This is a genomic window from Rhizobacter sp. P5_A1, from assembly GCF_056400745.1.
This window is the reverse complement of record NZ_JBFUKR010000017.1, coordinates 1-56449: the sequence shown is the minus strand read 5'-3', so window position 1 is coordinate 56449 and position 56449 is coordinate 1. Positions and strand designations below refer to the sequence as shown.

General features: G+C 67.2%; 49 protein-coding genes, 1 tRNA gene and 3 pseudogenes (1 of these 53 cut by a window edge). 27 read left to right on the top strand and 26 right to left on the bottom strand.

Annotated features, from left to right (window positions below; translation table 11 throughout):
- Positions 1 to 33 carry the 5' portion of a cupin domain-containing protein gene (locus AC1DTW_RS18345; protein WP_477982753.1) on the bottom strand. It extends 408 nt beyond the left edge of the window, so only the first 33 of its 441 coding nucleotides appear in the window; the start codon lies at positions 31 to 33; the stop codon falls past the left edge of the window.
- Positions 34 to 791: 758 nt separating this feature from the next.
- Here AC1DTW_RS18345 and AC1DTW_RS18340 point away from each other — a divergent pair.
- A complete protein-coding gene (locus tag AC1DTW_RS18340; protein ID WP_477982752.1) occupies positions 792 to 1775 on the top strand; it encodes an ABC transporter substrate-binding protein in 984 nt (327 codons plus the stop codon).
- A gap of 581 nt (positions 1776 to 2356) precedes the next feature.
- Here AC1DTW_RS18340 and AC1DTW_RS18335 read toward each other — a convergent pair.
- Together AC1DTW_RS18335 and AC1DTW_RS18330 are read right to left on the bottom strand one after the other, a co-directional pair.
- On the bottom strand, positions 2357 to 2674 hold the full coding sequence (locus AC1DTW_RS18335) for an NIPSNAP family protein (protein ID WP_477982751.1): 318 nt from the start codon (positions 2672 to 2674) through the stop codon (positions 2357 to 2359).
- Between the two features lie 701 nt (positions 2675 to 3375).
- Positions 3376 to 3621: a LuxR C-terminal-related transcriptional regulator gene (locus AC1DTW_RS18330; protein ID WP_477982820.1), complete on the bottom strand. Its 246-nt coding sequence runs from the start codon at positions 3619 to 3621 to the stop codon at positions 3376 to 3378.
- Between the two features lie 104 nt (positions 3622 to 3725).
- Between AC1DTW_RS18330 and AC1DTW_RS18325 the strand changes: the two are divergent.
- Positions 3726 to 4055: pseudogene (locus tag AC1DTW_RS18325) on the top strand (MMPL family transporter); the annotation flags it as partial.
- A 3-nt stretch (positions 4056 to 4058) separates the two neighbouring features.
- The gene (locus AC1DTW_RS18320; RefSeq protein WP_477982750.1) at positions 4059 to 4469 is read left to right on the top strand and encodes a 3-keto-5-aminohexanoate cleavage protein; all 411 of its coding nucleotides are present in this window, start codon (positions 4059 to 4061) and stop codon (positions 4467 to 4469) included.
- A gap of 38 nt (positions 4470 to 4507) precedes the next feature.
- Here AC1DTW_RS18320 and AC1DTW_RS18315 read toward each other — a convergent pair.
- Positions 4508 to 4912, bottom strand: a pseudogene (locus tag AC1DTW_RS18315) (hypothetical protein); the annotation flags it as partial.
- Positions 4913 to 4959: 47 nt separating this feature from the next.
- On the opposite strand from AC1DTW_RS18315, the gene AC1DTW_RS18310 reads away from it, so the two are divergent.
- The gene (locus AC1DTW_RS18310; protein ID WP_477982749.1) at positions 4960 to 6741 is read left to right on the top strand and encodes an adenylate/guanylate cyclase domain-containing protein; all 1782 of its coding nucleotides are present in this window, start codon (positions 4960 to 4962) and stop codon (positions 6739 to 6741) included.
- A 356-nt stretch (positions 6742 to 7097) separates the two neighbouring features.
- Here AC1DTW_RS18310 and AC1DTW_RS18305 read toward each other — a convergent pair whose 3' ends face one another.
- The gene (locus AC1DTW_RS18305; protein ID WP_477982748.1) at positions 7098 to 8783 is read right to left on the bottom strand and encodes a GGDEF domain-containing protein; all 1686 of its coding nucleotides are present in this window, start codon (positions 8781 to 8783) and stop codon (positions 7098 to 7100) included.
- Positions 8784 to 8858: 75 nt separating this feature from the next.
- Between AC1DTW_RS18305 and AC1DTW_RS18300 the strand changes: the two are divergent.
- Positions 8859 to 9056, top strand: a pseudogene (locus AC1DTW_RS18300) (integrase); the annotation flags it as partial.
- A 296-nt stretch (positions 9057 to 9352) separates the two neighbouring features.
- Here AC1DTW_RS18300 and AC1DTW_RS18295 read toward each other — a convergent pair.
- Both AC1DTW_RS18295 and AC1DTW_RS18290 read right to left on the bottom strand, forming a co-directional pair.
- A complete protein-coding gene (locus tag AC1DTW_RS18295) occupies positions 9353 to 10261 on the bottom strand; it encodes an ABC transporter substrate-binding protein (protein WP_477982747.1) in 909 nt (302 codons plus the stop codon).
- A gap of 90 nt (positions 10262 to 10351) precedes the next feature.
- The gene (locus AC1DTW_RS18290; RefSeq protein ID WP_477982746.1) at positions 10352 to 10561 is read right to left on the bottom strand and encodes a hypothetical protein; all 210 of its coding nucleotides are present in this window, start codon (positions 10559 to 10561) and stop codon (positions 10352 to 10354) included.
- Positions 10562 to 11135: 574 nt separating this feature from the next.
- Here AC1DTW_RS18290 and AC1DTW_RS18285 point away from each other — a divergent pair.
- The 4 genes from AC1DTW_RS18285 to AC1DTW_RS18270 all read left to right on the top strand — a co-directional run bounded on the left by AC1DTW_RS18285 (position 11136) and on the right by AC1DTW_RS18270 (position 15581).
- Entirely contained in the window at positions 11136 to 12686 is a 1551-nt protein-coding gene (locus AC1DTW_RS18285) for a matrixin family metalloprotease (RefSeq protein WP_477982745.1), read from the top strand.
- A gap of 28 nt (positions 12687 to 12714) precedes the next feature.
- A complete protein-coding gene (locus tag AC1DTW_RS18280; RefSeq protein WP_477982744.1) occupies positions 12715 to 13371 on the top strand; it encodes a HEAT repeat domain-containing protein in 657 nt (218 codons plus the stop codon).
- 406 nt (positions 13372 to 13777) lie between these two features.
- A complete protein-coding gene (locus AC1DTW_RS18275; RefSeq protein WP_477982743.1) occupies positions 13778 to 14737 on the top strand; it encodes a c-type cytochrome in 960 nt (319 codons plus the stop codon).
- A 358-nt stretch (positions 14738 to 15095) separates the two neighbouring features.
- Positions 15096 to 15581 carry a lipocalin-like domain-containing protein gene (locus tag AC1DTW_RS18270; protein ID WP_477982742.1) on the top strand — a complete coding sequence of 162 codons (486 nt, stop codon included), beginning with the start codon at positions 15096 to 15098 and terminating at the stop codon, positions 15579 to 15581.
- A gap of 220 nt (positions 15582 to 15801) precedes the next feature.
- Here the strand turns inward: AC1DTW_RS18270 and AC1DTW_RS18265 are convergent, their stop codons facing one another.
- From AC1DTW_RS18265 to AC1DTW_RS18255, 3 genes are all read right to left on the bottom strand, one after another.
- Positions 15802 to 16791, bottom strand: a complete 990-nt coding sequence (locus AC1DTW_RS18265) for an ABC transporter substrate-binding protein (protein ID WP_477982741.1) — start codon at positions 16789 to 16791, stop codon at positions 15802 to 15804.
- 327 nt (positions 16792 to 17118) lie between these two features.
- Positions 17119 to 18141: a phenylacetaldoxime dehydratase family protein gene (locus tag AC1DTW_RS18260; RefSeq protein ID WP_477982740.1), complete on the bottom strand. Its 1023-nt coding sequence runs from the start codon at positions 18139 to 18141 to the stop codon at positions 17119 to 17121.
- A 21-nt stretch (positions 18142 to 18162) separates the two neighbouring features.
- A complete protein-coding gene (locus AC1DTW_RS18255) occupies positions 18163 to 19227 on the bottom strand; it encodes a carbon-nitrogen hydrolase family protein (RefSeq protein WP_477982739.1) in 1065 nt (354 codons plus the stop codon).
- Between the two features lie 132 nt (positions 19228 to 19359).
- On the opposite strand from AC1DTW_RS18255, the gene AC1DTW_RS18250 reads away from it, so the two are divergent.
- Complete coding sequence (locus AC1DTW_RS18250; RefSeq protein ID WP_477982738.1) at positions 19360 to 20307, top strand: AraC-like ligand-binding domain-containing protein; 948 nt, start codon at positions 19360 to 19362, stop codon at positions 20305 to 20307.
- Between the two features lie 340 nt (positions 20308 to 20647).
- Here AC1DTW_RS18250 and AC1DTW_RS18245 read toward each other — a convergent pair whose 3' ends face one another.
- The gene (locus tag AC1DTW_RS18245; RefSeq protein WP_477982737.1) at positions 20648 to 20986 is read right to left on the bottom strand and encodes a hypothetical protein; all 339 of its coding nucleotides are present in this window, start codon (positions 20984 to 20986) and stop codon (positions 20648 to 20650) included.
- A 176-nt stretch (positions 20987 to 21162) separates the two neighbouring features.
- Between AC1DTW_RS18245 and AC1DTW_RS18240 the strand changes: the two genes are divergently transcribed.
- Together AC1DTW_RS18240 and AC1DTW_RS18235 are read left to right on the top strand one after the other, a co-directional pair.
- A complete protein-coding gene (locus tag AC1DTW_RS18240) occupies positions 21163 to 21384 on the top strand; it encodes a hypothetical protein (RefSeq protein ID WP_477982736.1) in 222 nt (73 codons plus the stop codon).
- 285 nt (positions 21385 to 21669) lie between these two features.
- The gene (locus AC1DTW_RS18235) at positions 21670 to 22284 is read left to right on the top strand and encodes a dihydrofolate reductase family protein (RefSeq protein ID WP_477982735.1); all 615 of its coding nucleotides are present in this window, start codon (positions 21670 to 21672) and stop codon (positions 22282 to 22284) included.
- A 481-nt stretch (positions 22285 to 22765) separates the two neighbouring features.
- Here the strand turns inward: AC1DTW_RS18235 and AC1DTW_RS18230 are convergent, their stop codons facing one another.
- Positions 22766 to 26062, bottom strand: coding sequence for an ATP-binding protein (locus tag AC1DTW_RS18230; RefSeq protein ID WP_477982734.1), 3297 nt, complete (start codon positions 26060 to 26062; stop codon positions 22766 to 22768).
- A 97-nt stretch (positions 26063 to 26159) separates the two neighbouring features.
- Between AC1DTW_RS18230 and AC1DTW_RS18225 the strand changes: the two genes are divergently transcribed.
- A complete protein-coding gene (locus tag AC1DTW_RS18225; RefSeq protein ID WP_477982733.1) occupies positions 26160 to 26816 on the top strand; it encodes a peroxiredoxin in 657 nt (218 codons plus the stop codon).
- Positions 26817 to 27016: 200 nt separating this feature from the next.
- On the opposite strand, the gene AC1DTW_RS18220 is transcribed toward AC1DTW_RS18225, so the two are convergent.
- The 5 genes from AC1DTW_RS18220 to rsmB all read right to left on the bottom strand — a co-directional run bounded on the left by AC1DTW_RS18220 (position 27017) and on the right by rsmB (position 32253).
- Positions 27017 to 27092 (bottom strand) — tRNA-Phe (locus tag AC1DTW_RS18220).
- A 41-nt stretch (positions 27093 to 27133) separates the two neighbouring features.
- Entirely contained in the window at positions 27134 to 27832 is a 699-nt protein-coding gene (locus AC1DTW_RS18215; RefSeq protein ID WP_477982732.1) for a response regulator, read from the bottom strand.
- Positions 27833 to 27944: 112 nt separating this feature from the next.
- On the bottom strand, positions 27945 to 30269 hold the full coding sequence (locus AC1DTW_RS18210) for a sensor histidine kinase (protein ID WP_477982731.1): 2325 nt from the start codon (positions 30267 to 30269) through the stop codon (positions 27945 to 27947).
- Between the two features lie 27 nt (positions 30270 to 30296).
- Entirely contained in the window at positions 30297 to 30902 is a 606-nt protein-coding gene (locus tag AC1DTW_RS18205; RefSeq protein WP_477982730.1) for a DUF4390 domain-containing protein, read from the bottom strand.
- Positions 30903 to 30906: 4 nt separating this feature from the next.
- Complete coding sequence (rsmB, locus tag AC1DTW_RS18200) at positions 30907 to 32253, bottom strand: 16S rRNA (cytosine(967)-C(5))-methyltransferase RsmB (RefSeq protein ID WP_477982729.1); 1347 nt, start codon at positions 32251 to 32253, stop codon at positions 30907 to 30909.
- Between the two features lie 89 nt (positions 32254 to 32342).
- On the opposite strand from rsmB, the gene folE reads away from it, so the two are divergent.
- A complete protein-coding gene (gene folE, locus AC1DTW_RS18195) occupies positions 32343 to 33074 on the top strand; it encodes a GTP cyclohydrolase I (protein WP_477982728.1) in 732 nt (243 codons plus the stop codon).
- Positions 33075 to 33087: 13 nt separating this feature from the next.
- Positions 33088 to 33516 (top strand): BLUF domain-containing protein, encoded by a 429-nt coding sequence (locus tag AC1DTW_RS18190; protein WP_477982726.1) that lies wholly within the window; start codon positions 33088 to 33090, stop codon positions 33514 to 33516.
- A gap of 7 nt (positions 33517 to 33523) precedes the next feature.
- Here AC1DTW_RS18190 and AC1DTW_RS18185 read toward each other — a convergent pair whose 3' ends face one another.
- Genes AC1DTW_RS18185 through AC1DTW_RS18175 form a run of 3 tightly spaced genes read right to left on the bottom strand, consistent with a single transcriptional unit; the run spans position 33524 to position 37452 of the window.
- A complete protein-coding gene (locus AC1DTW_RS18185) occupies positions 33524 to 34540 on the bottom strand; it encodes a ribonuclease Z (RefSeq protein WP_477982725.1) in 1017 nt (338 codons plus the stop codon).
- Positions 34541 to 34556: 16 nt separating this feature from the next.
- Positions 34557 to 34865: a DUF167 domain-containing protein gene (locus AC1DTW_RS18180; protein ID WP_477982724.1), complete on the bottom strand. Its 309-nt coding sequence runs from the start codon at positions 34863 to 34865 to the stop codon at positions 34557 to 34559.
- Between the two features lie 7 nt (positions 34866 to 34872).
- Positions 34873 to 37452, bottom strand: coding sequence for a DNA topoisomerase III (locus AC1DTW_RS18175; protein WP_477982723.1), 2580 nt, complete (start codon positions 37450 to 37452; stop codon positions 34873 to 34875).
- Positions 37453 to 37564: 112 nt separating this feature from the next.
- Here AC1DTW_RS18175 and AC1DTW_RS18170 point away from each other — a divergent pair, with 112 nt between their 5' ends.
- Genes AC1DTW_RS18170 through AC1DTW_RS18160 form a run of 3 tightly spaced genes read left to right on the top strand, consistent with a single transcriptional unit; the run spans position 37565 to position 39693 of the window.
- A complete protein-coding gene (locus tag AC1DTW_RS18170; RefSeq protein ID WP_477982721.1) occupies positions 37565 to 38077 on the top strand; it encodes an SET domain-containing protein in 513 nt (170 codons plus the stop codon).
- A 16-nt stretch (positions 38078 to 38093) separates the two neighbouring features.
- Complete coding sequence (locus AC1DTW_RS18165; RefSeq protein WP_477982719.1) at positions 38094 to 39017, top strand: biotin--[acetyl-CoA-carboxylase] ligase; 924 nt, start codon at positions 38094 to 38096, stop codon at positions 39015 to 39017.
- 16 nt (positions 39018 to 39033) lie between these two features.
- Positions 39034 to 39693, top strand: a complete 660-nt coding sequence (locus AC1DTW_RS18160) for a hypothetical protein (protein WP_477982718.1) — start codon at positions 39034 to 39036, stop codon at positions 39691 to 39693.
- A gap of 12 nt (positions 39694 to 39705) precedes the next feature.
- Here the strand turns inward: AC1DTW_RS18160 and AC1DTW_RS18155 are convergent, their stop codons facing one another.
- Positions 39706 to 41784, bottom strand: a complete 2079-nt coding sequence (locus AC1DTW_RS18155) for a S8 family serine peptidase (protein ID WP_477982717.1) — start codon at positions 41782 to 41784, stop codon at positions 39706 to 39708.
- Positions 41785 to 41938: 154 nt separating this feature from the next.
- Positions 41939 to 43252 carry a DUF4397 domain-containing protein gene (locus AC1DTW_RS18150; RefSeq protein ID WP_477982716.1) on the bottom strand — a complete coding sequence of 438 codons (1314 nt, stop codon included), beginning with the start codon at positions 43250 to 43252 and terminating at the stop codon, positions 41939 to 41941.
- A gap of 266 nt (positions 43253 to 43518) precedes the next feature.
- Between AC1DTW_RS18150 and AC1DTW_RS18145 the strand changes: the two genes are divergently transcribed.
- A complete protein-coding gene (locus AC1DTW_RS18145) occupies positions 43519 to 44232 on the top strand; it encodes a glycine zipper 2TM domain-containing protein (protein ID WP_477982715.1) in 714 nt (237 codons plus the stop codon).
- A 97-nt stretch (positions 44233 to 44329) separates the two neighbouring features.
- Here AC1DTW_RS18145 and gap read toward each other — a convergent pair whose 3' ends face one another.
- From gap to tkt, 3 genes are all read right to left on the bottom strand, one after another.
- The gene (gap, locus tag AC1DTW_RS18140) at positions 44330 to 45328 is read right to left on the bottom strand and encodes a type I glyceraldehyde-3-phosphate dehydrogenase (protein WP_477982714.1); all 999 of its coding nucleotides are present in this window, start codon (positions 45326 to 45328) and stop codon (positions 44330 to 44332) included.
- 28 nt (positions 45329 to 45356) lie between these two features.
- Positions 45357 to 46265, bottom strand: a complete 909-nt coding sequence (locus AC1DTW_RS18135) for a hypothetical protein (RefSeq protein ID WP_477982713.1) — start codon at positions 46263 to 46265, stop codon at positions 45357 to 45359.
- Positions 46266 to 46373: 108 nt separating this feature from the next.
- Positions 46374 to 48425, bottom strand: a complete 2052-nt coding sequence (tkt, locus tag AC1DTW_RS18130) for a transketolase (protein ID WP_477982712.1) — start codon at positions 48423 to 48425, stop codon at positions 46374 to 46376.
- A gap of 82 nt (positions 48426 to 48507) precedes the next feature.
- On the opposite strand from tkt, the gene AC1DTW_RS18125 reads away from it, so the two are divergent.
- The 5 genes from AC1DTW_RS18125 to AC1DTW_RS18105 all read left to right on the top strand — a co-directional run bounded on the left by AC1DTW_RS18125 (position 48508) and on the right by AC1DTW_RS18105 (position 51106).
- On the top strand, positions 48508 to 48906 hold the full coding sequence (locus AC1DTW_RS18125) for an S-adenosylmethionine decarboxylase family protein (protein WP_477982711.1): 399 nt from the start codon (positions 48508 to 48510) through the stop codon (positions 48904 to 48906).
- Positions 48903 to 49604 carry an N-acetylmuramate alpha-1-phosphate uridylyltransferase MurU gene (gene murU, locus AC1DTW_RS18120; RefSeq protein ID WP_477982710.1) on the top strand — a complete coding sequence of 234 codons (702 nt, stop codon included), beginning with the start codon at positions 48903 to 48905 and terminating at the stop codon, positions 49602 to 49604. The genes AC1DTW_RS18125 and murU overlap by 4 nt, the downstream gene beginning before the upstream one ends.
- Before the next feature lie 413 nt (positions 49605 to 50017).
- Positions 50018 to 50335, top strand: a complete 318-nt coding sequence (locus AC1DTW_RS18115) for an ElaB/YgaM/YqjD family protein (protein ID WP_477982709.1) — start codon at positions 50018 to 50020, stop codon at positions 50333 to 50335.
- Between the two features lie 10 nt (positions 50336 to 50345).
- Positions 50346 to 50729, top strand: a complete 384-nt coding sequence (locus AC1DTW_RS18110) for a phage holin family protein (RefSeq protein ID WP_477982708.1) — start codon at positions 50346 to 50348, stop codon at positions 50727 to 50729.
- Entirely contained in the window at positions 50726 to 51106 is a 381-nt protein-coding gene (locus tag AC1DTW_RS18105) for a hypothetical protein (RefSeq protein WP_477982707.1), read from the top strand. The genes AC1DTW_RS18110 and AC1DTW_RS18105 overlap by 4 nt, the downstream gene beginning before the upstream one ends.
- Positions 51107 to 51127: 21 nt before the next feature.
- Here AC1DTW_RS18105 and AC1DTW_RS18100 read toward each other — a convergent pair whose 3' ends face one another.
- Positions 51128 to 52111: a potassium channel beta subunit family protein gene (locus tag AC1DTW_RS18100; protein ID WP_477982706.1), complete on the bottom strand. Its 984-nt coding sequence runs from the start codon at positions 52109 to 52111 to the stop codon at positions 51128 to 51130.
- A gap of 89 nt (positions 52112 to 52200) precedes the next feature.
- Here AC1DTW_RS18100 and AC1DTW_RS18095 point away from each other — a divergent pair, with 89 nt between their 5' ends.
- The 3 genes from AC1DTW_RS18095 to AC1DTW_RS18085 form a co-directional block, all read left to right on the top strand.
- Positions 52201 to 53607: an aminopeptidase P N-terminal domain-containing protein gene (locus tag AC1DTW_RS18095; protein ID WP_477982705.1), complete on the top strand. Its 1407-nt coding sequence runs from the start codon at positions 52201 to 52203 to the stop codon at positions 53605 to 53607.
- Positions 53604 to 55067, top strand: a complete 1464-nt coding sequence (locus AC1DTW_RS18090) for a sensor domain-containing diguanylate cyclase (protein WP_477982704.1) — start codon at positions 53604 to 53606, stop codon at positions 55065 to 55067. Before AC1DTW_RS18095 ends, AC1DTW_RS18090 begins: the two co-directional genes overlap by 4 nt.
- A 104-nt stretch (positions 55068 to 55171) precedes the next feature.
- Positions 55172 to 56449: methyl-accepting chemotaxis protein (locus tag AC1DTW_RS18085; RefSeq protein ID WP_477982703.1), on the top strand; the 1278-nt coding region annotated here is incomplete at its 3' end.

Sequence of the window (56449 nt, the reverse complement as noted above, 5' to 3'; positions counted from 1 at the left end):
GGGACGCCACCATTTCCAGCTCTCCAGGATCATCTTCGAGGCTCGCTCAACGTCAGGTTTGGGGCGCCAGACATGGGCGAGCGTATGTCTCCAGTGGGTCGAGACGAACCATTCACCTGCTCAGGTCGGGAGCCGGCAAGCTGCCATCAATTTTGAGGATGCAGTTTCCTGCCGTTCGTGGCGGGCAGGGCCCGGCCGTTCACGTCCGAGGAGCTGAGCTTCGGTCGCAAGACCTACGAAATCGGCGACATCACGGTGCTCGACGACAGCGTCAAGGTGCAGCTGAAGTAGCGGGCCGGGACTGATCCGCCGTTGTGAAGCGTCATGCAAGACCAGCAACGACGTCGGGATTGCAGCGGTTGCTGTCGGTGACGCGGCATCTTGAAGTCACGGTCTCGGCCACACCGCGGTCATCCAGATGCCGGCCACCTGTTGAGCCCGCTGGCTGGTTTGAAGGTGCAACGGTTGTGCGAGCGCCGGCAGTCACGATCGGCAAGCCAGTCAGTCGAACGACTGCTGGTCACGGCGACGAACTCACGGATCCGACCCAATGTCGTCCGACGCCGTCACGAAATCAGCGCCCGACAGCCGACGCTCGCAGGTCGGCTAAGTACCCGCAAAGTGCGCGCCGTTCCTAACATGCGCTTTACCAAAGGGTCGCGTGCCACGGCGATTTCGCAGAATTTCAAAAGCCAATCGAGATGCAGATCCGCACGCCCCCATCCGGTCAAGGATGGAAGCCGACCCGGGTGCACAATCGTCAGACAATAGATTGCCCACGAGGTGACCGGATGATTGCGCGACGAAGCGTTTCGCTGGCCGGGGGACTCGGTTTGATCCTGGCGGGCATGCGCGGTCGTGCCGAGGCAGAGAATGGTCTTCGTCGGGTCGGCGTGCAGGGTATAACGGAAGCGGCGGGGGTGCCATTCTTTGCTGCGCTGAAGCAGGGTATGGGTGAACTCGGCTGGCAAGAGGGAAGGGACATCGAGTATCGATTCGCCTATACCGACGGCGTTGCGGCCCGCAATGACGCTTTGATCGCCGAGTTGATCGCGCAGAGCGTCCATGTGCTCGTGGTCCTCGGCACGGACGGTACGCGCGCCGCGCAGCGAGCAACGAAGACGATACCAATCGTCATGTTGGAAGTCCCGAATCCTGTAAGCGGCGGCCTTGTCCAAAGCCTGGCCAGGCCTGGCGCGAACATCACCGGTCTTGCGAGCCAATACGATGATGTTTGGGTCAAACAAATCGAGATCCTGCATGGGATTGCTCCGGGCGCAAAGCGCATCGCGTTTCTTCTCAACGAAACGAATGCGGGAAGCTTTGCAAGATGGACCGAAGCGCAGCGGGCCTGCGCCGCGTTGAATCTGGTTCCTGTTCGCGTTGTCGCCAATGCGCCAGACCAATTTGCCGCGGCGGTCGAGCAAATTGTCCGGCAGCAATCGCAGGCAGTCGCAGTCCAGTCAGATGGAATGTTTACTTCCGAGGGCTCGCGGCTGCTGCAGTTCATGCAGACAATCGGCTTGCCTGTGGCGTACCCGTACCGCGGATTCGTCGATGCGGGCGGGTTGTTTAGCTTCGGTACCGATGTGGCTGCGGAGTACCGCTACGCAGCGAAATTCGTTGACAAAATCCTCAAAGGTGCAAAGCCCGCCGACCTTCCAGTCGAACGGCCGACGAAGTTCGAGCTGGTGATCAACCTCAAGACTGCCAAGGCACTAGGACTGACCATTCCTCAATCAATCCTGCTGCGGGCGGACGAGGTGATTCAATAGCGCACCAGTGCATTGATAAGTATTGCCAAATGCGCAACTCCGATAGCTGACCGTTTCGACCGACTCCTTGTGGCCGGGTGTGTGAGACCACGAACGGCCGCTTCGTAGAAGTAAAACAAGAGAAGCGATGGCTCGCCGTCTGGCTGCTTTGGAGCAACCCGGCTGGCAGGTTTGGGCACCGTGAGTTCGATGATCTGACAAGCGGTCATTCGATCGGCAGCCATCTGCAACGTCAAGTTCCGAGGGGGACCTGGCGTTGGCAGCGAACGAAGTCAACGTCACCCGCGAGGGCCTTGTGTCCGGGCGCTCCACAAGCGGCACCTCACTGCGGGACTCCCCTCCAGGGCTTGCAATGCGGCCCGGGCGTGCGAAGCGCTGACAGCCGGACCGGGACAAATTGCACTGGCGATAAGCGGCGGCTTAAGAGTCGGCCTCAGTCGCCGCGATCAACTTTCTGCACTATGAGCCATTGGATGGGACCGTGCTCGATGCGCATGGACCCGCTCGGCAAGGGCACGGCACGGCTGCTGCGCGACTTGGCGGCGGCGGGTGCCGAGGTCGGTCGCTGTGATGCTTTGACATCAGCCGGGCAGCGCCAGTTCGCGCGCCAGGTTGCTTCGCACCCAGGTGATCTGGCCCGCCGCGACGTTGCGAGCCTGCCAGCGGCGGAATTTCGGATCGGCGGACAATGGGTCGACTACTTTGGCGTATTCGACCGCGTTCTCGAACTGCACGACGAGCACGTAGTTACCGAGCTCTCCGGCGGTGACGGTCCACAGCCTCGGGCTCGGTGCACCATGCTTGCGCCAAAGCGCGGCCCCTTCCTCCATCGCCTTCATCACTGCAGCCATGTCGGCGCCGGGGTTGGGTCTGAAGACATAGCGGGCTTCGTATGCCATGTGCGCCTCCTGTGCGGTGGAACGACAAGTGGACCATTGAAGCACCGGTGTCCACCGAGTGCAATCGACTTCATCAGGGGTGCCGCGTGCGCCACGATGCGTTCGCTGTCGCCAAGAACGCTTCACTTCCGCGCGCCCAGCAACGAGAGCGGCGACCCGAAGCACGAGCCTCGTCGATACCACCCTACCCTCTCAGGCGATGATCCCAACTTGGTAAAGGCGCGCACTCAGTGCTGCCATGGGCAGTCAGCAGCATGGTCACGACCCGCCGTGTGCGCAGCATCTCAGCGCGCTTGAGTTCGTCCCTATGCGCCTGGTTCAAGCCGCATCGGCCGGTGAGCGTCAGATTCCAAGGTCAACCGGCCACCGCCGGCGAAATCCGCCATCAGCAGCTTTCGGCAGTAGCCGTCATTCGGCAGGCCAAAGTCGAACGGCTGCAGCCAGTCTAGAGCCGAAGTACAACTAGCTAGCGGTCATCGGCCGGCTGCTGTGCGGCCTACCGCGCCTTCAGAATTTGCTCCTTCCCGCCCGCAGCCACTGACCCCGCACGATGCTTCATGCACAGACGGCACGAAACACGGCAGGCGTCTTGATGTTGCCGACGAGGACCCGATGATCGCCGGCGGACGGGCCAGCGCAGAGCCGCTCGGAGTCGGTCGGCTCACGACTCGCCCACGCAGGATCTTGGCGTTCTTGCCGCGTCAAATCAGCCCATACTCGGTCGCCAAGTGCGCTGCTGCCTTGCGGTTCGCTACGCCGAGCTTGGTGTTCAGACGCTGGAACCTCGAGTCGACCGAACCGGTCGACAGTCCAAGAAGACGGGCTATCGTCTTGGTCGTGTTGCCGAGCGATTCATGGTTCAGCAGCACGAGGTCCATCGATGTGATGCCCGTGGCCGCGACCAGGTCGTCACGCAGGCGCTGAAGCCACCACTCATGCAATTCCATGGCCACGCCTCGGGCAACGACCTTGAGGTGACGTAGCCCTCATCGTCAAAATAGCCGGCCCTCGACGAACCCAGACACAGAACCCCTGTCCGCGACAGCCCCCCGTCGACTACGCGCTGTACATCCTGTCTGTCACGCTCGCGCAGCTACGGCTGGGCAAGTCGCTGTCGGAGGCCTACTTCCACGCCCTGAGCTTCACGGGCAAGGTGGTGATGTTGACCGACCTGACTCTGGCCATCGGAGTTGTCACGTGGGTCGCCAGCCCGATCAAGTTCCAGGCCGACATGGGCATCCTGCTCGCATTCATGTTCCTTTGAAACATGCTGGGCGCGCTGGTACTCCTGCCTGCACTGGCGTGCTTCCTCCTGCCCACCGGGGCGCCGGCTCGCGAACCCGGCGTACAAGGCGTGCCTCTTCCGGACGCATCCCGATGACTCGTGCAACCCGTCGCAAACCATAAGCCAGCACCCCATGAACAAGCGAACTCCCATCATCATTTCCTGCGCCCTTACTGGGGCGGGCGACACCCGGCCGAAGAACCCCGGGGGGGCCCCGTCACCCCGCGCGAGATCGCGGATCAGGCCATCGATGCCGCGCGCGTCGGGGCGTCCATCGTTCACATCCACGTGCGCGATCCGGAGTCCGGCAAGCCCTCGACCAAGTTCGCGTACTACGACGAAGTCGTGCAGCGGATCCGGGATTCGCGCTGCGACGTCCTGATCAATTTGACGACCGGACCGGGCACGATGCTGACGGTGCCCACGGATGCGCCATTCCGGGTTGCGCCGATCGCGAACGCCGAACTGATGACGCCGCAAGAGCGCGTGGCCACATCCAGGTCCTTCTGATCCGAGGAAGCATGCAGAACGAGGACTCCCTGGCCGGTGAACTCGCGCTCCTTCTCGAAAGGAGTACTCGTCCATGTTGTGATGCCAGCGGTGTGATCGGGAATGCCGTTCTTGAAGGTCGTCACGCCGGCCGTCCATGCCGGGTGCGGATAGGTCCACGAGGTGGCATCCCGGTCGACGCCAGGCGCGACCTCTGAGAGAGAGCCGTCGTTGATGGAGCTCGCTGTGCCGCTCTTCGTCGAGGCCAGGTAGAACGCTGCAGCCTGCGTCTTCGCCGGCGGCCATTGGTCGGCCTGGCCGTACGTTCCCCGACGGCGACCCAGAGCGGAACTGACCAGCGGCGGGTTGGCTGCCCGCAAGCAGACAGTTGGCCTGAAGGTCGTGCGTCCGGGCTTGCCGAAGCAGATATCCGCTCGCGCCGCCCCGGCCTTCCCGCGGCACATTGTTGCGCCAAGGGGCGCGCGTCGTCCGGCTATGCGCACAATAGGGCATGGAGCCCGGTGAACTCCTCCCCCGACTGGTGGCCATACTGGCGGCCGATGCGGTGAACTATTCGCGGTTGATGGCCGGCGACGATCAGGCCACGATCCGCGCTCTCGATACGGCCCGCGAGGTGTTTCGGCGTTGTACAGCCTTACACGGAGGGCGGGTGGTCGACACCGCGGGCGACTCCGTACTCGCGGTCTTCAACACAGCGATGGGCGCGACGTCCGCGGCTCTCGCCATCCAATCGGACCTGAATGCGAAAGCGGAGCAGGCAATCGCAGAGCGGCAGCTTTGGTTCCGGATCGGCCTACACCTGGGTGACGTGGTGGAAAAGCCGGACGGCTCGATCTACGGTGACGGAGTGAACATTGCTGCTCGCCTACAGACGATCGCAGCGCCCGGCGCTGTTGTCGCATCCGAATCCCTCCGCTTGGCGGTTCGGGGAACCCTGCGCGCGGCTTTCGAACCTTTGGGGGAGCAGCACCTCAAGAATGTGGAAGAGCCTGTCACAGCCCACCGCGTGGCGACTGGCAGTGCGTCGGAGCCTCGACGGGCCGCTGCCCCTTCTTCGCCGACTGCATCCCTCCTCTCGATCTTGGTGCTGCCGTTCGTCAACCACACTGGGCTCGAGTCGAAGCGCTATATCGCGGACGCCCTGACGACGAGCATCACCTCCGACCTCACGCGTCTAAGAGACGTGTTCGTGGTTCCGGCCGCGACGGCATTCACCTACAAGCACCGACCCTTGACGCTGCCTTCCGTAGGACGCGAGGCCGGCGTGCGCTTCGTTCTCCAAGGCAGTGTGATGTCGAGCGGACGGCGTTTGAGGGTCGCTGCCCAGTTGGCAGACACGAGAACGGATTCTCAGCTCTGGAACGAAACCTTCGAGGGCGATCTGAAGAACTTGTTCGCGCTTCTGGATCAGGTCACGGCCAGAGTCGGCAACAGCATCGCCCCACTGATGGTGATCGCCGCGGCTCCTGCAAGTGATTGTCAGGTCACCGATGCTGCGGTCGGGGACCTTCTTCTTCGAGCGCGCGCGTTGGGAATTCAGACTCAATCGCTCGAACGCTTTGCGGAAATCGAAGCGATCTACCGCCAGGTACTCCAGAGAGACAGCGCCAATCTGTCTGCCATGGCGGGCCTAGCAGCGGTCCTCGCCGTCCATGCAGATTGGTTGGAGTACACGGACCCGGCCCAGACTCAAAAGCTCACAGAAGCACGAGACTTTGCCCTCGCCGTCAAGGCCGTCGATCCTAGGAACGACCGCGTGCACGTCGCGATCGCTTTGTATGCCCAGCATGTCAACGACTTCGGAGCGGCCAGAAACGCTTGGGAGGCGCCGTTGCGTATGAACCCAAAGAGCCCGGGTGCTTACCTCAACCTTGCGGTGTTCCACTTGTACATGGGCGAGCCGGCTCGGGCAATTCCCCTGTTAGAGAGGTCATTGGACTTGGATCCGAAAGGGAGTGCCCATCTGTTTGCCGCGCTGGGTGCGGCAAACTTCGCCCTTGGCGAGAACGACGCTGCCATCGACTGGCTCCTGAAGGCTCTCGATTTGAACTTCGAGAACCTAGACATCTTCTCGAACCTGGCCATGGCGTACGCCAACACAGGCGATGTTGCGAAGTCAGGGACGTTTGCCGAACAGTATCGGAGGCGGGCCGAGGTCGCGGGGGTTGGGGGCCCACGGATCAACAAGCCGAGGCCGAACAGCCCTGCCGCCTACGTCTCGTTCTTCTACGACAAGCTATTGCCCGATTGGGAACGAGCGGGCTTGCCTTGAGCGCTCGGCGAAGTCGCAAGGCGAGACGCCCGGTAGCGGACGGTCGCGAACGCCGGCTCATAGCCGACCGCTGTCTTAGCCGGGTGCCTGCTTCAAGCCTTCGCCGATGTCGCTCGTCATCGTTCTGAAGCGCCACTACCTCCAGACACATCACGCCGGTCGCGAGTCGCACGCCATCCAGAACGCACTGGCACCGCCGCTACTTCGCTACTTCTGGCACCGCAGGAGACCACCATGCCCATCCGCGTAGCCTAGCAAAGGCAGTCTTCGCTGAACATTGCGATGGCAAACGCCACGGTGCTTGTGGACTGAGCGCTTGCGATCTATCGCGCTATCGCGTGCACTTTCCGAGTGAACTATCCAAGACCATGAGCAACCGGCCCGACCACTTGGTTTCGCCCACGCCTTTTGGCTTCATACAGGCGCTGGTCGACCATTGCCAGAATTCCCGAATCGCCGTCGCCCGCCTCGTCAAATTGCGCAATGCCGATACTCACGGTGACCCGAAGGTCGGGATGTATGGTCGACCAGTCCGCTGTCTCGACGGCCAGACGCATTCGCTCGCAGGCATCCACCGCTTGCTCGGCGTCAAGCCCATGCAGAATGACAGCAAACTCTTCGCCACCGTAGCGCGTGACGATGTCGCCCGCACGTGCGTTCTGCGTCAACAGACCGGCCAGTCGACGCAACACTTCATCGCCAACAAGGTGCGAGAAGTGGTCGTTGACCCGCTTGAAGTGATCCACGTCGAGCAATGCGATGCAGCAACGCTGTCGGTTTCGGCGGTCGGCCGTGACAGAGCGCAGTTCCTTGTCGAACCTCCGGCGGTTCCCGATACCGGTCAAGCCATCCTCGTAAGCGGTTCGCATCGACTGCTCAGCTTCGAGGGCCAAATCCTTGTTGTTGCTTTCGAGCCTATTCGCGCGAGCCTTCTCCGCCTCGGCAGACGCTCTGGCCTGGTCTACCTCCTCCCGGATGGACATCGCCGCGGCATGGACGCGGGAGGACTCGGCCGAGAAGCGCTCAAAGCTCCGAAAGTAGCGCCGATGCCAGGCGAGTGCGGGCTTGAAGTCACCCAGCGCTTCGAACAGTTCGCACAGGGCCAAGCAGCAGTCCGCAGCCTGTCGCTCGTCCCCCGTGGATTCGAAGACGACCAACGCCTCCTCAATGAGCGATTTCGATCGTTGATGTTTGCGCTCCAGCAACTCCAGGTCCCCGAGCTTCTTGAGGGCGAGTGCGCGATACAGCGACCGCTGTTCCCCCAAGGACAGGAGCATGTCTTCGAGTTTTCGGCGCGCCGCCGCGAGATCGCGGGACTCGATCAGCGCGCCGGCCTGAAGATATCGGCCGAGGTGCACTCCATGAATGCATCCGGCCGCTTGGGACTGTTCCTCTGAGTCCGCGGCGTGCAGCATTGCCCGGGGCAAGAGCGTTGCATCGACAACGCCGCCACTGGCGCATTCCTCTCGGGCAATTTGGTGTTGCATGAGGCAGAGGCAACAAAGCCCGCGGTTGGCCAACGCCAGCAACTCGGGGTCTCCAGCCTCTTGCGCCATGGCCAGCATCTTCTGGTAGGTCTGCGAGGCCGCTTCCAGGGTGCCGAGTGCTATCTGCGCCTCTCCCAGCGGAGACAGCGCTCGCGCCAACGTGTCTGGGTCAGTGCCCGCCAGGCGGACCGCTGCATAGCTTTCGGCCATCGCCTCGGCGGTGAGACCAAGGCGGCCGAGTATCTTGGCGTGTCCGGTGCGCGCCCTCGCCTGCCGACGGATGTCTCCGATGTCCTCGGCGCACTGAAGGGCGCAAAGGACGTAGCGAAGCGCTTCGTCGAACGAGGCCTGGTTTCGCTCAAGTTGCGCGAGCAGAAGAAATAGGTCGATCCGAGACGCGATCGGCAGCGCGTCGCTTCGCACCAGCAGTGCTGTGCCAGCATGCTTTGCTTCCGCCACCCGGTTGGCCAAGTAGAGTCGTCTGATCTCTTCCAGAGTCAGGGGCACCTGAGCCGGGTCTGCAAGCGCGCTAGAACTCTCTCGAAATTTCTGCATGGTGAAGTACCAGTCGGCAGGTCGCGCCCGACCTGAAGGTACTTTTTCACACGGCATTCGCACACGTGTTCGTTCGAGGAACTTGGTCTTGACCCGGCAGACTACGGGACACACTCGATGCGGCGGACCAAGGCGACGTTGATCTACCGGCGCACGAAGAACCTGCGTGCCGTCCAGTTGCTGCTTGGCCACTCCAAGTTGGAGTCGACCGTGCGCCACCTCGGCATCGAGGTAGACGACGCCCTGGAGATCTCGGAGCAAACTGAGATCTGATCGCCGGGGCGGGCCGTCCGGCCGTTGGGCAGAGGCGCCTCTCCGGACGGCCCGACCTTCTGGCGAAGGTACCGCGCCTGCATGTCCACGCGTCCGATCGGGTGGTCGGGCCACCATGTCGACGGGCGGCTTCCTGGTGCGGCCACGTATTCACAGTCCCGGCCATCTGCTGACATTGGAGCTCTGCGAACGTATGGCACTGATCCCGGACATTGGAGATCGATGCCAAAGTGGCAGCATGAAGCTGACGTCCGATCCAATAAGCATCTTCAGGTACTCCTGTAACCGTGCGCGAATCACTCGATCACCCTAGTCGCCTGCACCAGCAGCGAATTCGGGAGCGTCACGCCGATGGCACGAGCCGTGCGTTGGTTGAGCACCAACTCATAGACATTCGCCTGCTCGACGGGGATGTTGGCCGGATCTGCTCCCTTGAGGATGCGGTCGACTAGCCCAGCCGAGCGACGAAACAAGGCGAAGTAGTCCGTGCTATAGCTCATGAGCTGGCCGGCATCAGCGAAAAGAGTGGCGAAGGCGCAAGTCGCTGAGCGGTATTTCAACGCCAGAGATTCGAGTTGCTGCAGCCTTGGGCCCTGAATGAACCAGGCGTTCGCGACCATAAGAAACCAATGAACGCCTTGCTTGGCCATGTTCTCAAACGCCAATTCGAGTTCCTCGGGCGTATCGACCCTGAACTGAAGCAACCCGATCCCTAACGTCTCTGCGGCCGTGGAATATTGCGATAGCGCAATTTGCGTCCCGGGCTGACCTTCCTGATACACGAGCACGCCCACCTTCCTCAGACTCGGGATCGCCTCCTTGAGTAGTGCCAGGCGCTTTGACGAGAGTTCGTACGTTTGGATTGAAAATCCCGTGGCTCTGATGCCCGGGTGTGCGAGAGACCTCACCAAACCGCTGCCCACTGGATCGTTGCCAACTGCAAAGACGATCGGCGGTGGATCGGCAGATCGCGCTGCGGCCATCGATGCGACGTCGGTAGCAGAGAAGAAAACATCGGGCTTGAACACCAGCAGCTCGGTTGTGAGCGTCCGAATTCGAGCGGCCTCTCCATCGGAATAGCGGACATCGACGATCAGGTTTCGACCCTCAACCCAACCAAGTTCACTCAAACCCTCGTAGAGCGCGTCCAAGTACGGCTTTGACCCCGCCTGCGGAAGGATGGTCAGTACAGCAATGCGACGCATCGGGCCATCCGCCCGAACGTACGGCACTGCGCATGCACTCACACATGCGGCGAGCAATAGTCTTCGAGTTGGGCATGTCATTCGACCACCTCATTCGCAGGCAGCAGCAATGATTGTGGGATCGTCAGTGGATCGTTTGGCTGTCTGCACCAGGACGAAGTCTCGCACGAAGCCCACGTTGCGCGGTTGTTCTAACTGCCCAGTGGTGAGCACCTGGCTGCATTGGCGGCTTTGATCGCAGAGGCCCGAACGGCAGTTGAGGGTCGGCAGTGCCAGTTCGATGCCTTGACCAGCAGACATACAGTTGGCCCTTGATGCCGCCCGGCATCGCGGGGCAACGAACGACAGCTTTGGAGAAGTCGTCACCACGCTCAGTCAACGAGCTACGTCGGCCGTACTTTCGAACCGGTCGTTGGCGACGCGATTTTCTTGATGGGCGAGCGACCGCAAATGGCCGTCCGGAGCCGACCATCGGACAGCTCCAGTGGCACCTCACCGCCGTGTCGCCGACATTCGACGACCGATGACCGCTCTGGTATGAGCACCAGCCAGTGAGACCTGGCGGCCCGGCGCGAGTCGACCCACAGGCGACCGTCAGGCGGCCAGTTCCGTCGCCGCGAAGCAGACAATCCATCCAACTTGCTTCAGCATCGTGCGAGTGCGCACGCTGGCCCGCTGGAGCCAAGCCTCGTTGTCCACAACATTGCGGGTGAACTCGAAGGTGCTGGAGCCTGAGAATGATCTCAATCCCGCGTCGGCGAACTGGCTCCCGCAGTCTGTCCTGAAGTCAGTCCATCATGCGGGATGTTCTTCCCGAATGTGCCCACACTAGCGCTAAGCGGGGCACTCGACCTTTTTTGACAGGGGCGTACGAGTGGCAACAATCGCCGAGCTATCCCAACCGGTTCCGCAGCGACCGCTCAACCGCTACAGCCCACTCGACAACGAGCCTCAAGAGATTGTCAGATTGGCCACTGCGAACGCGAGGTTGATTGCCAAGACGTTGGGCATTTCGGCTCAGCTGGCGGAGAGGATCGTCACGGCCCGACAGACCCTTGCGCTGGACAAGTACACCGATCTGTTCGCGATAGAGGGCGCCGTGCGAGCCGATGTCGAACGCATTCGCCGCCGCAGCCTGCTCGAAGGAGACACCCTCGCCGTGATCACCGACGTTTCGCCAGCAGGCGGGAGGATCATGAGCCACCGGCCCTTCACGCTCCGGATGGATTTCGCTTCAGTCCCCGGCGCACCGCCGGTGCTCGCACGTGTGGCGGTCGAATGGGCCGGAAAGCCATTCGTGATCGAGCAAAAGATCACCCGTGCGAACCAGAATGCGGGATACGTTGACCTGCGGTTCGACCGGGCCCACACGCTTCCACCGGGCCCGGCCGTGTTCCGTGCGGCACTGTCGACGCGACATGGCGCGCAGGCGGAGTTCCGGGTTACCTGCGTTGTCTTGCCGTCAAATCCGTTCACTGTGTCCCTGTCGCCGGCCGGCAGTTTCGTGACGGGTTCCTTCAGCGCCCGGGGTGTTCGCAACGGCAACGCCTTTGATACCGGCATCGGCGTCACGTTGATCAACGGCGACGCCACCGCGGTCGGCGTGTCTTCCCAATTCACATGGAAGTTCTGGGACGGGGGAATCGGTGGCTCACTCGTCGAGCAGGGGACCGGGTCGTTCGGCGGATCCATTTCCGTTCCGGCGTTCGGTACTTGGGGAGGTTCAATCGGCTTTCACTCGCCTCAAGGCAGCGGCGTGTTCAGCAAGTTCGACGGACGCGAGGACATGACGATCGAGATCATCATGGTCAAGGCTCCGAATGTCCCCGTATCTGGATCGATCACGGCTCGGACGATGTTCCAGTTCGGCGTAAACGTGACTCAGGTCGCCTTTGAAGACTTCGTGGACCAGGAGAACGTCGATTTGAATGCCGCCGCAGCGGTCACACGCACGATCTACGAGCGCCGCGACCTGACGTTCAGCATTGACAACCGTGGCATCGAACAGGCGCGCGTCGGCGGCTTTGAGTCGATCACCTCGGAGGGCGAGGCGCGTGATCTTTGGGAGCAATGGTCTGGGCCGAACACCAACAACAACATCGATGCCTTCGTTGTGAACCAGCTCTTGCTGGATGGCCAATACGATGGACTGGATGGAGACATTCCTGGGCCGACTTCTCACGGTGGACGCAGCAGCGGCACGGTGCAAAACAAGTCCGGCTATGTCGACGCCGGCGGTGCGCGACGGCTGCACGTGGAGTATCTGGGCATGCTCATGGCACATGAGCTGGGCCACTATCTCGGCCTACAGCACACCAACGATGCAGGCAACCTGATGTTGCCCAGCAGCGGAACGACCGACACGGTCCTGTCGTACGACCAGTACCGAACGATGATCCGACACGGTTGGGTCTCGATCGGCTGACCCAATTCGCTCAAGAGGCACGACTGACATGGTTACCAAACGCAAGACTGTCCCGGGAGACCCGTTTCGGTTGAATGAGCCCGTCGCCAGCGTCGCGGGAGGGAACCGACGAACATCGGTCGCCCAGCGGGGTGATCTGTTCGCCAACATCCGTGCCCGCGAGCGTTTGCAGCGCGTGTTGTTGCGCCATGACCCCGACGGTGCAGCGCCGAAGTTGAGCGCGCGCGACATGGGCCTGTTGCGACAGATCGCCACGGAGGGCGCTCTAGCGAATCACGCGCCGATGATTCGAAGCAGCGCGATCGCGCTGTTGGGCACCGCACCGACGCCGGAGAACCTCGAGCTGCTGGCGGAGCTTGCACTCGCAGGCGAAGACTTCTATGCGCGAAGTCATGCACTCCTTGCGCTCGGCGCGACTGGCCTAAAGGTCGTGGCACCGCTGTTGCGAGACGCGTTGAGCGCGCAGGAGCCAACCGAGCGACAGGCGGCCGAAGCAGGCCTGAGGGTTCTGGCTCGCCGCGTCGGCGTGGCGACTCTTCGCGTATTGCGTGAGAACGAGAGTGATTCCCTGATGCAGAACAACCTCGACCGAGTCCTTCGGTCGCTCAGCGAGAAGCCCGCGAAAAAGGTGGCGAAGAGTCAGACCGCGCGCGCTGACAGGTTGGCCCCAACGGAAAAATCCTGATCCCTCAGACACTGGTCTCGTGCAGTGCCGGCAGGGCGACCTGCCAACTCGGGTGAGCTGCCGCGAAGCTGCCTGCCGCCAATGGCTGCAGTTGGCCGCGACTTGCCGGACATCGGTCTCCTCGGAGGGTCAGCTCACCGGCGCATCGCCGACGTTCGAACCTTAACGACGGCTGTGCGATGTGAAGCGTGCGCGCGCCGATGTGAGCGCCATACCCGGACGCGACCCACAGTTGACCTTCGACGGACCGAACAGGTTGCCGCAAAGCAGCCGGTTATTCACGCAGTCACAACATGCTGTCTGCTTGGCGCATCAGCCGCGCACGGCGCGAAATGCCTTGACGGCGACCGAATCGCCTGCCAACCTCCCTGCGCCGCTCGGCTATTGGGCGGCAAGGGGAACGGCGATGAATGCATTGTCTGCAGTACCCGCACCTGCGGTCGCCGACACCGGCGGGCGACACTCCCGATGGACGCTGGTGGCGGGCTGCCTGACCCTTCTGGTCAGCGGCTGCGGGCAGGCACCGCCAAAAACGGACGCGTCATCGCAACTGATCGCGCGCGGCTCGTACATCGTCAACGCCGTAGGGGCTTGCGGCAACTGCCACACGCCCAAGGACAGTTCCGGCAGTCCCGACTTAACGAGGCGACTTGCAGGCGGGGGCATATGGGTCACCATCCCTGCGTTCGACGTCTACGCGCCCAACATCACTCCCGATGTCGAGACCGGCATCGGCAGCTGGAGCGACGAGGACATCAAGCAGGCCATTCGCAAAGGCGTTCGACCCGCCCATGGCCAGCTTGCCAACGTGCCGCTCGCCCCCGTCATGTACTCGAGCTACTACAAGGTGCTGACGGACGGCGACATGGACGCCGTCGTCGCGTACTTGAAGTCGGTCCCGGCGGTGAAGAACAAGGTGCCGCTGCCCCTGTACAAGGCTGCTGCCCCGGCAGTGGCGCCGTATCCCGGCGCTGAGCGCAGCTATACGGCCGAGGAGATGCGCAGCCCCGTTACGAGAGGACTCTACCTCACGACCATTTCTCATTGCATGGAGTGCCACTCCGGCCGAAAGGGGCCGGTGTCGGACCACATCCAAGCGCTGGGCAAGGGCGGCAGGGCGTACACGTCTGACGCAGTCCATGGCTATCCGCCGGACCTGAAGGAATGGGTCGCGAGCAACATCACCTCCGACCCGGTGAAGGGCATCGGCGCCTGGTCGGACGCGGAAATCAAGACGGCGATTACGCGCGGCGTCTCTCGCGACGGGCATAAGCTCAAACCGGCGATGGCGTTCGGCTTCTACGCGGGGATGTCAAACGAGGACTTGGACGCCGTCGTCGCTTGGCTTCGGACCGTGCCACCTTAGGTGGACGCTTGCTGGCTTTGGAGGCTGGGTCGCCGAAGTCAAAGGTGAGAGGCGGTCAACGTTGCCTCGCCGGCCTCAGTCGACTGAGGCCGGGTGCGACGTTCGAATGACCGCTTCACTTCCCGTCGAATCGATGCTCACGACCCGAAGCGGCCCTCTGGCTTGGGCCCACAGCACGCACGCCATTGCCGAGCTTGGTCGGTTCCTTCATCATCACCTCCTCGCTCAGGCGCGGAGCCGTGAAGCAAGATGAAACCGAAGGTGCACCGTCGCACTGTCGATCTTCCTGGTTATCCAGGCTTGTCGTCATTTTGCTTAGGTGTGGGCGTAGCTTCGTTCAACCGTTAAGGAGAAGGAAATGAAACGCTTAATCACCACTTTGCTTATGCTGATCTCTGGTGTTGGCAATGCTCTTGCTCAGAATGCATCTCTAAAAGAGCAAGTCGTTGGGACTTGGATTCACGTTTCGACCACCGTTACCGCCTCTGATGGTAAGAAAAGTGACCGGCCAGGCCAAGGTGTCTTGATCTATGCCCCTGAAGGTCATTTCGCCTTCGTGAATGTGGCGAATAATCTTCCCCAGTTAGCAGCCAACAATCGGGATAAGGCGACGGCGGAAGAAGCTAGGGCTATCGTTGCTGGTTCGATAGCCTATTACGGCACGTACACCGTCGATGAAGCGACGAAGACTATTGTCCCGAAAGTTGAGGGATCGACATTTCCTAACATGGTTGGAACCGATCAAAGCCGGGTTGTTACGTCGATAACGGCAGACGAAATGCGATTCATAAATCCAAAGGCGCCGGCAGGTGTGCTGGAGATAGTTTGGAAGCGAGCCAAATGAGCGCAAAGATGAAGGGCCGCTCCTGGCCGACTGCAGGTCCACAGTCGACACGCGCCACCGACAGCTCACTGTTTCAGACGAGGTCGCCCCAAGCCGCAATGGCGGCCGTGGGCTGTTCAACAGTCGGCGCGCGTCGGTTGCCGTAGATCCGTAGACGACCCCTCGTTCGCACGCGCGCCATCTCTGAATCGATCTCAGCGCATGTCGCCAGTAACAGCCATCACTCGATGACCTCCGCGCTCAGCAACAGTGACTGCGGGATCGTCAGGCCGAGTGCCTTCGCCGTCTTGCGATTGATGACCACCTGGAACTTCATCGGCTGCTCAATCGCCAGATCGCCGGGGTTTGCGCCTTTCAGTATGCGGTCGACATAGCCGGCGACGCGACGCGACAGTTCGACGAAGTCCGGTCCGTTCGACATCAGCCCGCCGGCCTCCACTTGCGTGCGCAGCAAATAGATGGCAGGAAGGCTGACGCGCGCGACGAGTTGAGGCAGCCGCGCAGGTGGGTTGTTGAACACCGAATCCCCAATGACCATCAGCGCTTCGGCTCGATCGGTGACGGCAGCCTGGAGGGCCGGCTCGATCTCGTCTGTCGTCCGCGCCTGGAGGAGTTGCATCTGAACGCCCAGTTGCAGCGCCGCCTGCGAAGCCTCCTGCAGGACCATCCGATGCATCTCGTTGGTCGGATTGACCAGCACGGCAATGCGCTTGGCACTCGGGACCATCTCGTGCAGCAGTTGCATGCCTTTGGCGACGAGATTGCCTGGCACAAGGGCGGTCACGCCGGTCAGGTTGCCGCCGGGGTGGGCGAGACTCGCCGCGAGCCCCAAGCCCACCGGATCGGAGACGCCAATCATCACGATCGGGATCGTCGACGTGGCGTCCTTGGCGGCACGGGTGGGTGGCGGCGTCGCCGCGACGATCAAGTCAGGGCGAAGCGCGATCAACTCTCTGGCGAGGGCCGGCAATAGGTCCACCCGACCGGCTGGATTTCGGCGCTCGATGACGAGGTTCTGGCCCTCGACATAGCCGCGCAGGCGCAATTCCTCGTAGAAGGCCATCTGATTCGGCGAGCGAAGGTCTGGTGGCGTCATCTCAAGCACGCCGATCCGATACACCTTCGCACTCGTTTGAGCCGGTGCATCGAGCGGCAACAGCGCAACGCCGCCGGCAAGGGCGAACAGAAGTCCCCACAGGTAGCACTTCATCGTGCCGCGTCGCGTGACGCCCTCGATCGCGACATCATCAGATCACCTTCTGGTACTGGAAGCCGGATGCTATGCCACTTCAGCTTTGGACCTGCCGGAAGCAGACATCCGGTCACAGCTGCTTGTGGCCGACTGCCGGTACTTGCCGCGGGCGGCTTCGGAGCAGCCTGGAATCAACTCGCGGGGCGGAATCGCCCTGTCGCCGAGCTCGCCCCAGAAAGCGTCGGCGTTGAACTCAGGATTCCGGTTTGTGTGTGACCCCGTGGTGGATATCGGCAGTCGGCCAGAAGCGGGTGTACCCGAACGGCAGGATTCGTCTGAGGCCTCTTACGCCGCCCTCAACATTCCGCTGCGGTCGTGGCAGTTGAGGTACTCGAAGAACTGCTCATCCGCGCGAGCCACCGTGACCTCGTGGTAGAGCTTCAGCTTGGCCGCCGGGCCGAGAGTCGACAGGTACTTCATGGCGGCACCGAAGATCGCCACGTGAGTGGGGTGTGATTCGGCCCAACGTTCGAGCGCGGCCAGGCTTTTCCACCAGCTCATGCCGAAGCTCTTTTCGGTGCTGCGGCCGTCGGCTGTTTCCACGCTCAGGTAGCGATTGGCAAAGCAGCCGATCGAGAGGCCCTCGTCTCGCAGGAAGGCCATGCCTGCACGCAATACCGGCTCCACATCGCGCTGATACATTGCTCGCTCTTCGGCTTGCGTGTCGCCCCAGTCTTGGCCGGAGCGGATCAGGCACAGGTTGTCGTGCGGCAGCACCGTGACCCGCCCACCGTCGCGCACCAGGCGAGGCGCGCCGCTTGGCTCCATCGCGTCGTTCTGCGAGGCCGGGATACGGTCGCGCGCACCGCCCCAATAGGCATGCTCGGTGACCATGTCACTCATGCCCGCGGCGAGCGTCGCGATGCCCTCGCGGCGATCGGGTGCGGAGAACAGCGTCTCGTAGCGCCGCACCTCGGGGCGCACGCCTTCGATGAAAGTGCCCACGTCGGCGCGCGGCTCGTTGGTCCACTTCGCGCCGTGCACCGCAAACCATGCGTCGAAGCGCGCGGGATCGTCCCAATACGCCGCGCAGATCACGTTCGCGTAGCCGGCTTCGTCGGTGTAGCGCGATCGATCCCAGTGCGCCGGGCCGCCGTCAGATGCGAACGAAGCCGCCAGATCACTCAGCGCCACGTCGGCCGCAGCCGCATGGCCGAAGTGCTGCACGCCGAAATACGCCATCACGACGCGCACCACGCCCGGTGCGTGGCGCGCGACGAAAGACGGATACGGCGGCACATAGTCGTCTGGGACACGGCGGTGGCGCGTGCGCGGGCACTGCAGGTGTGCGGGAATGGCCGATTCCATGGTGTCGTCCTCCGCGGTTTGTCAGGCGGCGCGGCGCAGCGTGGGCGGCGCCTCGGCCAGGTCGTCGCGTTGCGGCACAGGCGCCGTCTCGTCGTCTGCGTCTGGGCCCAGTTCACCGGTCGCGCTGGTGCGCACCACCATGCGGTCGCGCGGCGTCTTGTCGAGCAGCAGCCGTGTCACGTCAGGGCGCGAGTAGTGGCCAGCCGGGTCGGCCGCCGCCTTGGCCAGCGAGATCATGCCGAGATCGAGATCGGCGTAGACGATGCCCTCCGCATCCTCGGGAAGCGGCTCGTGCATCAACTGTCCATCGGGCGCGTAAATGGCCGTGAAGCCACCGCCCGTCAACAGCAGCTGTTTCTTCATCGGATCGTCGCCGCAGAGCAGCTGCACCATCTTCTTCGAGACGGTGGCGCACGGCGCTAGCACGAAGCACTGGCCCTCAACCGCGTAGATGCGGCTGGCGGCGTTGTTCACTTCGGGTCCGAGCGCGTAAGCGCCGCCGCGGTACAGCGAAAAGCTGGGCCACGCTGCGATGTGAACCTGTTCGTTCTGCGCATACATCGCGTACTTCGACAGCGGTTGCAGGTGCTCCCAGCAGCACAGCGCGCCGATGCGGCCGAGCGCGGTGGGGTACACGCTCAGGTCGCTGCCGTCGCCTTCGCCAAACACGGTGCGCTCCACGTGCGTAGGCTTGAGCTTGCGACGCTGCGCCACCGTCCGGCCATCGGCATCGATGATCCACTGGCCCATGTAGAGGCTGCCACCCTGCTTCTCGCTCAAGCCCATGACGACCACGATGCTGTGCACCTTGGCCGCGTCGGCAATGCGCTGCGCTTCCGGCGTGCCGTAGACCAGCGAGTTGTCGTGGTAGCGCTGGATGAATTGCATGCCCCAGGCTGGAGAGTCGAGCCAGATGAACCAGGGATAGCCGGGCAACCAGGTTTCCGGGAACGCGATCAGTTTGGCGCCGTTGGCGGCGGCCTCGGCGATCAGGCCGATCGCCTTATCGATCGACGCATCGAGGTCGAGGAACACGGGGGCGGCCTGAATCGCGGCCGCACGGAACTTGGGGTGGCTTGCTGGCATGGTGGCCTCCAGTGGGGGGTGGTACAGATGGTAGGCAGGCGTCTCCGCGCTGGCTTGCCTGAGCGTGGCGCAGAGCTTGACTGCAACGCGCAGCGCCGTTGCGCCGCCCGGCGTGCCGACCTATGCTGGCGCATGTCCCGCACCCTCAGCACCCACGACGTCGCCGCACCGCGCCGGTTGGCGTTCTGGACCGACATGGTCTGTCACACCTACGTGCAGCTGGAGTGCGATGCGCCCGAAGGCAGCGCCGTCGTCGACGGCGAGATCGTTTCCGACGAACTGGCCACGCTGCAGCTATCGCGCGTCACCGCCACCGCGCAGTTCGTGCGGCGCACGCCGGCGCTCATCTCGCGTGCCAGCGAAGACCATTTTTTGGTCAGCATCCAAACCCAGGGCCGCGGCGTCGTTTCGCAAGATGGGCGCGACGCGGTGCTTGGCCCCGGAGACTTCGCGTTGTACGACAGCACGCGTCCCTACCAGCTAACCTTTGACAGCGCCTTCCAGCAGTTCGTGCTCAAGCTTCCCGGCCCGACGCTGCGCACGGCTCTGCGCGACACACAGCGGCTGACGGCCACGACGGTGTGTGGCGATCGCGGCGCTGGCCACTTGATGATTCAGATGATCCGCACGCTTGCCGCGGATATCGACTCGTTGGCACCGCAGTCTGCTGTCGCAGTGGCCGACAGCGTGTCGCAAATTCTCATTGCCGGCCTCGCTACCTTGCCCGCAGCCACGCAGGTTCCGGTGTCGCGGCTAACCGCCTATCATCGCGAGCAGATCAAGGCGCTGGTGCGATCGCGCCTGGCCGACCCCGATCTCGGTGTGACGCAGATTGCGCAAGCCCTGCGGCTCTCGCCGAGCACGTTGCACAGAGCCTGGGCCGGCGAACCGTGCTCGGTGAGCGATTGGATCTGGTCCCAGCGCCTGGACGCCGCCCGTCGCGACTTGTGCGACCCGGCGCGTGCCACGCGCAGCGTGAGCGAAATCGCATTCGCCTGGGGCTTCAGTGATGCGGCGCACTTCAGCAGAGCATTTCGCGCACGGTTTGGCTGCTCCCCGAGCGAGATGCGCAACGCATGATCGCGGCGGCCAGGGCGCCTTCAGCTTCGCAACGAGAACATTGCCGTCATCCCAGAAGGGCTCTTGCCGATGGCGGGTGTGCTTGAGCCGCAACCGTCGCAGAGTGAACGAGCCCGGAGATATCGCCGGCCTCGGCGAGGTCGGAATGCCGAGCGGCATCTCAAGCCACCAGTTGAGGACCGCTTCCTGCTTTGCCGCTTCGACGCGCGACCGCGCCGTCTCGACACTGAGCGGTTTAGTCCCCTGGCCGCAAGCGGCCGGGCCATCGTCGGCTTGTCAGATTGGCGACCCGAAGATCGCGTCTGACCTCGTCGGCACCGTCAGCGTCGCCTTTCCCGGATCACCCTTCGTCGGCCGTCTGCTCGGCTTCCTCATCTGCGACAGGCGCGGCCGCCTTCCTCGACTTCGACACGACGACCGGCGCCGCGGGAGGAAGTGCAATTGCATCGCGCGCTGCGGCGGCCTGCGCCTTGGTCAGCGCCTGCTCGGCATGGCGCGCTCCGAACTCGATGCGCGGTCGCCAGGTCGCCGCCAAGGCGTTGCTTCCCAGCGCGGCCCGAGCTGAAGCGATATAGCCCTCCAGCGACGCCACCGAGAGTGCATCGAGCTTGTCGACAAGCCCCCTCTCTTCCTCGAGAGTGAAGGGCTCCATGGGCTTCGGTCCGATGTCTTTTTGCATTCCCCGAGATTAGTCCGATTCGCAACGAGTTCCCGCGATCGAAGCGCACAACAAGAAAAGAATCCAGGTTGTCGCATGGAGCCCGACCACGTGCCGGCACGGGCGCCGGGAAGATGGGATTGGCATCGGAGTACGCTGTGGCTCGCGACCACGCCCTGAAGCGCTTGACCCGAACCATGAATGCGACCGAGATCGTCAGCTTCCGCGACTACGACTTGCTCTGCGGCGCCAAGGCTGCAGAGCCGGGCATGTTCTCATCGACCCTGGTGGTCTCTCGGCGCACGTGGCCAAGCAGACCTCGCGTCATCGCGATGTCCCGCGGCAGCTTTGCGACGGAGGCCGACGCGATCAACTCGGCCCGTGCGCAGGGCGTTCAATGGGTGACGGACTTCGGGTAACCGTGCCGAGGTCGCCCCGGGTGGGCCACGGTGAACTCCAAGGGTGGGTGCGGTATGACTTCTCGATCGGGCGTGGCCTCGGGTCACGCCTCGATCGGCAAGTTTCGCGAACAGGTAGTCCAGGTAGTCCCGGCCAGTTGCTGCTGGTCGCCAAGGGCCGCTTTTGGGCAGCTCCTCTGCCAGTAGCTGAGGGCCGATAAGCAACCTGCCAAGAATTTGCGCTTCGCCCCAGACGATTGTCGATTCGAGCGGTCTTGGTTCGTCGTTCAGGGAGGAGGTACAAATATGCCCAAGATCATCGTGAATGCATTTCTGACCCTGGACGGCGTCATGCAAGCGCCCGGCGGCCCGGACGAGGACCCCGAGGGTGGCTTCTCGCATGGAGGCTGGCAGGGCCCCTATTCGGACCCCGTCATGGGGCGGCTGGTGACAGAAGGACTAGCGGACGCGGACGGATTCCTGCTCGGGCGCAAGACTTACGACATCTTCTCCAACTACTGGCCGAAGGTTACGGACCCCGACAACCCGATAGCGACTGCGCTTAACTCGCGGCCGAAGTACGTGGTCTCGCGCACGCTTGAACAAGTTGCGTGGAATAACTCCCACCTGGTCAAGGGCGATGTGCTCAGCGAACTCCGGAGTCTGCGAGCGCACCCCGGGCAGACCCTGCAGACATGGGGCAGTACGGAACTTCTCCAGGCACTTCTCGAGAACGACCTGATCGACGAGTACCGGCTGTTCATCTTCCCGGTGATGCTCGGGTCCGGCAAGCGGCTGTTTGGCAGCGGCACGGCTCCGATGGCGCTCAAACCCATTGAGTCGGTCACGAGCGACAAGGGTGCGACCTACCTCCGACTCGCGCGCGGCGGGAAACCGGAGTACGGGCAGATCGATAGATAGGTCGCGGCGGAACAGACACCGACCACTCCTGGAGCATTCGCAATCACGCACTTCGGACCACCCGCAATCGGCCAGAAGTGACCGTCGCGACAAGTGCACGGATGCCCTCGCGTGAGGACGCGCTCCAATGGGCCGCGAAGATCGCGGTCGCCTGTCGGTGCGCTCAGGAAGTCCGAGAACTCATGGACGATCCGGAAGCCTGACTACCCCTGCACGCAGCGCCGAGCCTCGAGCACCTGGGACATGTCGCCTGTCGGCTTACTGGGGCGGCCGCGTAGGCGTGCTCGCGGCCAGGAAGAGACGTCCGGCTTTGCGCTTCAGAGCGGTCGCTCACCCCCTGACGAGCGTGAGCGGCAGGGTGCTTGGCTACGACACCGCTATCGGTCGCGGCCCTCCGAGCTGGAGCGGTGACACGAACTGGTGTTGCCGACCTTGCCGACGGGTTTACTTGGTTCCGCTGCGCGCCAACTAACTCATCGACTCAGGATCCCTGCTGCAGCTTCAATGCGGCCAGAATGGCGTCATCGCGCGTGAGGGCACGCCCGAGCTTGAATGCACGATCAAACGCTGCCTCGGGATGCCTCGCCCGTACGTCGGCGTGCCGGCATTCGACCTGCGTGCGGTCGGATGGCAGCAGCGGGATGTTCGATCGCTCGCGCAATGCCGCCGCGGCGCCCAGCAACTGCGGCGCGACGGATTCGACCGCATGCGTCGCGGCGATCATCTCGAGCAGGTCCGGCAGCCCGGCGTCACGCGTGGCCCGTTGTTGTTCGCCGAGCCCGTCGAACAAGGCCCGCCGCGCGGCGTCGCTGTCGCCCAGCGTGGCGTGGATGCACCCCACCGTGCACAGCGCGCGCGCCCGGTACAGAGGGAAGCCGAGCTCGCGATAGGTCTCGGCAGCGGACTCCGCGTGCGGCAGCGCTACCGCCCCTTCGCCCATGGCATTGAGCACGGTGGCATGGAGGACGGCTTCCCTTGCGCCGCACTTCGGATCGTGCAGCGAGCGAAAGGTGCGCAGGCTCTCGTAGGACAGCGCGCGCGCCTCGTCCAGCCGTTGCTCGTTCAGTGCCAGTTGTGCCAGCAGCCCCAGCGTCACCGCCGCGTCGTGGTGATTGCCGATGCGGCGATGCTGGACAAGGGCGTCGTCGAGCAGGCGTCGAGCGGACGCGAAATCGAGCTGTTCCAGGGCACATTGGCCGGCATGGTGAATGGCCGACGGGGTGTCGATCACGCACCCCGAATCGACCCCCAGCTTCGCGCTCTGCAGGAACAGGCTTTGCGCCTCGGCATGTTGACCCCGATCCAGCGCGGCTCGCCCCAGCTCCATCAGCGTGAGCGCTTCGAACCGGCGGTCACCGGCGGTTCGTGCGAGCGGCAGGGCGCGCAGCAGCAGCGGCTCGAAGCCATCGGGACCCTGCGAATGCATTCGGTCGCAGGCCAGCCACAGCAGTGCTTCCGCTTCGCTGCCGGCGCTGCCGAGTTCCGCTGCCAGCGTGACGGCCTCGCTGAGGAGGTCGTCGCTGCGCTGCGTATGCGCCAGCTTGTAGGCGCAAAGACCTGCCCCGATCAGCGCATCGAGGCGCACTTGGTCGCGCTTCGTGTGCAGGGTGAGTGCGCGCCCGAGCCGGCTCCAGGCTTCGGTGTAGTGGCCGCGGGTGTCCCAGAAATAGCTCAACGCGGCGGAAAGTCGCGCGCAGTTCGCGGGATCGGCGTTGCCGGACCAGTCGAGCGCGGCGCGCAGGTTGTCGTATTCCGCTTCGAGGCGGTCAAGCCATTCGAGGGCTGTCGGCCCGGCCAGCGCCTTCGCGCCGGTCTCGGCAAGGCGGGCGAAGTAGGCGAAATGACGCGTCCACACCGCGGCCGCCAATCCGGATTCGATGAGCTTCTCGCGCGCGTACTGCTTGATCGTTTCGAGCAGCCGGTAGCGGGTCTCGGCGCCGTCCTGCGCCTCCGCGATCAGCAGGGATTTCGCCACCAGGTGGTCGATGGCATCGAGCACGCCACTGGCCTTTTCGGGTCCGTCAGCGGCGACCCGTTCCGCGCCCTCGAGCGAGAAGCTGCCAGCGAAGACCGCCAGCGCGTCGAGCACGCCGCGTTCGTCCGCGGTCAGCAGTTCGTAGCTCCAGTCCACCAGCGCGCGCAGCGTGCGCTGCCGCGGCAGTGCCGTGCGCAGGCCGCCGGTGAGCAGGTGGAACCGGTCGTCGATGCGGTGCGCGATCTCCTGCACTGACAGCGCCATCAGCCGCGCCGCGGCGAGCTCCAGCGCCAGCGGAATACCATCGAGCTGCCGGCACACCTGCGCGATGGCGGCGGCGTTGCGATCGGTCAGCGCAAAGCCGGGCTGGACCGCGAGCGCCCGGTCGATGAAGAGCTGCGCGGCCTCGCTGGCGACGACGTCGGCCGGCGTCGCCGACTCGGCAGGCCCGGGCAGCGTCAGCGAGGGCACGCGATAGAGGGTCTCGCCCTCGACGCCGAGCGCCTGACGGCTGGTGGCCAGCAACTGCAGCCGAGGCAGTGCACGCAGCAGCGTGCTGGCGACCTCCGCGGCTTCGTCGATCACGTGTTCGCAGTTGTCGAGCAACAGCAGCACGCGCTGGCCTTGCAGCGTACTCTGGATCAGCGTCATCGGCGGCGTGTCACCCTCGGCGCGCGCGCCCAGCGCCGCCGCGATGGCGCCGGGCACAAGCGTTGCATCGGTCAGCGCTGCGAGCTCGACCAGCCAGACGCCATCCGGAAAATCGCCAACGTGCTGGCTGGCAACTTCGAGCGACAGCCGGGTCTTCCCGGTCCCGCCCGCACCGACCAGCGTCATCATGCGCGATCGGTGCAGTTGCTCACGAATCTGCGCCAGGGCCTGCTGGCGCCCGATGAACTGCGTCAGCGACGGCGGCAGGTTGGTGCGCAGCGCCTCCTGCGTGCGGATGGGCAGGAACTCGGATCGCAGATCAACCGCGCCGAGCTGGTAGAGGCGCTCGGGCCGGGTGAAGCCGCGCAGCGTGTGGTCCCCCAGGTCGCGCCATTCGGTGCCAGGGAGCGTGCTCCGGTCGAGCAGCGCGACGGTCGCTGCGGTGACGAGGATCTGGCCGCCTTGCGCCGCCGCCGCCACACGCGCCGCGCGCGCCAGCGTCGGCCCGCCGAGGTCTTGATCCTCGCCCTCCTCGACGGTCCCGGAGTGCAGGCCCATGCGCACGGCGATGCCGGCATGCTCCGCAGCGCACAGCGTGCGCTGTGCCTCGACGGCGGCACGGACGGCCGCGCTCGCGTCCGCGAAGGCGATGCAGAACGCGCCCTCGTCGATGCGCAAGATGTTGCCGCCATGCCGGGTGATCGCATCGCGAAGCAGGGCATCGTGGCGCGCCGCCGCCGCGCTGCGCGCATCGGCGCGGGCCGCGCCGTCCTCGATGGCGGTCAGGAGGAAGGTCATCGACCGCGTGGGCGGCGCGATCGCCGGGGTGATTCGCGAGTCTTCAGCGACCTGGCCGACGAAGCGGTAGCCCCGCTTGGGCAGCGTCTCGATGAGTCCACTGCCCAGGGCCTTGCGCAGCATGGAAACGTGCGAGGCGAGGGTGCCCTCCTCGACGACCGTGCCCGCCCACACCCTCTGCAGCAACTCGTCCTTGGTGACCAGCCGGTCGTGCGCCACCACCAGGGCGATCAGCAGGTCGACCGCCTTGGGTGTCAGCGCGACGCGCTCGCCGTCGCGATACAGCACCCGACCGCGTGCATCGAGGCGAAAGGGACCGAACTGGTGGCTGTCGCTGGCCGGCATGGGCTGCATGAGGAATCCACAAGAAAACCACCAGATCTTATGCAGGACTTTCGCCGGCCCGGTTCCTACGATGACTTCCACACCAACCCAACCCCTGGAGAGCACCATGTCACTGCGCATCAACGATACCGCCCCCGACTTCGAGGCCATGACCACGATGGGCCCGGTCCGCTTCCACGACTGGATCGGCGCCGGCTGGGCCTGCCTGTTCTCGCACCCGAAGGATTTCACCCCAGTGTGCACCACCGAGCTGGGCTACATGGCGCGCATCGAGCCGGAGTTCACCCAGCGCAACTGCAAGCTCATGGGCCTGTCGATCGACCCGGTGGACACGCATGCCAAGTGGGCCGCGGACATCGAGGAGACCCAGGGCTACCTGCCGAAGTACCCGATGATCGGCGACACCGACCTGGCCGTGGCCAAGCTCTACAACATGCTGCCGGCGGACGAGGCCGGCACATCCGACGGCCGTACCGCGGCCACCAACGCCACCGTGCGCTCGGTCTTCATCATCGGTCCGGACAAGAAGATCAAGCTGATGCTGACCTACCCGATGACCACTGGCCGCAACTTCGACGAGATCCTGCGGGTACTCGATTCGATGCAGCTCACGGCCAAGTACAAGGTAGCGACGCCGGTGAACTGGAAGCAGGGCCAGGACGTGATCATCACGGCCGCGGTGTCCAACGAGGAGGCGGACAGGCTGTTCCCCGGCTACAAGACCATCAAGCCCTACCTGCGCACGACGCAGCAGCCGGGCTGAGCGACACCAAGACCAGCCCCCGCATCACCATCCTGGGGGCCGGCTTTGCCGGCCTGGAGCTGAGCACGTGTCGGCGGCCGCGCAAGTGAATCCGGTCGCCACTGCCAGAACACCGCCAGAAACCCGCGTATAAAACGTAAAACGGCGACCACCTTCGTAGCCGCCGTGTTCTAAGTGCCTGTCAGCACTGGAGAATTCACTGGTGGCCTGGGGCGGAATCGAACCACCGACACGCGGATTTTCAATCCGCTGCTCTACCAACTGAGCTACCAGGCCGTGAGCCGACGATTATAGCCGACGCGGTTCGGCGGCCTGCCTCAGATGCTGCCGCCGCGCTTGTTGCGCGAGAGGTCGACGCCGAGTTGCTTGAGCTTGCGGTACAGGTGCGTGCGCTCGAGGCCGGTCTTCTCGGCGACGCGCGTCATGCTGCCGTTCTCCTGCGCGAGGTGGAACTCGAAGTAGCTCTTCTCGAACGCATCGCGCGCCTCGCGCAGCGGGCGGTCGAGGTCGAAGCTCTGCTCGGACTGCGGCCCGAGCATCATCGGCATGGTCGGCAGCATCGCGCCGCCGGTCATCGCGGCTTCGACGGTCAGGCCGTTCTCGCCCGAGTTGCTATGGTGCTGCGAGTTCGGCTGCGTCACGTTGCGCGAGGCCGGCTTCGCAAGGCCCTGCTCGACCGCGCGCAGCAGCTTCTGCAGCGTGATCGGTTTTTCGAGAAAGGCCATCGCGCCGAACTTGGTCGCCTCGACCGCGGTGTCGATCGTGCCGTGGCCGCTCATCATGATGACCGGCATCGTCAGCAGCGAGGTCGCGCCCCATTCCTTCAGCAGCGTGATGCCGTCGACGTCGGGCATCCAGATGTCGAGCAGCACGAGGTCGGGGCGCAGGCGCTCGCGGCAGGCGCGGGCCTGCGCAGCGTTTTCGGCCAGCTCGATCGTGTGGCCCTCGTCGGCCAGGATTTCGGACAGCAGGGCACGGATGCCCAGTTCGTCGTCGACAACAAGAATGGTGGCCATCTCAGACGCCGTCGGGCCGCCAAGGGCTACGAAGGGGCCCCTTCGTGGTCCTTGCGGCTGAGCGCCCCCATGGGGGGCAGGAACGTAGTGACGTGGGGGTTGTCATGAATGCTCAGTGCGCGCCGGAAGCGGCCGGGGTACCGGGTAAATCGGGGGATGCGGCAGAAGACAGGGAGGCGCCGGCTCCGGGTGCGAATTTCGCGAATGATAGCGAGACTTGTGCCCCGCGCGGCAAACCGCCGGCCGCGTCGCCCTCGACGCCGGTGCCGAGGTTGACGATCCGCACCCGCGCGCCGTGCTCATCGGCGATCTTCTTGACGACCGCCAGGCCGAGGCCGGTGCCCTTGCTCTTGGTCGTCACGTAGGGCTCGAAGGCGCGCTTGAGCACCTTGTCGGAGAAGCCCGGCCCGTTGTCGATCACCTGCAGCCGCACCGCGCGCGGCTCGCCCTGCTCGGTGCGCGCGACCTCGGTGCTGACGCGCACCCGGCCGTCGGGCTGGTCGACGACCGCGTCGAGCGCGTTCTGGACCAGGTTGTGGATCACCTGGCGCAGCTGCGTGCTGTCGCCGACGATCGCCGGCAGCGCCGACCCCAGGTCGGCGTGCAGGTGGCCGGTCTCCTGCGCCGCGCCGTACAGGCCGAGCACCTCGGCGACAAGCGCGTTCAGGTCGATCGGGATCAGGTGCGCGGCCGGCAGCCGCGCGTAATCGCGGAACTCGTTGACCAGCGTCTTCATTGCCTGGACCTGGTTCACGATCGTGTCGACCGAGCGCGCCAGCATGGCCTGGTCGGGGCCTTCGAGCTTCGCGCCGAGCTTGTGCTGCAGCCGTTCGGCGGAGAGCTGGATCGGCGTCAGCGGGTTCTTGATCTCGTGCGCGAGGCGCCGCGCGACCTCGCTCCAGGCCTCGCTGCGCTGGGCCGAGACGAGCTCGGTGATGTCGTCGAAGACCATCAGCGTCGCGCCCTGCGGCATCGAGGCGCCGCGCACGAGCAGCGTGATGGAGTCGCGTTCGCGCGCTGGCTGCGCCGGCGTCTGCAGCTCGAACGAATCCTGCCAGTGGTCGCGCTCGCCGGCCTCGGGGCTGGTGCTGTGCAGCTCGAAGCGCTGGCCGACGGCCTGCGCGAACTCGGCGAGGCCCGGCACGTCGGCCAGGCGCTGGCCGCGGTAGGCCGACAGCGGCAGCCGCATGATGCGGGTCGCGCCGGGGTTCACGGTGTCGATGTTGCCGCGGCGGTCGAACACGATCACGCCGGCGGTCAGGTTGTCGAGGATCGTCTGCAGGTTCGCGCGCGCGCCCTCGACCTGCACGACGCTGCGCTGCACCAGCTCGCGGGCCTCGGAGAGCTGGGTCGTCATGTCGGCGAACGAGCGCGTCAGGCCGCCGAGCTCGTCGCGCGAGGCGAACACCGGCTTGGCCGAGAGGTCGCCGCCGGCCACCTGGCGCATGCCTTCGGCGAGCAGCAGCAGCGGCCGCGCGAGCTGGTTCGAGAGCGTCACCGCGAGCAGCAGCGCGCCGAACACCGCGAGCACCAGCGCCAGCGTCAGCGTGCCGATGTACATCTTGCGCAGGCCGCCGCGGGCGAGCGCGCGCTGCTGGTACTCGCGGTAGGCGCTCTGCACCGCGAGCGCGTTCGCGGCCAGCGTGCGCGGCAGCAGCTGGTTGACGAGCAGGTAGCGGTCGCCGTCGCCGAGCGAGAAGGTCGTCGTCGGGATGAACGCGACCGCGCGCACGCGCGCGCTGTTGGCGCCGGTGTTGGCCGCGGCGTCCTCGTCGAGCCCGACGAGCTCGCTGACGACGCGCTGGTTGCGGGCCTGGCGCAGCAGCGTCAGCGACGGCCGCTCCGGCATCAGCCGCGCCGCGGTGCCGATGCTGGTGCTCAGCAGGGTCTGGCCGGTCGCGTTGATGATCGCGATGTCCTGCGCCGAGAGCTGCTCGCGCAGCCGCTCGAGCGCGAGCGATTGCGCCGAGCCGGGGGTCTCGCCGAGGCGCTCGGCGGCCAGGCGAGTCTTGGTCGCGACATCGCTGACGATCGCGTCGAGGGTGCCCTTGCCGAGGTTCAGGCCGGCGTCGAGCGCGCTTTCGACCTTGACGTCGAACCAGCTCTCAATGCTGCGCGAAACGAACTGGTAGCTCACGGTGTAGATCAGCACGCCGGGCACGACGCCGACGAGCGCGAAGATCGCCGCGAGCTTGAGCAGCAGCCGGCTGCCGAACTTGCCGCGCTTGACGCGCACCAGCAGGCGCACGCCGGCGATGCCGATCACCAGCACCAGCAAGGTCGCGACCGTGACGTTGACCCAGAACAGCCAGACGTAGTGGCGCTCGTACAGCGCCGGGTTGTTGGTCGCGATCGACAGCAGGAACGCGAGCACGAGCCCGGCGCCGGTGGCGGCGACCGTCGAGATGAGCCACGCCCAGCGCTGTGCTTTGGTCATGAGACGAACAACGTGCGGATCGTCGCCTTAATTGATCTTCTGCGTTCGCTGCACGGACATCGCCCAGTCGGCCTGCCCGCCGATGCCGATCTGCATCGGGCGCGGCAGCTGCGAGGTGTCGAGCCGGAAGCTGAACTCGACGTAGTGGCGGCTGCCCTCCTCGATCTGCGGGCTTTCCGCGATCTTCCAGCGCGCGCTGCGGCTGATCGCGGTGAAGGCCTCGGCGCGGGTCGGATAGTTCTGGCTCAGCCCGCCGTCGAAGGTGACGCGGTAGGTCGAGGTGAGCGGCTGGAACACGATGCGCCAGCGCCGCACCGCGTAGCCGACGCGCTGGTCGCGCCAGTAGAAGCGGTTGCGGAACACCTCGGCCTCGGCGACGAAGAACAGCGGCACCGCCTTGCTCAGCGCGTCGTCGACGCTGCGCGAGAGCTCCAGATTGACCGCGTAGCTGAGGAACAGGCCGTCGTCGGTGTGGCTCAGCTCGAACGTGGTCAGCTCGGGTTCGGCGGCGGTGGCGGCCGGCGCCGAGCCGACGAGCCAGATGGCCAGCGCGATCCAGACGGCCGCCAGCCAGCCGATGCCGCGCGGGGCGCCGGGCCGGGGTTCGCCGTCGTGGGGTGCCGCGCAGTGCATGGGCTCAGGTCGTCTTCTCGGTCTTCTCGATCAGGGCGTAGAAAAATCCGTCCGCGGCCGCACCGATGTCGTGCCCAGGGCGCTCGGTTGCATTGTCGGGCAGCGGCAGCAGGTGACCGGGCGATGCCGGGCTCGCGGCCAGCGCGGCGCCGGGTTGGCGTTGCAAAAAAGCGTCGATCTGATCCTGGCCCTCGGCCTTGAAGACCGAGCAGGTGCAGTACAGCAGCCGGCCGGCGGGCGCGAGCAGCGGCCACAACGCGTCGAGCAGGCGGGCCTGGGTCGCGGCCAGCGCCGGGATGTCGCTGCCGCGGCGCAGCCAGCGCACATCGGGGTGGCGGCGCACGATGCCGGCGGCGCTGCACGGGGCGTCGAGCAGGATCGCATCGAACGGTTGGCCGTCCCACCAGGCGTCCGGCGCGCCGGCGTCGGCCGCGACGCGGCGCGCGCTCAGGCCGAGGCGCGCCAGCGTCTCGTCGACGCGGGCCAGGCGCGCCGGATCGGCATCGAGCGCGAGCACGTCGAGATCGGCGAGTTCGAGCAGGTGCGCGGTCTTGCCGCCGGGGGCCGCGCAGGCGTCGAGCACGCGGGCGCCGGGCTGCAGGCGGGCCGGGCCGGCGCCGATCAGCAGCGGCGCGGCGCGCTGGGCCGCGGCGTCCTGCACCGAGACATCGCCCTGCGCGAAGCCGGGCAGCCGCGTCACCGGGCAGGGTTGCACCAGCCGCACGGCCTGCGCGCCGATCGCCTCGGCCGCGAGGCCGTGCTCGGCGAGCCGCGCGACGTAGCCGGCGGCATCGCCGCGGCGCGCGTTGACGCGCAGCGTCATCGGCGGATGCTGGTTGTCGGCGGCGAGGATGGCCTGCCAGTCGCCGGGCCAGTCGGCCTTCAGGCGGTCGATCCACCAGCCCGGGTGGTTGAAGCGTGCGAGCGGATCGCGCAGCGCCGCGGCGACGAGCGCATCGCGCTCGCGCAGAAAGCGCCGCAGCACCGCGTTGACGAAGGCCGCGCTCGGCTTGGCGCGGCGCCGCGCCGCGTCGACCGCCTGGTCGACCAGCGTGTGCTCGGCATACGGCGCCTCGGCCTGCGGCCAGAGCAGCGCGAGCGCGGTCAGCAGCAGCGCGTCGACCTTCGGCGGCGGCGGCTTCGGCGCGAGCAGCGCGCGCAGCGCCTGCGCCGCGCCGAGCCAGCGCAGCGCATGGAAGCTCAGCGCCTGCGCGCCGGGCCGGGCCGCGGCCGGGCAGCGCGCCAGCGCCGCGTTCAGCGACTGCCCGGCGCGCACCGCCTGCACCGCGTCGGCGCTGTGATTCAGGAGTTCGGCCAGGGGCAGCGATGCGGGGGGAGCAGGCGGGTTCACCGCGCGCAGTCTACGGTCTGCCCTCGCGCGGTTCGGCGCCAGGCCCCCACTGCGGTACGCTTGTTGCATGTAAAGCCCGGAAGGCAGCCATGCGCGGTGAAAAACAACCCACTCCGATATTTCGCACCGAGGAAGACCTCGCCCGGCTCGCCGCGTCCGAGCGCATCCGCTATCGGCTGATCGAAGCGCAGTGCCGCTACCACGCGAACGACAACATCTCGGCGTTCATCGAGGAGGGCGAGATCGACGAGCTGCGCGGCGAGGTCGAGGCGAAGATGCAGGAGGTGCTGCGTGCGCTCGTCATCGACACCGACAGCGACCACAACACCAACGACACCGCGAAGCGCGTCGCGAAGATGTTCCTGACCGAGGTGTTCAAGGGCCGCTACATCGCGGCGCCGAGGCTGACCGAGTTCCCGAACGCCGAGCGGCTGAACGAGCTGATGATCGTCGGCCCGGTCAAGGTGCGCAGCGCCTGCTCGCACCACCTGTGCCCGATCATGGGCCGGGTCTGGATCGGCATCATGCCGAACGAGCACTCGAACCTGATCGGCCTGAGCAAGTACGCGCGCATCTGCGAGTGGATCATGAGCCGCCCGCAGATCCAGGAGGAGGCCGTGACGATGCTGGCCAACGAACTGCAGGACCGCGTCAAGCCCGACGGCCTGGCGATCGTGATGGAGGCCGACCACTTCTGCATGCACTGGCGCGGCGTCAAGGACGACGAATCGATGATGACGAACAGCGTGATGCGCGGCGCGTTCCTGAAGGACGCGAGCCTGCGGCGCGAGTTCCTGTCGCTGTTGAGCAAGAAGTTCTAGTAGGAGAACCGCGATGCTGGTCCGACTGATGTATGCGAGCCGCGCCGCCGACGCACGGCGCCCCGAGGTGCTGAACGCGATCCTGAAGCACTCGACGAGCCACAACCCGAGCGTCGGCGTGACCGGCGTGCTGTGCTTCTCGGGCGAGATCTTCCTGCAGGTGCTCGAAGGTGGCCGCGCGCAGGTCAGCAAGCTCTACAACCGCATCGCCGCCGACCCGCGCCACACCGATGTCGAGCTGATCGCATTCGACGAGATCGGCGAGCGCAGCTTCGCCGGCTGGGCGATGGGCCAGGTCAATGTCGGTCGGCTGAACGCCGCGCTGCTGCTGAAGTACTCCGAGACCGCGGTACTCGACCCCTACGCGGTGCCGGCGAACGCCTCGCGGGCGCTGTTCGACGAACTGGTCGCGACCGCGTCGGTGACCTGCCCGGGCAGCTGAGGCCGGGTCACGCCGGCGGCGCCCACGCCGCCATCACCTCGGCGCGCAGCGTCGCCTCGGCGCCGCGATAGCGCGGCGAGAAGTGGAACGGCACCACCTTGCGCGCGCGCAGCCGGTGCGCGATCTGGCCGGCCTGGCGGGCCGTCAGGTGGTTCTTGCGCAGCGCGTGGTCGCGGTCGGCATCGAGAAACACCGACTCGATGTAGAGCAGGTCGACGTCGCCGAGCAGGCGCGCGAGCTGCTCGATGTTGGCCTCGGTGAAGCGCAGGTCGGTGACATAGCCGATGCGCCGCCCGGCGACGCGGTCGAGCACCAGCGGCCGCAGCTCGCCGACGCTGAAGCGCCGCGTGTGCGCGCCATCGCGGTCGCGCCAGGCGACGTCGAGCGGCGTCGCATCCGGCGCGCCGGCGAGCACCGCCTGCTTCAGCGTGCGCAGCCAGGCGCCGGTGGTCAGGCCGAGCGCCTTGACGCGGTCGGCGGCGACGCGCAGCTGCGCCTTCTCTTCGATCGCGAAGGCCAGCACCGGCATTTCGTGGTCGACGATGCAGGCACGCACGCTGAACAGCGGGTCGTCGTGCAGCAGGTCGTCGGCGCGGGCCGCGTCGGGCGGCGCGTCGCTGCGCTCGAAGCGCTGGCGGCTGTCGAAGTGCGCATGGACGCGCGCGCCGTCGGCACCGAGCGCATGCGCCGCGATCGTCATCGGCACCGCGTAGCGATGCACGACGTTCCAGGTGTAGGCGCGCAGCTTGTGCTCGAGCTGGTCGACGAAGCCCGGCCCGCCCCACAGCACGAGGCGGCGCACCCGGCCGAGGCCGAGCGCGAGCAGGTGGTCGAAGCCGGAGAAGTGGTCCATGTGCGTGTGCGTGACGAACGCGTGCGTGACGCGCAGCAGCAGCCGCGGCGCGAGCAGGCCGAGCTCGCCGAGGTCGAACAGCAGCGCGCGCCGCTCGTCGCGCACGTCGACGATCAGGCCCGGCTCGTTGGCCGAGAGATCGATCAGGCGCGGCTCCAGCGTGGTCCGCATCGCGAGGACTCCCCGGCTACACGGCAACCCGCGTCGCGAGCCAGGCCGCGACGCGCTCGGCCGGGGTGTCGATCGCGAGCCACTTGCGCCGCGAGGTGTCGCCGCGCACCAGCTGCACCGCGCGCCTGGGCACGCCGAGCTCGTCGGCGAGCCAGTCGATCAGCAGCTGGTTCGCCTTGCCGTCGACCGGCGGCGCACCCAGGCGCACGCGCAGTGCGCCGTCGTGCAGCCCGTCGGCGGCGGTGCGCTTCGCGTTCGGCTGCACGCTGACCGCGAGCCACGGCACCGCGCCGTGCAGCGTCAGGCAGGGCCAGGTCGTCGCCATCGCCGCATCAGGCGGCCTTCTTCGCCGCCGCCTTCTTCGCCGCTGCCGGCACGCGCGGTGCGCGCGGCTCGAACTCGAACGTGACCTTGCCTTCCTTCTTGTCGAAGGCCAGGCGCGCCTTGAACTTGCGGCGCGTCTTGTTCGAGACGAAGCCCTCGAGCAGGTCGGTCTTGCCGGTCGCGAGCAGCTTGCCCATCTGCTCGCGCGCGACCGGTTGCTGCAGGATGATCTTGCCGCTCTTGAAGTCGCAGGTCACGTTCGCGCCGACCGCGTGCTCGCAGACGTAGCTCGTGCCGTGCTCGTAGACGCGGCCCTGGTCCTTCGGGCAGAGCCCCAGCGACTCCTGGCCCGAGAAGTCGATCGGCTCGCCGGATTCGCCGTCCTTCTTGGCGTCTTCGCCGAAGTCGAACTCGAGCTTCCAGTTCTTGATCTCGTCGTCGTAGGCGAGCCGCAGCTCGGCCGTGAACGGCCAGCCGGCCTTCGAGCGGAAGCCTTCGAGCGGGCCGATCTTCTTGTCGGCGAGGAATCGCTCGACCTCGTCGAGCTCGAACGCGCGGCTGCCCGGGATCTTGCTGATCGAGAAACCGCAGCCCTCGGTCTTCGTCGGCACGCCGGTGCAGGCGAAGCGGCGGTAGTTCTCCTTCACGACACCGCCGCAGTTCGGGCAATTCGTGGCGAGCACCGCGTAGTCGCCGGGAATCGTGTCGCGGTCGTACTCCTTGGCCTTCTTGACGATGCGCTCGGCCATGCGCGCGATCTCGGCCATGAAGGTCTCGCGCTCGAGCTTGCCCTTCTCCATCTCGGAGAGCTGGAACTCCCAGTTGCCGGTCAGCTCGGGCTTGGTCAGGTCCTCGACACCCAGGCCGCGCAGCAAGGTCATCAGCTGGAACGCCTTCGCGCCGGGCACGAGGTCGCGGCCGTCGCGATGGATGTACTTCTCGTAGATCAGGCCTTCGATGATCGCGGCGCGGGTCGCCGGCGTGCCCAGGCCTTTTTCCTGCATCGCCTCGCGCAGCTCGTCGTCGTCGATCAGCTTGCCGGCGCCCTCCATCGCCGAGAGCAGCGTCGCCTCGGTGTAGCGCGCCGGCGGCTTGGTGCGCAGCGCGTTGACGGCCACGTCTTCGGTGCGCACGATCTCGCCGGGCGCGACCGCGACCAGGTTCGCATCGTCTTCCTGGATCTCGCGGCCGTAGACCGCGAGCCAGCCGGGCTTGACCATCACCTTGCCGTTGGTCTGGAACTTGTGTTCTGCATCGGCCGTCTTCACGGTCGAGATCCGCGTCGTGACCATGAACTCGGCGGCCGGGAAGAACACCGCGAGAAAGCGCTTGACGACCATGTCGTACAGCTTCGCCTCGATCTCGGACAGGCTCTTCGGCGCCTGCAGCGTCGGGATGATCGCGAAGTGATCCGAGACCTTCGCGTTGTCGAAGATCTTCTTGTTCGGCTTGACGTAGCCTTCCTTGAGCGCGGTCTTCGCATGCGCGGCGAGTGCGCGCAACGGGCCCGGCATGTCCTCGGTCGAGATCATCTTCATCGTCTGCTGGACGACGGCGACATAGTCCTCGGGCAGGTGCTTGCTGTCGGTCCGCGGATAGGTCAGCACCTTGTGCTTCTCGTACAGCGCCTGCGCGATGCTCAGCGTCGTCTTGGCCGAGAAGCCGAGGCGCGAGTTCGCCTCGCGCTGCAAGGTAGTCAGGTCGTACAGCCCCGGCGAGCTCTGCGTGCTGGGCTTGGCCTCTTCGGTCACGCTGGCCGGCTGGCCGAGCGTGGCCGCGCGGATCGCCTGCGCGTCGCGCTCGTTCCAGACGCGATCGGCGCGCTGCTCGGGATCGTCGGCGTTCTTCTTCCACTTCGGATCGAACCACTTGCCGTCGTACTCGCCGGCCTGCGCGGCGAACGTGGCCTTGATCTCCCAGTAGTCGCGCGCGACGTGCTTGCGGATCTTCTCCTCGCGCTCGACCATGATCGACAGCGTGGGCGTCTGCACGCGGCCGACGGTCGTCAGGAAGAAGCCGCCATCGCGCGAGTTGAACGCGGTCATCGCACGCGTGCCGTTGATGCCGACGAGCCAGTCGGCCTCGCTGCGGCAGCGCGCGGCGTCGGCCAGCGGCAACATCTGCTTGTCGCTGCGCAGGTGCTCGAAGCCGTCGCGGATCGCCGCCGGCGTCATGCTCTGCAGCCACAGGCGCCGCACCGGGTGCTTGCTCTTGCTGTGCTGCTGGATCAGCCGGAAGATCAGCTCGCCCTCGCGGCCCGCGTCGCAGGCGTTGATCAGTTCGCCGACATCCTTGCGCTTGACGAGCTTGACGATCGCGTTCAGCCGGCTCTTGCTCTTGTCGATCGGGTTCAGGTCGAAGTGCGGCGGGATCACCGGCAGGTGCGCGAAGCTCCACTTGCCGCGCTTCACGTCGAACTCCTCCGGCGCCTTGATCTCGAGCAGGTGGCCGACCGCCGAGGTCACGAGGTAGCTGTCGCTCTCGAAGTATTCGTCGTGCTTGTCGAACTTGCCGGCCTGCGGCGTCAGCGCGCGCACGATGTCCTGCGCCACGGAGGGCTTCTCGGCAATGATCAGTGACTTGGTCATGTTTCTTTCGGTGTTCACGCGGCGTCTCGCCACGCATCAATACAATCCGGGCTTCTCGCGCGCACGCCTACACGCGCGCGCACCCATGATTTCAATGTACATAAAGAATCCGATGACGCAAGCCGGTGCCGCGCTCCACGCCGAAACCCACTCCGCCGCCGAGGCGCCGAAGTCCGGCGGGCGGCGCATCCAGGTCCGCAAGTCGGGCGTGCACGGCAAGGGCGTGTTCAGCGTGGCCGCACTCAAGAAGGGCGAGGTGCTGATCGAATACAAGGGCGAGGTCATCAGCTGGAAGGAAGCGCTGCGCCGCCACCCGCACGACCCGAAGGATCCCGACCACACCTTCTACTTCCACATCGACGACAAGAACGTGATCGATGCGAAGTTCGGCGGCAATGCGGCGCGCTGGATCAACCACGCCTGCACGCCGAACTGCGAGGCCGACGAAATCGACGGCCGCATCTTCATCAAGGCACTGCGCGCGATCAAGCCAGGCACCGAGCTGTTCTACGACTACGGCCTGATCATCGACGAGCCCTACACCGCGAAGCTGAAGAAGCAGTTCGAATGCCGCTGCGGCACCAAGGGTTGCCGCGGCACGATGCTCGCGCCGAAGACGCGCTGAGAAGTATCCTCGAGGGATGGCCGACGAGCACGCGATCCATTGGGGCGCCGAGGCGCTGTGGGAGCAGCTCGTGCCGCTGCTGCCGGGGCTCAGCGTCGAGGTCGTGCACCGCACTTCGTCGACCAACACCGCGCTGCTCGAGCGCGCCCGCGCCACGCCCGACACGCGCGCGGACAGTGCCGACGTGCTGGTGCGGCGCAGCGTCGAGAGCGGTGCGTTCGGCCGCCGCGCCGTCGACCTGCAGCCTTGCCTGCTGGTCGCCGAGCACCAGAGCGCTGGGCGCGGCCGGCAGGGGCGGCCGTGGCAGTCGGCGCCCGGCGCATCGCTGACCTTCTCGCTCGCGTTGCCGCTCGCCGCCGCCGACTGGTCCGGTCTCTCGCTTGCGGTTGGCGTGGCCTTGTGCGAGGCGCTCGCGCCGCTCGAGGCGCACGGCAGCGCGCAGATCGGCCTGAAGTGGCCGAACGACCTGTGGCTGATGGACGGCCCGCTGCAGACCGCCGAGCACGGGCGCAAGCTCGGCGGCATCCTGATCGAGACCGTGGCCGCCGGCGCCGGCACTGGCACGGGTGCGAACCGGCTCGTGATCGTCGGCATCGGGCTGAATGTGCGGCCGTTCGAGACGACCGACCTGCGCACCGGCTTCGCGTCGCTGCACGAGCTCGACCCGGGCGCGAGCGCGCCGGCGGTGCTGGCGCGGATCGCGCTGCCGCTGGTTCAGGCGCTGCAGCGCTTCGAGCACGACGGCTTCGCGGCCTTCGCCGAGCGCTTCGCGGCGCGCGACCTGCTGTACGGCCGCACGGTGCGCACGACGCTGCCCGAAGCACCCGAGGGCATCGCGCGCGGCGTCTCGCCGCAGGGTGCGCTGCAGGTGCAGTCGGCCACCGGCATCGCGAGCGTGGCGAGCGGCGAGGTCAGCGTGCGGCTCGCGCCCGACGCATGAAGCAGGGCGTGCCGCCGTGTTCCGGGCGCTGATCGCGCTGCTGCTGCTCGCGAACCTCGTGTTCTTCGCGTGGACGCAGGGCTGGCTCGATGCGGTCGTCGGCGTGCGTTCGATCGGCGACCGCGAACCCGAGCGCCTGCAGCGCCAGGTGCGGCCCGAGCTGATCCGCATCCTGCCGGCCAGCGCCGCGAGCGCACTGACGCCGGTCGCGCTGGCCTGCCTCGAGGCCGGCCCGTTCACCGACGCCGAGCTCGCTGCGGCCCAGGCCGCCGCGCAGGCGGCGCTGCCGGTCGGCAGCTGGGTCACGGTCAAGTCCGAACAGGCGGGCAGCTGGATGGTCTACATGGGCCGTTACGCGAACCGCGAGGCGCTGACGAAGAAGGAAGACGAGCTGAAGCGGCGCAAGGCACCGTACGAAGAAGTGCGCGAGCCGCCGGCGTTGGCGCCGGGGCTGTCGCTCGGGCGCTTCGAGCAGCGCGCCGCCGCGACCACCGCGCTCGAGCAGTTCGCGCAGCAGGGCATCCACAGCGCGCGCGTCGTCGAGCTGGCGCCGGCGTCGACACGGAGTGTGCTGCGCGTCGAGCGCGCCGATGCGGCCTTGTCGACGCGCCTCGCAGCGCTGAAGGCCGACGCGCTCGGCCGCGGCTTCAGCGCCTGCGCGAAACCCGCCGGCTGAGCGCCGGCCCCGTCAGCCGCGCACGCGGCCGCGCCGCGGCGTGACGGCGCGGACGCCGATCACGGCGGCCAGCCAGCCGAGCAGCCAGCCCCAGGCCAGCGCGCCACCGCCGCCCGAGCTCGACGGCGTCGGCGTGACCGACGGCGCCGCTGCGACGGTCAACGTGACGCTGCTGCTCGCGCTGTGGCCGGCACTGTCGGTGATGGTCAGCTTGACAATGACCGTGCCGGCAGCGCTCGGCAGCAGCGTCGCGGTCGCCGCGTTCGTCGCGGTCGTGAACGTGGCCGCGCCGGAACTGATCTCCCACAGATAACTGCTGATCGACTCGCCGTACGCCGCACGCGAGGCGGAGCCGTCGAGCGCGACGGCGGTGCCGGTGGTCGCTGCGGTCGACGCGACGCCGATGTTCGCGCTCGCGACCGCGACCGCCGCGACCGCCTTGCCGGCATCGAGCATGCCGGCCCCGCAGGTGCTGGTCGTGCAGTAGCACTCGGTGTCCTGCGCGGTCGCGCTCGGCGCGGTGCAGGCCGAGATGCCGGCGCCCGCGCCGGTCGTCGGGAACGCACGCGCGCTCGACTTGAGGTACGAAAGCACCTGCGCCGGCGTCAGCGACGGGTTCGCCGACAGCATCAGTCCGACCGTGCCTGAGACAAGAGGTGCCGAGAAGCTGGTGCCGAGAGATGGGTTGACGCCGTCGCTGCCATCGCCGGTGTAAATTGATCCGCCAGAGGAATTCGATACAGGCGTCGTCGTGCCCTTGTTGGTCGTCGCCAGCAGCGGAAACAGGCAGGGCCCTGTCCCGTTGACGCAGTTGCCGGCCGGCGCGGCGATCGCGACCTCGGGACCGAGGTCGGAATAGCCGACCTTGGTGCCGGCATGGCGCAGCCCGGCCACCGCGATCACGCCGGTGCAGCTTGCCGGGCTGCCAACCTTGAGCCCATCGTTGCCGGCGGCGGCGACGACGACGACGCCCTTCGCGGTCAGCTGCGCGACCACGTCCTTGTACGACTGGGTGCAGGCCGCCGTCGAACCCAGGCTCATGTTCACGACCTTGGCGGGGTTCGGGTTCGCCGTCGGCACCGTGCTGATGCCGGCGGCCCAGAGCATCGCGGCCTGGATGTCGGAGTCGTAGCCGCCGCACTTGCCGAGCACGCGCAGCGGCAGCAGCATCACGTCGCGGCCGGCGCTGGCCATGCCGATGCCGTTGTTCGTCGCGGCACCGATCAACCCGGCCGTCTGCGTGCCGTGCCAGCTGCTGTCGGCCTTCAACGTGGGCTTCTTGTTCGAGTCGAGATCTCCGCAGCCGTAGAACTGCCCGCCCACGGTGTTCGTCTCGGTCGCGGTGATCCAGTCCCCCGGATCGGAAGCGTCGGCATCGCGTCCATCGCCGTCGTTGGCTGTCGCAATGCTGGTGGTGGTTCCGCTGCCGCCGACGAAGTCGTACCCGGGCAGCAGCTTCGACGCCAGATCGGGATGATCGAAGCGCACGCCGGTGTCGAGCACGGCGACGACGATGGCGCTGCTGCCGGTCGTGATGGCCCACGCGGCTTCGGCATCGATCGCCGAGACGACGCTGGTCGCGTTGACGATCGTCTCGCTGGTCGGCGCGCGCAGGTACCACTGGCCGGTGGCGGGCGTCACGCTGGTCTGGTTGTTCGCGTAGCGCGGGTCGTTCGGCGCCGCGAGCGCGTACTTGCGCTCGTCGACCTCCGCATAGTCGACATCGGCCTGCGCCGCGAGCCGATCGGCCAGCTCGCGCGAGCTCAACCCCTGGCCCTTCACGACCTGCGCGTGCGCGCCGATCGGTCGGCCGTCGCGCAAGGCCAGGCCGAGCCGCGCCGACAGCGCCTGCGCATGCTGCGGCGCGGCGGCGGCGCCGCTGCTGGCAGCGAGCGCGCGCATCAGCGTCGACTCGGCCTTGTACTTGACGATGACCCGCGCCTCGGTCTCGGCGCGCGCCACCGGCAACGCACGCCGCGCCGGCTCGCGCTCGGCGACCGCGCCCGGCAGCGCGGCCGTGGCACCCACACACACCAGCGCCAGCAGACAGACAGCCCAGGCAGGACGGCGGCGGTGGGACAAGGGCTTCATGCGCGACTCACATTGAAAAACAGGCGCCGGATGGGCGCCTGTCGGTTGCCCCGCGCCGATGCGCGGGAGAGCGGGACCACGCGCTCAGTGTAGAGGCCCACGAGGGCGATGCAGCCGTGCGAGAACGCACGGAAACACAGCCCTTATCGAACGCTTACCGGATCAACAACTGCAGCGGCTGCGCCGCGACATCGCCGACGGCCAGGATGCTGTAGGTCGCGTTCGAGTTGACGGTGCCAGTCATGCTGGCCGGCGTCAGGGTCAACGGACCGGCCAGCGAAGACGTCAGCCCGAAGCTGAATGTGTTGGCGGTTCCGGCGTTGTTGGTGGTGCCGATCAGCGACTGGTAGCTGGAGGCCGCGCCTGCCGCGATGTCGATGCCGACCGGCGACGAGTTGGCTGTCAAGGTCAGCGTGCCGACGGCGCCGGTGACACCGTTGATCAGCCGCAGCTTGGTCGCGGTCGTACTGGCCGGCGGACGGTTGTCGTCGGCGATCAGCGTGGCCGTGGCCGGGCTGCCGGAGACCAGCAACGTCGCGTCGCCGCCCGCGACCAGCGCGCCGCTGGCCAGCTGAACCGAGCTGCCGGCGACCGTGACATTCACCGAGCCGGTCGCCGGCACCAGCGCGTAGAAGCCGAACGCCGGCGCGACGCCGCTGCCAACTTGAACGGTTCCGGCCGTGTTGACCACCGAAGCCGCCACGGCCGTGCCGGCGGAGACCGCGGCGGCCAGGCGCACGCGCGCGTTGGTGTTGCGCACCGCAGCGTAGGCACCCTGCTGGGTCAGCAGCGCGCCATTGAGCAGCGCGCCGCCCGAGGCAGGGGTCATCAGCACGGTAGCGACGGTCTGGCCAGCGATCGTGATCGGCAGGCTCATGCGAATGTCGGTCTTGCTGCCGGAGGCAGCGGCGCACACGTTGTAGGTGCCGGCGCCCTGCGTCAACGAGACCGCGGACGCTGCAGTGAGAACGCCGAAGCTCGTGGTCGGCGAGAGGGCCGTGAGGTTGGCTGTCGTGCAGGCGCCGGTCGTGACGTACACGTCGAGCGCGCCGGCCTCGATGGCCGCGTCGTAGATGCGCAAGGTGGTCACGCCCGCCGCTGGCAGGGTGATGTCCTCGCTGATCACCGCGGTCTTCACCGCACCGCCGGATTCGTAGGCGACCACGGTGTAGTGGTTGCCCCCGGTCAGCGTGGGCGCGATCGTGACGAGCGCGGTGGACCCGCCGGCATCGTTGACCTGCAGCGTGACGCTGCCGCTGGCCGGCGCGACGTAGGCGCTGACGGTATCGGCGGCGACCGCCGGGGCCGCGACCGTGGCATTCGTCAGCAGGTCGATCGAAGCATGGGTGAGCGTCGCGTTCGCGATGCGCACATTCGCGCTCGACGACGAATCGCCGCCACTGCCGCAAGCCGACAAGACCGCCGCTGCCGCCATGCCGATCACCGGCCACCACCTGAAGTTCTTCACGTCTCGAATCCTTGCCTTTGAATGATGTCCGAATGCCCGGCTCGCGGCGCGGGCAGCCGATTGGGCCCGCGGGGTGAAGCAAGACGATTGCTGTGGCGCGTCCGATCGAAAAGAAATGTCAAGCCAGTCCGTCGGGGCGTTCGCCGCAGGCGCGATCATAGGCGGAGCACGGCGCCATGCTTCTTTACGCCACGACCCTGCACGGGAAATCGGTGCCGGCGTATCCTCTCGCCGCAGGTGGATCGCCGATCCGCCGGGAGCAAGAAATGCGTGCAGCGTTACCTCCGTTTCATCCGTCTCGTCCGTTCCGGCCGGCGCTGGCGCTCGTCGTGGTGCTGGGCGCCGCGGCCGGACCATCGGCCTTCGCGGCCGACTATGCGAGCGTCATCTCGTCGACCCCGATCACCGTGCCGGTCGCGGTGCCGCGCCAGGTCTGCAGCCAGGAGCGCCAGTACGTGCAGCAGGCGCCGAGCGGTGCCGGCGCGCTGATCGGCGCGATCGCCGGCGGCGTGATCGGCAACAGCATCGGCAGCGGCTTCGGGCGCGCGGCCGCGACCGGCATCGGCGCGGTCGCCGGCTCGACGATCGGCAACCAGGTCGAGGCCAACTCGAACCCGGTCAGCGAGGTGCCGGTGCAACGCTGCCAGCTGGTCAGCCGCTACGAGAACCGCACGGTCGGCTACGACGTGATGTACGAGTACGCCGGCCAGCGTTACAGCACGCGCATGGCGCGCGATCCGGGCCAGCGTTTCGCGGTCAGCGTGCAGCCGGCGGATGGCGCGTCGAACGCGCTGCCGGTCCCGGCCTACGACAGCGCCGCGGTGCCGGCTTCGCCACCGGCCTATTACGACGCGCAGCCCGCGTACTACGAGCCGCTGCCGCGGCCGGTGTACTACGCGCCGTCGCCGATCTACTACCCGGCACCGGTGATCGGCATCGGCTTCGGCTACTACGGCGGCTACCACCGCCACTGGCGCTGAGCTGATGTCTGCCCCTCGCCCGATGAGTACATCGGGCGATCCCACACAAAAAAACGCGCCCGAGGGCGCGTTTTTTGTGGTCCGGCGCCGCAGCGCCCTACTTCGCGATCACCCGCACCATCTCGAGGATCTTGTTCGAGTAGCCCCATTCGTTGTCGTACCAGGCGACGACCTTCACGAAGGTGCTGTCGAGCGCGATGCCGGCCTCGGCGTCGAACACCGAGGTCATCGCCTCGCCGCGGAAATCGGTCGAGACGACCTTGTCTTCGGTGTAGCCGAGCACGCCCTTCATGGCCCCCTCGGACTGCGCCTTCATCTCGGCGCAGATCTCCTGGTAGCTCGCCTCCTTGACGAGCTCGACGGTCAGATCGATCACCGAGACATCCGAGGTCGGCACGCGGAACGACATGCCGGTCAGCTTCTTGTTCAGCGCCGGGATCACGACGCCGACCGCCTTCGCGGCACCGGTCGACGACGGGATGATGTTCTCGAGAATGCCGCGGCCGCCGCGCCAATCCTTGTTGCTCGGGCCGTCGACGGTCTTCTGCGTCGCGGTCGTCGCGTGCACGGTCGTCATCAGGCCGCGCTTGATGCCCCACTTGTCGTTCAGCACCTTCGCGACCGGCGCCAGGCAGTTCGTCGTGCACGAGGCGTTCGAGATGATCGCCTGGCCGGCGTAGCTCGTGTCGTTGACGCCGTAGACGAACATCGGCGTGTCGTCCTTCGAGGGCGCCGAAAGAATGACCTTCTTCGCGCCGGCCGCGAGGTGCTTCTCGGCGGTCTCCTTGGTCAGGAACAGGCCGGTCGATTCGACGACGATGTCGGCGCCGACCTCGGCCCACTTCAGGTTCGCCGGATCGCGCTCCTGCGTCAGCCGGATCTTCTTGCCGTTGACGATCAGCGTGTTGCCGTCGACCGCGATGCTGCCCTTGAAGCGGCCGTGCACCGAGTCGTACTGCAGCATGTAGGCGAGGTACTCGGGCTCGAGCAGGTCGTTGATGCCGACGACCTCGACCTCGCCGAAGTTCTGGATCGCGGCACGGAACACCATGCGCCCGATGCGGCCGAAGCCGTTGATGCCGATCTTGATGGTCACGGAACTCTCTCCTTGGTAAAGACGAAAACTAGGTCAGATCGATGGTGCCGCAGGGCACCGAGATCGTGATCGACTGACCGATGACCTGACGCGCCGCGTCGCGCGGCAGCTTCAGCGAGACGATGCGCAGCCACTCGATGAATTCTCGGCGGTTCGGGTCCGATCGTTCCACCTCGCCGACCTGGTTGGCTGTGTGCGGCTGAAACAGGCGCAGCCGAACGTCGAAGGGGCAGCCCATCGTCGAGAAGTCGAAGCGCACCGGGTGCTGTTCGAGCTTGTCGACCGCGGCCACGAACTGACGCAGGGGCACGTCCTTCAAGGTGTATCGCATCGAGTCGCTCATGACGAACGTGAACGCCTGCATCGCGGTCAACGACGGGTCCGAAGCGTTCAGACACGGCATTCTGTACTGCTCGACAGCCCTCAGCACGGCCGCAGCAAGGCGGCCGCTCCCGCCGTCGAACAGCACCGTGGGCTGCGGGGGCGACGCGCCATCGACGAACTTCATCTTGACGACCACGGTGCCTTCGGGGGGCTGCCCGAACGAGCGCGGGTATTCGGGAGGACGCGCGCCCGTCACGCAACGCAGCGCCACCGCCGCCTTCGGGTGAGGATCGTCTCGCGGCGCGGCGTAGATCACCTTGCGCCCGTCGTCGGGGACGAACTGGAACTCCTGCACGCCCGTCACCGGCCCTGCACCAGGCGCCATGCACGGCAGGCGATACCCCTTCACGAAGGACCTGACCACGTCGACAAACACGTCGTCGCCGCCCGAATTGAAGGTCGTTTCGACCTTGGGTGGCTTGTCGGGCGCGACGAAGGTGAGGCGGACTCGAACGACGGCTCCGGTCTTCAGCGCGGCCTCACGCTCGGGGTAGGTCGGCCGCGTGCCAGCGCCCGTGTCCAGGCAGCCGAGCGCCGAGTCGGCCGGCAGCAAGGTCAGTTCGCCGTCCGACTGCGCCTGCACGTTCGCGACGGCGAGCCCCGCGAGCATCGCGCCGAAGAGAAGCCGCAGGACGACGCACATGGGCGGAAAGTCGTCGCCTCAGCGACCCAGGACCTTGCGCACCGTCGCGACCACGTTCTCCGGTGTGAAGCCGAAATACTTGAACAGCGCCGGCGCCGGCGCCGATTCGCCGTAGGTGTCGATGCCGACGACGGCGGCGCAGCCGTATTTCCACCAGCCGGCCGTCGCGCCCATCTCGACCGCGATGCGCGGCACGCCCTTCGGCAGCACGCTGACCTTGTAAGCGTCCGGCTGGCGATCGAACACCGTCGTCGACGGCATCGAGACGACCGTCACCGCGATGCCGCTTTTCGCAAGCTCCTGCTGCGCATGCAGCGCGAGCTGCACCTCGGAGCCGGTCGCGATGATCACCGCCTGCGCCTTCTTCTTCAGCCCGACCTCGCTCGGCTCGGCCAGCACGTAGGCGCCTTTCGAGATGCCGTCGAGCGACTTCTTCGGCGCATACGGCAGGTTCTGGCGCGACAGCAGCAGCGCGCTCGGGCGCCCCTTGTTCTCGATCGCGCAGGCCCACGCGATCACGGTCTCGGCGGTGTCGCAGGGGCGCCAGACATCCAGCCCCGGGATCAGCCGCAGCGAGGCCGCGTGCTCGATGCTCTGGTGCGTCGGGCCGTCTTCGCCGAGGCCGATGCTGTCGTGCGTGAAGACGTGGATCACGCGCTGCTTCATCAGCGCGGCCATGCGGATCGCGTTGCGGCTGTAGTCGCTGAAGGTCAGGAAGGTGCCGCCGTACGGGATCAACCCGCCGTGCAGCCCGATGCCGTTCATCACCGCGGCCATGCCGAACTCGCGCACGCCGTAGTTGATGTGGCGCCCGCCGTTGCTGCTGCCGTCGCCGGCGAGGCGGAACGGCACCGTGCTGCTGGTGTTGGTCAGGTTCGAGCCGGTCAGGTCGGCGCTGCCGCCGAGCATCTCGGGCAGCGCTTTCGTGAAGGCCTCGAGCGCGAGCCAGCTGGCCTTGCGGCTCGCGACCGTCTCGGCCTTGGCCTGCGCCGCGACCGCGGCATCGACGACGGTCTGCGACCAGCCTTTCGGCAGCTCGTTGTCGCTGCGCCGCGCGAACTCGACCGCGAGCTCGGGGTAGGCCTTCGCGTACGCGGCGAACGCGTCGACCCAGGCGGTCTCGTCGGCGAGGCCCTGGCGGCGCGCGTCCCACAGCGAATACGACGCTTCGGGGATCACGAACGGCTCGCCGTTCCAGCCGAGCGCGGCGCGGGTCAGCTTGATCTCGTCGGCGCCGAGCGCCTCGCCGTGCGCCTTCGCGGTGCCGGCGCGGTTCGGCGAGCCCTGCCCGATCATCGTCTTGCAGCAGATCAGCGTCGGCCTGCCGCCGCCCGGCGCGCTGCCGCCGCCCTCCGCGAGCGCCTCGCGGATCGCCGCATCGACCGCATCGGCATCGTGGCCGTCGACATCGGCGATCACGTTCCAGCCGTAGGCGCGGAAGCGCTCCGGCGTGTTGTCGACGAACCAGGGCTCGACCTGGCCGTCGATCGAGATGCCGTTGTCGTCGTACAGCGCAACCAGCTTGCCGAGCTTCCAGGCCGCGGCGAGCGCGGCGGCCTCATGGCTGACGCCCTCCATCATGCAGCCGTCGCCCATGAACACATAGGTGTGGTGGTCGACGATTCGGTGCCCGTCGCGGTTGAACTCCTTGGCCAGCAGCTTCTCGGCCAGCGCCATGCCGACGGCGTTCGCGAAGCCCTGGCCGAGCGGCCCGGTCGTGGTCTCGACGCCCGGCGTCAGGCCGTGCTCGGGGTGGCCCGGCGTCTTGCTGTGCAGCTGGCGGAAGTTGCGCAGCTCGCTCATCGGCAGGTCGTAGCCGGTCAGGTGCAGCAGCGCGTACAGGATCATCGACGCGTGGCCGTTGCTGAGCACGAAGCGGTCGCGGTTGGCCCACTGCGGGTTGCCGGGGTTGTGGCGCAGGTGCCGGCCCCACAGCGCGACGGCCATGTCGGCCATGCCCATCGGCGCGCCCGGATGGCCGGAGTTGGCCTGCTGTACCGCGTCCATCGCGAGCGCGCGAATCGAGTTGGCCATCAGCGTCGCGTTCGAGGTGGGGGTCGTGGTGGCCATGCGGGTCCGGGTTCGAGGTGGGCGGGGAGCCGGCCATTTTAGGGGCGGCCGGCGACGCCCCGCGGCCCGGATAATTCGCGCGATGCATGGACTGCACCTGACCGCCGACCTGCGCGACTGCCCTGTCGACCGCGCGGCGATGACCGAGCCCGACGCGCTGCGCGCGCTGTGCCTGCGCTCGGTGCAGGCGGCGGGACTGCAGCCGGTCGGCGAGCTGTTCCACCGCTTCGCGCCGGCGCCGGGCGCGCGCCGCGATGCGCCGGTCGGCATCACCGGGGTCGTGCTGCTGGCCGAGTCGCACCTCGCGGTGCACACCTGGCCCGAGATCGCGTCGGTCACGCTCGACGTGTACGTCTGCAACTTCGGGGTCGACAACTCGGCGCGCGCGCAGGCGCTGCTCGCGTCGCTGCTCGCGGGGTTCGCGCCGGGGCGGGTCGAACGCCACGCGATCGAGCGCGGCGCCAAGGAACGAGTCTCATGAAAGCGATCATCCTGGCCGCCGGGCGCGGCGAGCGCATGCGCCCGCTGACCGACCACACGCCGAAGCCGCTGCTGCCGGTGCGCGGCAAGCCGCTGATCGAATGGCACGTCGAGGCGCTGGCGCGGGCCGGCGTGCGCGAGATCGTCGTCAACACGGCCTGGCTCGAGGACCGGATCGTCGCGGCGCTCGGCGACGGCGCGCGCTTCGGCGTCGCGATCCGCTACGCGATGGAAGGCCGCGACTTCGGTGCCGCGCTCGAGACCGCCGGCGGCATCGCGAACGCGCTGCCGCTGCTGATCGACCACGCGGACGATCCGTTCTGGGTCGTCTCCGGCGACATCTACGCGCCCGCGTTCGGCTTCTCGGGCGAGGCGGTCGAACGCTTCGCGCGGAGCGACCTGCACGCGCACCTGTGGCTCGTCCCGAACCCGCCGTTCCACCCGAAGGGCGACTTCGGCCTCGCGGCCGACGGCCACGGCGTGGCCGACGGCCCCGGCCCGGACGGCCGCATGTGGACCTACGCGAACCTCGCGCTGTGCCGCGCCGCGCTCGTCGCCGGCGTCGCGCCGGGCACGCGCGCGGCGCTCGGCCCGCGGCTGTTCGATGGCATGCGCGCGCGGCGCATCACGGTCGAGGTCTACCGCGGCGAGTGGGCGAACGTCGGCACGCCCGCGCAGCTTCAGGCGCTGAGAGGCTGAGAGGCCATCGGATGCACCCGCGTGAGGCCACAAAACAGGCCCAATCTAGGCGCAAAGCGCAGCCGGGGTTGGGCCCCGGCGAGCATTTGCAACGACGAGTGGGCCTGTTTTATGGCCTCACCCTTCGGGCCGGGGTGGCGCAGGGCGCTGGGGGGCGTTGCGCCACTCGCCCAGGCGCGAGCCTGGGCTTCGCGTCGCGCCTACCCCAGCGCCCTGCGCCACCCCGGCGCGGGTGCATCCGATGGCCTCTCAGCCTCTGCATCCCGCACTATGATGTTCACAGCGAAGCCGCGCCAGGTGGGCATGAGAGCGCGGCACGTGGATTGCCTGCCGTTGGGTCACTCTCCCGGGCCAGCCGCACCGAGCGCAGCGGCTGGGCCTTGATGCCTGCGCCACCGACCGAAGGACTTCCGATGAACGCCAAATCCACCCCCTCAACCCTCGCCGACGACCTCCAGTCCGACGTCAACCAGGCCATCGCCGGCGCCGAAGACATGCTCACGCAAGCGGCGAACGCGACCGGCGAGAAGGCGGCCGAGCTGCGCGCCCGGGCGCTGGAACAGCTGAAGGCGCTGCAGGCGCGCATGAAGGACGTGCAGGCCACCGCGCTGAAGAAGGGCAAGGAAGCCGCCTACGCGACCGACGACTACGTGCACGAGAACCCGTGGCGTTCGATCGTCGCCGCCGCCAGCGTCGGCGTCGTCATCGGGCTGCTGATCGCGCGTCGTTGAATCGCATCCCATGAGCCGCGACGAACCGGGCCTGCTCGAGGCGGTCGCGCGCGTCGGCAGCAGCCTGTTCGGCATGCTGCAGAACCGGCTCGAGCTCGCCAGCATCGAAGTCGGCGAAGCGGGCGAGCGCCTCGTCTTCGCGATCGTCGCGAGCTTCGCGGCGGTGCTGCTGCTGGGCGGTGCGATCGTCGCGCTGTCGGCCTGGGTCGCGGTGGCCCTGTGGTCGACGCTCGGCCACGCCGTGCTCGGCTGGATCGCGCTGGCCTACGGCCTGGCCGGCGCCGGGCTGCTGTGGTGGCTGCGCGCCCGGGCACTGCGCGAGCCGCCGCTGCTCGCCGACACGCTCGCCGAATTGCGCACTGACGCGGCGATGCTGCGTGGAGACCCACCGTGATCACGATCGATCGACATGCGCGCAAGCAGGTGCTGCTGACGCGCATCGCGTTCGAGCGCAGCGAACTGGCGCGCGAGCTGGCACAGGTGAACCGGGCCGCGCGCGTGCCGAACCTGTTGCGTGGCCTGTTCGGTGGCGGCGGCCTCGGCCGGTCGCTGTTCGGCGCCGGCGGGCCGGCCGGGCGAGCCGGCTGGGTCGCGCTGGCGCTGTCGCTGCTGCGGCGCTACCGCGTCGCCGCCGCGCTGCTCGGCAGCGCGTCGCCGCTGTTGCGCGGGCACGGTCCTTGGCCGCGTCGCCTGCTGCGGTTCGGCGGGCTGGCCGCCGCGGCCTGCGCCGGCTGGTGGTTCGTGCGCAGGCGCGACAAGCCGGCGCGCTGACACCGGAGCCGGCGGTCGCCGCTACAGCGCGATCGGCGCGCTGATCGCGTCGACCCGGCTCATCACCTCGGGCGTCAGCTGCGCGATCACGTCGACCGCGCCGAGGTTCGCGCGCAATTGCGCCATCTTCGACGCGCCGGTGATCACGGTGCTGACGCGCGGGTTCTTCGCGACCCACGCGATCGCGAGTTGCGCGACCGTGCAACCCAGCTCCGCCGCGATGCCTTCGAGCTGAACGACCGCCGCGCGCTTGCGCTCGTCGGCCAGGCTGGTCGCGAGGAAGCCCATGCTCTCCATCGCGCCGCGGCTGCCGGGCGGGATGCCGTCCTTGTACTTGCCGGTCAGCAGGCCGCTGGCGAGCGGGCTCCAGGTCGTCAGGCCGATGCCGATGTCGTCGTAGAGCCGCGCGTACTCCTGCTCGACGCGCTTGCGATGGAACAGGTGGTACTGCGGCTGCTCCATCACCGGCTTGTGCAGGTGATGGCGGTCGGCGATGTCCCAGGCGGCGCGGATCTCGGCCGCCGACCATTCGCTGGTGCCCCAGTACAGCGCCTTGCCCTGCGTGATCATGTCGCTCATCGCGCGCACCGTCTCGTCGATCGGCGTGGCCGGATCGGGGCGGTGGCAGTACACGAGGTCGATGAAGTCCAGCCCCATGCGCTGCAGCGAGCCGTCGATCGCCTGCATCAGGTACTTGCGGTTCAGCGTGTTGCGGCGATTCACCGGGTTCGCCGCGGCGTCGGCGAGGCCCCAGTAGAACTTGGTCGAGACGATGAAGTTCAGCCGCGGCCACTTCAGCGCCTTGAAGGCCTGGCCCATCACGGTCTCGCTCTGGCCGCTCGCGTAGGCCTCGGCGTTGTCGAAGAAGTTGACGCCGGCGTCCATCGCGGCGGCGAGCATCTCGGTCGCAGCGCCGGTGTCGACCTGGTTGTGGTACGTGACCCAGGAGCCGAGCGAGAGTTCGCTCACCTGCAGGCCGCTGCGGCCGAGCCGTCGATATTGCATGTTCGCCTTGAGGTTCGTTCGAGAAGGCCGCGAGCGTAGCCGAAGCGCGCGCGGCCTGCAGCGGCGCGGCGCGCGGCTACAGTTCGGGCATGGCTTCATCCTCCGCTTCCTCTGCGTGCATCGACCGGCGCGCGCGGCTCGCGCAGGCGCTGCGCGCAGCCGGCGGCGGCATCGCGGTGATCCCGACCGCGCCCGAGCGGCAGCGCAACAGCGACAACGACCACCCGTATCGTCACGACAGCTCGTTCCACTACCTGACCGGCTTCGACGAGCCCGGCGCCTGGCTGGTGCTGCACGCGAGCGGCGAATCGGCGCTCGGTTGCCGCGCGAAGAACCCCGAGATGGAAATCTGGGACGGGCTGCGCCTCGGCGTCGAGGCCGCGCCGGCGGCGCTCGGTGTCGATGCGGCCTTCGATGTCGAGACGCTCGATGCCGTGATGCTGGAGCGCCTGGCCGGCGAGCCGGCGGTGTGGTTCCCGTTCGGCGCGGGCGCGCCGGTCGCGCGCCGCATCGAAGGCTGGCTCGCGACGCTGCGCAGCCGCGCGCGCGCCGGCGTGGAGGCCCCGACCGTGCAGCGCGACCTCGCTCCGCTGGTCGCCGAGATGCGCCTGCACAAGGATGCGGACGAGCTCGCGACGATGCGCCGCGCCGCGCGGATCAGCGCCGATGCGCATCTGCGCGCGATGCGCTTCTGCGGCGCGCGCTTTCGGGCCGAGCCGAACGGTGCGCTGCGCGAGTACGAGATCGAGGCCGAGCTGCTGCATGAGTTCCGGCGCCGCGGCGCGCAGAGCCCGGCCTACCCGAGCATCGTCGCGGCCGGCGCGAACTCCTGCGTGCTGCACTACGCGGCGAGCGACGCCGAGCTGCACGCCGGCGCGCTGTGCCTGATCGACGCCGGCTGCGAGCTCGACGGCTACGCGAGCGACATCACCCGCACCTTCCCGGCCGACGGCCGCTTCACGCCGGCGCAGCGCGAGCTCTACGAGATCGTGCTCGCGGCGCAGCAGGCCGCCGTCGATGCGACGCGTCCCGGCGCACGCCAGCGCGACGCGCACCACGCCGCGGTGCGCGTGCTGACGCAGGGCATGCTCGACAGCGGCCTGCTCGACCGCAACGCGGTCGGCGATGTCGACGCCGCGATCGAATCGACCGCCTACCGCCAGTTCTACATGCACGGCACCGGCCACTGGCTCGGGCGCGACGTGCACGACGTCGGCGAGTACCTGTCGCTCGGCGAAGCGCCGGGGCCGCAGATCGACAGCGCCGGCAACCCCGCCGTGACCAGGCCGTCGCGCGTGCTGCAGCCGGGCATGGTCGTGACGCTCGAACCCGGCCTGTACGTGCGCCCGGCCGCCGGCGTGCCGGAGCGCTTCTGGCACATCGGCATCCGCATCGAGGACGACGCGGTCGTGACCGAGCGCGGCTGCGAGCTGATCAGCCGCGGCGTGCCGGTGGCCGCGCAGGAGATCGAGGCGCTGATGCGCGAATCATCATGACCACCGATTACGAGGAGATGTTCGAGCTCGCGCCGGTCTCGCTCTGGCTCGAAGACTACAGCGCGTTGCACGCGCTGTTCGGGGCCTGGCGCGCCGCCGGCGTGACCGACCTGCGCGCGCACCTGAACGCCGATCGCAGCCGCGTCGCCGAGTGCAGCCGCTGCCTGAAGGTCGTCAAGGTGAACCGGCGCACGCTGACGCTGTTCGGCGCGGACGACACCGCGCAGCTGGTCGCGAACCTCGACCGCGTGTTCCGCGACGCGATGCTCGAATCGCACATCGAGGAGCTCGTCGTGCTGTGGGACGGCAAGCTCGCGTTCTCGAGCCAGACCGTGAACTACAGCCTGGCCGGCGAGCGCCTCGACATCCTCGTGCACGGCAGCGTGCTGCCCGGCCACCACGCCGACTGGTCGCGCGTGCTGGTCGCGATCGAGAACATCACCGAGCGCACGCGGGCCGAGGGGCGTCTCGCGCAATCGGAGCGCTACGCGCGCGGCCTGTTCGAGGATTCGCCGGTCTCGCTGTGGGTCGAAGACTTCAGCGCGATCAAGCGCCTGCTCGACGACCTGCGCGCGCGCGGCATCGACGACTTTCGCGTCTTCACGCAGGTCACGCCGGAGTTCGTCGAGCGCTGCATGCAGGAGATCCGCGTGATCGACGTGAACCAGCGCACGCTCGAGATGTTCCATGCGCCCGACAAGGCGACCTTGCTGCGCAGCCTCGACCAGGTTTTCCGCGACGAGATGCAGCCGCCCTTCACCGAGCAGCTGATCGATCTCTGGCACGGCAAGCTGATGCAGCACCGCGAGGTCATCAACTACCGGCTCGACGGCGAGCTGATCAACGTGCTGCTGCAGTTCTCGGTGCTGCCCGGCTGCGAGCACGACTGGAGCCTGGTGCAGGTCGCGCTGATCGACATCACCGCGCGCAAGAAGGCCGAGGCCTACCTCGAGTACCTCGGCAAGCACGACGTGCTGACGCAGCTGCGCAACCGCGCGTATTTCGAGGACGAGCTGAACCGCCTCGAACGCAAGGGCCCGTGGCCGGTCACGATCGCGGCGATCGACCTGAACCGGCTGAAGGCGACCAACGACCAGAGCGGCCACGCCGCCGGCGACGCGCTGCTGCGTCGCGCCGGCGAGGTGCTCGGCAAGGCCGTCGACAAGCCGGGCTGCGCGGCGCGCATCGGCGGCGACGAGTTCGTGCTGCTGCTGCCGGGCGCCGACGAGCGCGCCGGGCAGGCGATGCTGGAGCGCGTGCGTTCGCTGATCGAGCTGAACAACCAGTACTACCCCGGCGCGATGCTGAGCCTCGCGATGGGCTGCGCGACGGCCCAGAAGGGCGACCGGCTCGAGTCGACCGTGTCGCGCGCCGACGAGCGCATGTTCGAGGACAAGCGCGACTTCTACACGCAGGCCGGCCTCGACCGCCGCGTGACGCGGCCGGCGCCGCTCGACTGACGGACCGAGGCCCAAGCCAGCCCGGGGGACGAGCGATCGGACTCAAGCCGGGGCCGGGCGCGTCGATAAGACGCGGACGATCCACTCGAACCCGGGCCCCCTGCATGAACCCGATCGCGCTGATGCGCCGTTTCACGATTCGAACCCGCATGTTCGGCGCCATCGCCGTCGTCGTGCTCGCGCTGCTCGCGACCGGCGGCGTCGGCGTGGCCGGCCTGTACCACTCGCGCAGCGTCAGCGAATCGTTCATCCGCAACGATTTCGCCGCGACCGCCGAGATCGCCGCGCTGCGCACCGCGATGACCGAGCTGCGCGCGCACGAGAAGGACATGATCATCCAGTACGAGAACGCGGTCGAGGCCGGTGCGGCCAAGGAGGCCTGGGTCAAGACGATGGCGCGGGTCGAGGCCACGGCGAAGGCGCTCTCCCCCGCGCTGACCGAGCCGGCCGACCGCGAGCAGCTCGCGGGCGCGATGGCGCACCTCGACAAGTTCCGCGCCGCGTTCCTGCCGGTCGCCCGGCAGCTCGAAGGCATGGGCTTCGACTCGGCCCGCGTCGCCGCGGCGTTCATGGGCAAGGCACAGCCTGAATACGACGAGGCGCAGAAGGCGCTCGCCGAACTCGCGGGCCGCGTCCACGCGCAGGCCGATGCAAGCGCCGTGCGGGTGCAGCGCACCGCGACGCTGGTGATGGCGCTGATCGGCGCGATCGGCTTGCTGTCGCTCGTCGTGATCGTGCCGCTGACGCTGGTGAACATGCTGTCGATCTGCCGCCCGATCGTGGCCGCCGAGCAGCTCGCGACCGCGATCGCGCAGGGCGACCTGACGACCCGCGGCGTCGACACGCAGGGCCGCGACGAAGGCGCCCACCTGCTGACGGCGCTGTCGACGATGCAGGACGCGCTGAGCCGCGTGGTCGGGCAGATGCGCCAGTCGTCGGACAGCGTCGGCACCGCGAGCAGCGAGATCGCGACCGGCAACCAGGACCTGTCGAGCCGCACCGAGCAGACCGCGTCGAACCTGCAGCAGGCGGCCTCGTCGATGGAGCAGCTGACCGGCACCGTGAAACAGTCGGCCGACTCGGCGCGCCAGGCGAACCAGCTCGCGAGCTCGGCCGCCGAAGTGGCCGCCCGTGGCGGCGCGGTGGTCTCGCAGGTCGTCGCGACGATGGACGACATCAACGCGAGCTCGAAGAAGATCGCCGACATCATCGGCGTGATCGACGGCATCGCGTTCCAGACCAACATCCTCGCGCTGAATGCGGCGGTCGAAGCGGCGCGCGCCGGCGAACAGGGCCGCGGCTTCGCGGTCGTCGCCAGCGAGGTGCGCAGCCTCGCGCAGCGCAGCGCCGAAGCGGCGAAGGAGATCAAGGGGCTGATCGGC

Bases quoted from the DNA above. Each gene is read 5' to 3' on its own strand.
- AC1DTW_RS18225 (WP_477982733.1), top strand. From the start codon at position 26,160: ATGTCACTGCGCATCAACGATACCGCCCCCGACTTCGAGGCCATGACC.
- AC1DTW_RS18340 (WP_477982752.1), top strand. From the start codon at position 792: ATGATTGCGCGACGAAGCGTTTCGCTGGCCGGGGGACTCGGTTTGATC.
- AC1DTW_RS18175 (WP_477982723.1), bottom strand. From the start codon at position 37,452: ATGACCAAGTCACTGATCATTGCCGAGAAGCCCTCCGTGGCGCAGGAC.
- AC1DTW_RS18330 (WP_477982820.1), bottom strand. From the start codon at position 3,621: ATGGAATTGCATGAGTGGTGGCTTCAGCGCCTGCGTGACGACCTGGTC.
- AC1DTW_RS18260 (WP_477982740.1), bottom strand. From the start codon at position 18,141: ATGGAATCGGCCATTCCCGCACACCTGCAGTGCCCGCGCACGCGCCAC.
- AC1DTW_RS18305 (WP_477982748.1), bottom strand. From the start codon at position 8,783: ATGCAGAAATTTCGAGAGAGTTCTAGCGCGCTTGCAGACCCGGCTCAG.
- AC1DTW_RS18215 (WP_477982732.1), bottom strand. From the start codon at position 27,832: ATGGCCACCATTCTTGTTGTCGACGACGAACTGGGCATCCGTGCCCTG.
- folE (WP_477982728.1), top strand. From the start codon at position 32,343: ATGCGCGGTGAAAAACAACCCACTCCGATATTTCGCACCGAGGAAGAC.
- AC1DTW_RS18155 (WP_477982717.1), bottom strand. From the start codon at position 41,784: ATGAAGCCCTTGTCCCACCGCCGCCGTCCTGCCTGGGCTGTCTGTCTG.
- AC1DTW_RS18185 (WP_477982725.1), bottom strand. From the start codon at position 34,540: ATGCGGACCACGCTGGAGCCGCGCCTGATCGATCTCTCGGCCAACGAG.
- AC1DTW_RS18265 (WP_477982741.1), bottom strand. From the start codon at position 16,791: ATGAAGTGCTACCTGTGGGGACTTCTGTTCGCCCTTGCCGGCGGCGTT.
- AC1DTW_RS18100 (WP_477982706.1), bottom strand. From the start codon at position 52,111: ATGCAATATCGACGGCTCGGCCGCAGCGGCCTGCAGGTGAGCGAACTC.
- AC1DTW_RS18245 (WP_477982737.1), bottom strand. From the start codon at position 20,986: ATGCAAAAAGACATCGGACCGAAGCCCATGGAGCCCTTCACTCTCGAG.
- murU (WP_477982710.1), top strand. From the start codon at position 48,903: ATGAAAGCGATCATCCTGGCCGCCGGGCGCGGCGAGCGCATGCGCCCG.
- AC1DTW_RS18275 (WP_477982743.1), top strand. From the start codon at position 13,778: ATGAATGCATTGTCTGCAGTACCCGCACCTGCGGTCGCCGACACCGGC.
- AC1DTW_RS18295 (WP_477982747.1), bottom strand. From the start codon at position 10,261: ATGCGTCGCATTGCTGTACTGACCATCCTTCCGCAGGCGGGGTCAAAG.
- AC1DTW_RS18090 (WP_477982704.1), top strand. From the start codon at position 53,604: ATGACCACCGATTACGAGGAGATGTTCGAGCTCGCGCCGGTCTCGCTC.
- AC1DTW_RS18170 (WP_477982721.1), top strand. From the start codon at position 37,565: ATGACGCAAGCCGGTGCCGCGCTCCACGCCGAAACCCACTCCGCCGCC.
- tkt (WP_477982712.1), bottom strand. From the start codon at position 48,425: ATGGCCACCACGACCCCCACCTCGAACGCGACGCTGATGGCCAACTCG.
- AC1DTW_RS18310 (WP_477982749.1), top strand. From the start codon at position 4,960: ATGGAGCCCGGTGAACTCCTCCCCCGACTGGTGGCCATACTGGCGGCC.
- AC1DTW_RS18270 (WP_477982742.1), top strand. From the start codon at position 15,096: ATGAAACGCTTAATCACCACTTTGCTTATGCTGATCTCTGGTGTTGGC.
- AC1DTW_RS18115 (WP_477982709.1), top strand. From the start codon at position 50,018: ATGAACGCCAAATCCACCCCCTCAACCCTCGCCGACGACCTCCAGTCC.
- AC1DTW_RS18205 (WP_477982730.1), bottom strand. From the start codon at position 30,902: ATGCACTGCGCGGCACCCCACGACGGCGAACCCCGGCCCGGCGCCCCG.
- AC1DTW_RS18165 (WP_477982719.1), top strand. From the start codon at position 38,094: ATGGCCGACGAGCACGCGATCCATTGGGGCGCCGAGGCGCTGTGGGAG.
- AC1DTW_RS18280 (WP_477982744.1), top strand. From the start codon at position 12,715: ATGGTTACCAAACGCAAGACTGTCCCGGGAGACCCGTTTCGGTTGAAT.
- AC1DTW_RS18240 (WP_477982736.1), top strand. From the start codon at position 21,163: ATGAATGCGACCGAGATCGTCAGCTTCCGCGACTACGACTTGCTCTGC.
- AC1DTW_RS18095 (WP_477982705.1), top strand. From the start codon at position 52,201: ATGGCTTCATCCTCCGCTTCCTCTGCGTGCATCGACCGGCGCGCGCGG.
- AC1DTW_RS18235 (WP_477982735.1), top strand. From the start codon at position 21,670: ATGCCCAAGATCATCGTGAATGCATTTCTGACCCTGGACGGCGTCATG.
- AC1DTW_RS18335 (WP_477982751.1), bottom strand. From the start codon at position 2,674: ATGGCATACGAAGCCCGCTATGTCTTCAGACCCAACCCCGGCGCCGAC.
- AC1DTW_RS18255 (WP_477982739.1), bottom strand. From the start codon at position 19,227: ATGCCAGCAAGCCACCCCAAGTTCCGTGCGGCCGCGATTCAGGCCGCC.
- AC1DTW_RS18210 (WP_477982731.1), bottom strand. From the start codon at position 30,269: ATGACCAAAGCACAGCGCTGGGCGTGGCTCATCTCGACGGTCGCCGCC.
- AC1DTW_RS18125 (WP_477982711.1), top strand. From the start codon at position 48,508: ATGCATGGACTGCACCTGACCGCCGACCTGCGCGACTGCCCTGTCGAC.
- AC1DTW_RS18110 (WP_477982708.1), top strand. From the start codon at position 50,346: ATGAGCCGCGACGAACCGGGCCTGCTCGAGGCGGTCGCGCGCGTCGGC.
- AC1DTW_RS18190 (WP_477982726.1), top strand. From the start codon at position 33,088: ATGCTGGTCCGACTGATGTATGCGAGCCGCGCCGCCGACGCACGGCGC.
- AC1DTW_RS18145 (WP_477982715.1), top strand. From the start codon at position 43,519: ATGCGTGCAGCGTTACCTCCGTTTCATCCGTCTCGTCCGTTCCGGCCG.
- AC1DTW_RS18290 (WP_477982746.1), bottom strand. From the start codon at position 10,561: ATGTCTGCTGGTCAAGGCATCGAACTGGCACTGCCGACCCTCAACTGC.
- AC1DTW_RS18250 (WP_477982738.1), top strand. From the start codon at position 19,360: ATGTCCCGCACCCTCAGCACCCACGACGTCGCCGCACCGCGCCGGTTG.
- AC1DTW_RS18230 (WP_477982734.1), bottom strand. From the start codon at position 26,062: ATGCAGCCCATGCCGGCCAGCGACAGCCACCAGTTCGGTCCCTTTCGC.
- AC1DTW_RS18180 (WP_477982724.1), bottom strand. From the start codon at position 34,865: ATGGCGACGACCTGGCCCTGCCTGACGCTGCACGGCGCGGTGCCGTGG.